51 protein-coding genes are annotated in these 55731 nt (G+C 58.9%); 30 read left to right on the top strand and 21 right to left on the bottom strand.

All coding sequences use genetic code 11. The features are described from left to right. Positions 1 to 335: 335 nt before the first annotated feature. Entirely contained in the window at positions 336 to 548 is a 213-nt protein-coding gene (locus MPRO_RS25865; RefSeq protein ID WP_158651837.1) for a hypothetical protein, read from the top strand. Here the strand turns inward: MPRO_RS25865 and gspD are convergent, their stop codons facing one another. The 12 genes from gspD to MPRO_RS15455 form a co-directional block, all read right to left on the bottom strand. After that, positions 549 to 2705: a type II secretion system secretin GspD gene (gspD, locus tag MPRO_RS15510; protein WP_067294619.1), complete on the bottom strand. Its 2157-nt coding sequence runs from the start codon at positions 2703 to 2705 to the stop codon at positions 549 to 551. Next, complete coding sequence (locus MPRO_RS15505; RefSeq protein WP_067294616.1) at positions 2698 to 3354, bottom strand: hypothetical protein; 657 nt, start codon at positions 3352 to 3354, stop codon at positions 2698 to 2700. The genes gspD and MPRO_RS15505 overlap by 8 nt, the downstream gene beginning before the upstream one ends. Continuing rightward, on the bottom strand, positions 3351 to 3953 hold the full coding sequence (gene gspM, locus MPRO_RS15500; RefSeq protein ID WP_067294613.1) for a type II secretion system protein GspM: 603 nt from the start codon (positions 3951 to 3953) through the stop codon (positions 3351 to 3353). The genes MPRO_RS15505 and gspM overlap by 4 nt, the downstream gene beginning before the upstream one ends. After that, a complete protein-coding gene (locus MPRO_RS15495) occupies positions 3950 to 5083 on the bottom strand; it encodes a PilN domain-containing protein (RefSeq protein ID WP_067294610.1) in 1134 nt (377 codons plus the stop codon). The genes gspM and MPRO_RS15495 overlap by 4 nt, the downstream gene beginning before the upstream one ends. 127 nt (positions 5084 to 5210) lie before the next feature. Beyond that, the gene (locus tag MPRO_RS15490) at positions 5211 to 6155 is read right to left on the bottom strand and encodes a type II secretion system minor pseudopilin (RefSeq protein ID WP_067294608.1); all 945 of its coding nucleotides are present in this window, start codon (positions 6153 to 6155) and stop codon (positions 5211 to 5213) included. Further along, a complete protein-coding gene (locus MPRO_RS15485) occupies positions 6133 to 6861 on the bottom strand; it encodes a prepilin-type N-terminal cleavage/methylation domain-containing protein (protein WP_067294605.1) in 729 nt (242 codons plus the stop codon). The genes MPRO_RS15490 and MPRO_RS15485 overlap by 23 nt, the downstream gene beginning before the upstream one ends. Next, the gene (locus MPRO_RS15480; protein WP_067294601.1) at positions 6858 to 7262 is read right to left on the bottom strand and encodes a type IV pilus modification PilV family protein; all 405 of its coding nucleotides are present in this window, start codon (positions 7260 to 7262) and stop codon (positions 6858 to 6860) included. The genes MPRO_RS15485 and MPRO_RS15480 overlap by 4 nt, the downstream gene beginning before the upstream one ends. Next, on the bottom strand, positions 7255 to 7767 hold the full coding sequence (locus MPRO_RS15475; RefSeq protein WP_067294598.1) for a GspH/FimT family pseudopilin: 513 nt from the start codon (positions 7765 to 7767) through the stop codon (positions 7255 to 7257). Before MPRO_RS15475 ends, MPRO_RS15480 begins: the two co-directional genes overlap by 8 nt. An 18-nt stretch (positions 7768 to 7785) precedes the next feature. Further along, on the bottom strand, positions 7786 to 8250 hold the full coding sequence (gene gspG, locus MPRO_RS15470) for a type II secretion system major pseudopilin GspG (RefSeq protein WP_245635115.1): 465 nt from the start codon (positions 8248 to 8250) through the stop codon (positions 7786 to 7788). A 32-nt stretch (positions 8251 to 8282) separates the two neighbouring features. Next, positions 8283 to 9503: a type II secretion system F family protein gene (locus tag MPRO_RS15465; RefSeq protein ID WP_067294595.1), complete on the bottom strand. Its 1221-nt coding sequence runs from the start codon at positions 9501 to 9503 to the stop codon at positions 8283 to 8285. Between the two features lie 3 nt (positions 9504 to 9506). Beyond that, complete coding sequence (gene gspE / locus MPRO_RS15460; protein ID WP_067294592.1) at positions 9507 to 11228, bottom strand: type II secretion system ATPase GspE; 1722 nt, start codon at positions 11226 to 11228, stop codon at positions 9507 to 9509. A gap of 342 nt (positions 11229 to 11570) precedes the next feature. Further along, positions 11571 to 12785 (bottom strand): GAK system CofD-like protein, encoded by a 1215-nt coding sequence (locus tag MPRO_RS15455; protein ID WP_216821316.1) that lies wholly within the window; start codon positions 12783 to 12785, stop codon positions 11571 to 11573. A 201-nt stretch (positions 12786 to 12986) separates the two neighbouring features. Between MPRO_RS15455 and MPRO_RS15450 the strand changes: the two genes are divergently transcribed. From MPRO_RS15450 to phnP, 14 genes are all read left to right on the top strand, one after another. Beyond that, a complete protein-coding gene (locus tag MPRO_RS15450; RefSeq protein WP_067294588.1) occupies positions 12987 to 14201 on the top strand; it encodes an EAL domain-containing protein in 1215 nt (404 codons plus the stop codon). A gap of 130 nt (positions 14202 to 14331) precedes the next feature. Continuing rightward, positions 14332 to 15150, top strand: a complete 819-nt coding sequence (phnC, locus tag MPRO_RS15445) for a phosphonate ABC transporter ATP-binding protein (protein WP_067294585.1) — start codon at positions 14332 to 14334, stop codon at positions 15148 to 15150. A gap of 29 nt (positions 15151 to 15179) precedes the next feature. Beyond that, positions 15180 to 16190, top strand: a complete 1011-nt coding sequence (gene phnD, locus MPRO_RS15440) for a phosphonate ABC transporter substrate-binding protein (RefSeq protein ID WP_082708848.1) — start codon at positions 15180 to 15182, stop codon at positions 16188 to 16190. A gap of 78 nt (positions 16191 to 16268) precedes the next feature. Next, the gene (gene phnE, locus MPRO_RS15435) at positions 16269 to 17060 is read left to right on the top strand and encodes a phosphonate ABC transporter, permease protein PhnE (RefSeq protein ID WP_082708846.1); all 792 of its coding nucleotides are present in this window, start codon (positions 16269 to 16271) and stop codon (positions 17058 to 17060) included. A 40-nt stretch (positions 17061 to 17100) separates the two neighbouring features. Further along, a complete protein-coding gene (phnF, locus tag MPRO_RS15430; protein WP_067294581.1) occupies positions 17101 to 17793 on the top strand; it encodes a phosphonate metabolism transcriptional regulator PhnF in 693 nt (230 codons plus the stop codon). A gap of 2 nt (positions 17794 to 17795) precedes the next feature. Beyond that, positions 17796 to 18239 carry a phosphonate C-P lyase system protein PhnG gene (gene phnG, locus MPRO_RS15425; protein WP_067294578.1) on the top strand — a complete coding sequence of 148 codons (444 nt, stop codon included), beginning with the start codon at positions 17796 to 17798 and terminating at the stop codon, positions 18237 to 18239. Further along, complete coding sequence (gene phnH, locus MPRO_RS15420) at positions 18239 to 18862, top strand: phosphonate C-P lyase system protein PhnH (protein ID WP_067294575.1); 624 nt, start codon at positions 18239 to 18241, stop codon at positions 18860 to 18862. The genes phnG and phnH overlap by 1 nt, the downstream gene beginning before the upstream one ends. Next, on the top strand, positions 18862 to 19971 hold the full coding sequence (locus MPRO_RS15415) for a carbon-phosphorus lyase complex subunit (protein ID WP_067294571.1): 1110 nt from the start codon (positions 18862 to 18864) through the stop codon (positions 19969 to 19971). The genes phnH and MPRO_RS15415 overlap by 1 nt, the downstream gene beginning before the upstream one ends. Then, positions 19968 to 20855 (top strand): alpha-D-ribose 1-methylphosphonate 5-phosphate C-P-lyase PhnJ, encoded by an 888-nt coding sequence (locus MPRO_RS15410; protein WP_067294568.1) that lies wholly within the window; start codon positions 19968 to 19970, stop codon positions 20853 to 20855. Before MPRO_RS15415 ends, MPRO_RS15410 begins: the two co-directional genes overlap by 4 nt. Then, entirely contained in the window at positions 20852 to 21661 is an 810-nt protein-coding gene (gene phnK, locus MPRO_RS15405; RefSeq protein ID WP_067294565.1) for a phosphonate C-P lyase system protein PhnK, read from the top strand. The genes MPRO_RS15410 and phnK overlap by 4 nt, the downstream gene beginning before the upstream one ends. 82 nt (positions 21662 to 21743) lie before the next feature. Then, positions 21744 to 22436: a phosphonate C-P lyase system protein PhnL gene (gene phnL / locus MPRO_RS15400; protein ID WP_067294562.1), complete on the top strand. Its 693-nt coding sequence runs from the start codon at positions 21744 to 21746 to the stop codon at positions 22434 to 22436. A 48-nt stretch (positions 22437 to 22484) separates the two neighbouring features. Further along, positions 22485 to 23624: an alpha-D-ribose 1-methylphosphonate 5-triphosphate diphosphatase gene (phnM, locus tag MPRO_RS15395; protein WP_067294559.1), complete on the top strand. Its 1140-nt coding sequence runs from the start codon at positions 22485 to 22487 to the stop codon at positions 23622 to 23624. Then, entirely contained in the window at positions 23614 to 24210 is a 597-nt protein-coding gene (gene phnN, locus MPRO_RS15390) for a ribose 1,5-bisphosphokinase (RefSeq protein ID WP_245635114.1), read from the top strand. The genes phnM and phnN overlap by 11 nt, the downstream gene beginning before the upstream one ends. Positions 24211 to 24240: 30 nt before the next feature. Further along, on the top strand, positions 24241 to 25005 hold the full coding sequence (phnP, locus tag MPRO_RS15385; protein WP_067294553.1) for a phosphonate metabolism protein PhnP: 765 nt from the start codon (positions 24241 to 24243) through the stop codon (positions 25003 to 25005). 8 nt (positions 25006 to 25013) lie between these two features. On the opposite strand, the gene MPRO_RS15380 is transcribed toward phnP, so the two are convergent. Further along, a complete protein-coding gene (locus MPRO_RS15380; protein WP_067294550.1) occupies positions 25014 to 25640 on the bottom strand; it encodes a hypothetical protein in 627 nt (208 codons plus the stop codon). Between the two features lie 179 nt (positions 25641 to 25819). On the opposite strand from MPRO_RS15380, the gene MPRO_RS15375 reads away from it, so the two are divergent. Genes MPRO_RS15375 through MPRO_RS15355 form a run of 5 tightly spaced genes read left to right on the top strand, consistent with a single transcriptional unit; the run spans position 25820 to position 32578 of the window. Then, entirely contained in the window at positions 25820 to 27751 is a 1932-nt protein-coding gene (locus tag MPRO_RS15375; protein WP_067294547.1) for a TOL_0244 family TonB-dependent receptor, read from the top strand. Positions 27752 to 27758: 7 nt separating this feature from the next. After that, entirely contained in the window at positions 27759 to 28346 is a 588-nt protein-coding gene (locus MPRO_RS15370) for a TOL_0243 family YfiR-like periplasmic protein (protein WP_067294543.1), read from the top strand. Positions 28347 to 28372: 26 nt separating this feature from the next. Next, the gene (locus tag MPRO_RS15365; protein WP_245635113.1) at positions 28373 to 30349 is read left to right on the top strand and encodes a sensor histidine kinase, YfiR-like protein-associated; all 1977 of its coding nucleotides are present in this window, start codon (positions 28373 to 28375) and stop codon (positions 30347 to 30349) included. Further along, entirely contained in the window at positions 30315 to 30803 is a 489-nt protein-coding gene (locus MPRO_RS15360) for a response regulator (protein ID WP_067294536.1), read from the top strand. The genes MPRO_RS15365 and MPRO_RS15360 overlap by 35 nt, the downstream gene beginning before the upstream one ends. Then, positions 30800 to 32578 (top strand): GGDEF domain-containing response regulator, encoded by a 1779-nt coding sequence (locus tag MPRO_RS15355; RefSeq protein WP_067294532.1) that lies wholly within the window; start codon positions 30800 to 30802, stop codon positions 32576 to 32578. The genes MPRO_RS15360 and MPRO_RS15355 overlap by 4 nt, the downstream gene beginning before the upstream one ends. On the opposite strand, the gene MPRO_RS15350 is transcribed toward MPRO_RS15355, so the two are convergent. Next, positions 32526 to 33293 carry a FadR/GntR family transcriptional regulator gene (locus MPRO_RS15350; RefSeq protein ID WP_067294529.1) on the bottom strand — a complete coding sequence of 256 codons (768 nt, stop codon included), beginning with the start codon at positions 33291 to 33293 and terminating at the stop codon, positions 32526 to 32528. The genes MPRO_RS15355 and MPRO_RS15350 overlap by 53 nt on opposite strands. A 150-nt stretch (positions 33294 to 33443) precedes the next feature. Here MPRO_RS15350 and MPRO_RS15345 point away from each other — a divergent pair, with 150 nt between their 5' ends. The 3 genes from MPRO_RS15345 (at position 33444) to MPRO_RS15335 (ending at position 36754) form a co-directional block, all read left to right on the top strand. Continuing rightward, entirely contained in the window at positions 33444 to 34631 is a 1188-nt protein-coding gene (locus MPRO_RS15345) for an acyl-CoA dehydrogenase (protein ID WP_067294526.1), read from the top strand. 19 nt (positions 34632 to 34650) lie between these two features. Next, positions 34651 to 35865, top strand: a complete 1215-nt coding sequence (locus tag MPRO_RS15340) for a CaiB/BaiF CoA transferase family protein (protein ID WP_067294523.1) — start codon at positions 34651 to 34653, stop codon at positions 35863 to 35865. 109 nt (positions 35866 to 35974) lie between these two features. Then, on the top strand, positions 35975 to 36754 hold the full coding sequence (locus MPRO_RS15335; protein ID WP_067294520.1) for an SDR family oxidoreductase: 780 nt from the start codon (positions 35975 to 35977) through the stop codon (positions 36752 to 36754). A gap of 83 nt (positions 36755 to 36837) precedes the next feature. On the opposite strand, the gene MPRO_RS15330 is transcribed toward MPRO_RS15335, so the two are convergent. From MPRO_RS15330 to MPRO_RS15310, 5 genes are all read right to left on the bottom strand, one after another. Next, positions 36838 to 37887, bottom strand: coding sequence for an alkene reductase (locus MPRO_RS15330; protein ID WP_067294517.1), 1050 nt, complete (start codon positions 37885 to 37887; stop codon positions 36838 to 36840). A 70-nt stretch (positions 37888 to 37957) separates the two neighbouring features. Then, on the bottom strand, positions 37958 to 38140 hold the full coding sequence (locus MPRO_RS15325; protein ID WP_067294514.1) for a hypothetical protein: 183 nt from the start codon (positions 38138 to 38140) through the stop codon (positions 37958 to 37960). Between the two features lie 366 nt (positions 38141 to 38506). Further along, positions 38507 to 39439 (bottom strand): sugar ABC transporter substrate-binding protein, encoded by a 933-nt coding sequence (locus tag MPRO_RS15320; protein ID WP_067294510.1) that lies wholly within the window; start codon positions 39437 to 39439, stop codon positions 38507 to 38509. 123 nt (positions 39440 to 39562) lie between these two features. Continuing rightward, positions 39563 to 40504, bottom strand: a complete 942-nt coding sequence (locus MPRO_RS15315) for a sugar phosphate isomerase/epimerase family protein (RefSeq protein WP_067294507.1) — start codon at positions 40502 to 40504, stop codon at positions 39563 to 39565. A 52-nt stretch (positions 40505 to 40556) separates the two neighbouring features. After that, positions 40557 to 41570, bottom strand: coding sequence for a Gfo/Idh/MocA family oxidoreductase (locus MPRO_RS15310; protein WP_067294503.1), 1014 nt, complete (start codon positions 41568 to 41570; stop codon positions 40557 to 40559). A 709-nt stretch (positions 41571 to 42279) separates the two neighbouring features. On the opposite strand from MPRO_RS15310, the gene MPRO_RS15305 reads away from it, so the two are divergent. Beyond that, the gene (locus tag MPRO_RS15305) at positions 42280 to 43323 is read left to right on the top strand and encodes a LacI family DNA-binding transcriptional regulator (protein WP_067294500.1); all 1044 of its coding nucleotides are present in this window, start codon (positions 42280 to 42282) and stop codon (positions 43321 to 43323) included. Between the two features lie 18 nt (positions 43324 to 43341). Here the strand turns inward: MPRO_RS15305 and MPRO_RS15300 are convergent, their stop codons facing one another. Continuing rightward, positions 43342 to 44364 carry a LacI family DNA-binding transcriptional regulator gene (locus tag MPRO_RS15300; protein WP_067294496.1) on the bottom strand — a complete coding sequence of 341 codons (1023 nt, stop codon included), beginning with the start codon at positions 44362 to 44364 and terminating at the stop codon, positions 43342 to 43344. A 297-nt stretch (positions 44365 to 44661) separates the two neighbouring features. Here MPRO_RS15300 and MPRO_RS15295 point away from each other — a divergent pair, with 297 nt between their 5' ends. The 6 genes from MPRO_RS15295 (at position 44662) to MPRO_RS15270 (ending at position 55599) form a co-directional block, all read left to right on the top strand. Next, entirely contained in the window at positions 44662 to 45834 is a 1173-nt protein-coding gene (locus MPRO_RS15295; protein ID WP_067294492.1) for a Gfo/Idh/MocA family protein, read from the top strand. A 53-nt stretch (positions 45835 to 45887) separates the two neighbouring features. Continuing rightward, complete coding sequence (locus MPRO_RS15290; RefSeq protein ID WP_067294489.1) at positions 45888 to 46829, top strand: sugar phosphate isomerase/epimerase family protein; 942 nt, start codon at positions 45888 to 45890, stop codon at positions 46827 to 46829. 114 nt (positions 46830 to 46943) lie between these two features. Next, entirely contained in the window at positions 46944 to 47876 is a 933-nt protein-coding gene (locus MPRO_RS15285; RefSeq protein ID WP_067294486.1) for a sugar ABC transporter substrate-binding protein, read from the top strand. 904 nt (positions 47877 to 48780) lie between these two features. Further along, positions 48781 to 51285: a hypothetical protein gene (locus MPRO_RS15280; protein ID WP_067294483.1), complete on the top strand. Its 2505-nt coding sequence runs from the start codon at positions 48781 to 48783 to the stop codon at positions 51283 to 51285. 17 nt (positions 51286 to 51302) lie between these two features. Next, entirely contained in the window at positions 51303 to 53168 is a 1866-nt protein-coding gene (locus tag MPRO_RS15275; protein WP_067294479.1) for a GMC family oxidoreductase, read from the top strand. Positions 53169 to 53184: 16 nt separating this feature from the next. Next, the gene (locus tag MPRO_RS15270; RefSeq protein WP_067294477.1) at positions 53185 to 55599 is read left to right on the top strand and encodes a patatin-like phospholipase domain-containing protein; all 2415 of its coding nucleotides are present in this window, start codon (positions 53185 to 53187) and stop codon (positions 55597 to 55599) included. Here MPRO_RS15270 and MPRO_RS26195 read toward each other — a convergent pair. Continuing rightward, positions 55550 to 55731 (bottom strand): hypothetical protein (locus tag MPRO_RS26195; protein ID WP_216821315.1); only part of this gene is annotated, 182 nt, incomplete at its 5' end. The two genes, MPRO_RS15270 and MPRO_RS26195, sit on opposite strands and share 50 nt — an antisense overlap.

Genomic DNA, 55731 nt, shown 5'->3' with positions numbered 1-55731 from the left:
AGAACCACTATTCGCCTTAAAACACCGCAAAAACCCGCTCAAATCAGTCGGCTCTCGCTACGGCCAGCATTCTAGGACAGCCTCCTGGTATTTCAGTTTTTCACAAGCTCACCCTATCTAGAACATTCTTTTATAAAACAAATAATTAGATTATTGGCGTGAAATGTGCCGAATTTTCACCAGGGGCCTGAACTCTTAGTACAGTGCTCTTTTATATCGATTACGACGGCTGTGCGGGAATTTTCCCAGACATTGGGAATCCCATAAAAAGACGCGCAGACCAGATCGGTGCCGGATGCACCGATATCCAAACCTGACCAGTACGGGGCCCTAGCATGAGCCACTCCAAGAGCCACTACTACCGCAGCCGATTGTTAAGGGAACGGGTTCGCACCCGTCCTGTCACGACAGAGCTGACAAACACCGATGACGGCTTTAGCCTGCCCGACTATTTCAACGCCCAGCCTCCCAGCGGCGCTTTCCCGGACGACGACCAGGGCCGCTACCCCAGGGTTGTGCTGTGGGACGAACATGTGCCTTTACCCTGATTAATAAGCCCGTTCGCTTTTATCCATGGGTTTGGAATGCAACTCAAGCCCCCGCAACTTGTTGCGATATTCACGGGTGACCTCACGCGCATCCGCCGTATCAGTAACGGCCGTAGGCGTAATCATCACCACCAGTTCGGTGCGCTGGGTGCTCTTGCCGCGGCTACCGAAGGCCCAGCCCAACAGAGGTACGTGGCGCAGATAGGGTATGCCTTCTCCGCTGTAGGTGCGATTTTCCTTGATCAGGCCACCCAGCACCAGGGTTTCGCCGCTTTGCACGGCAACGCTGGTGTTTACCCGGCGCTGGATAATGGTGGGCGAGTCGATACCCGAACTGGTGGTGCGGTCAACGTCGTTCACTTCCTGGGTGATATCCAGCACCACCATGCCACCGGCATTCACTCGGGGCGTCACTTCCAGCAGTACACCGGTATCCCGGTACTGAATGGTATTGGTGATATTTGATTCACTGCTGGTGTTGGTCGTCTGGGAGGTCTGAATCGGTACCTGATCACCCACACGGATTTCCGCCGTATGATTGTCCAGCACCATCAGCGTTGGCGAAGACACCACATTGAGCCTTGAGTCGGCCGCCAGTACATTCAGCAATGCCCGGGTGCTGGCACCACTGATCACCTCGTAACTGCCACTGCCGATCACTTTGGCCGCCGTGGAAATTGGACTTGGCCCGACAGCACCTACACCCCTGGCGCCACCGCCCAAATTGTTTTTGAAGAACCATTGCAGACCGTATTGCAGTTCATCTTCCAGTGAGACTTCAACAATGGTGGCCTCAACCAGTACCTGCAACGGCAGTACATCCAGCTTCTGTATGGCCTTGTGCACCTTGTCGTAATCGCCGGGGGACGCCATGATCAGCAGCGCGTTGTTTTCGTTGTCAGCGATAATGCTTACCTCACCCACATCGATGTTGGCGGGGCTTGCGCTGGCTTCGGCTCTGGTAACAGTGCCATCGGCGTCGGCGTCCGGCGCCGCCGCTGTGGCGGCCACAGGCTTGCGTGCCGCCTCAGCTTCGCGGGCCTGGCGGTTGCGCCGCTGGCCATCAAACAGCTGCCCCAGCATATCGGCCATGTTTTCAGCCCGACCGTTCTGCACATAATACACATACATGCCCAGCCCCTGGGCGCCTTCGCTACGATCCAGCCGGGTGATCCAGGTTTTGGCATCCGACAGATATTTGCGCTGTGCGGTTATCACCAGCAATGCATTCAACCGTTCGATGGGCATGAAACGCACCATGCCTGCCAGGGGCCCGTCGGCGCCATCGCCAAAGATGGCGCCAAGCTCTGCCACCAACACCTCGGCATCCACCGACTGCAGTCGGAACAGGCCTACCGACATGCCCTGCAGCTGATCCACATCGAAGGTTTTAACGGTATCGCGCAGACTCACCAGCTCGCCCTGAGTACCGCCCAGCACCAGCAAATTGCGCCGTTCATCGGCTTCCATCATGCCCTGGCGTGGCTTTAGCGGCTCCAGTATCTTGAGCATTTCCTGGGCACCTATATAGCGCAGCGGCACCACCAGAATCTGGTAGCCGCGATCCGCACTCAGATGACCCCGCAGGCTGATAGCGCCACCGTTGACGCTGTCGATGGGCACCACTTCATACAAGCCGTTGCGATCAATCAGGGCCGCACCATTCACCTGCAGCAGCTTTTCCAGCGTTGGTACCAGTGCATCGCGACTGATCGGCCGACTGGTCTGCATATTGACCACCCCACGCACCTGATCATCCAGAATGTAATTGGCTTGCAGGATATCCCCCAAAATGGTTTTCACCACCTCGCTGATCTCGGCACCCTGAAAATTAAAGGTAATATCTCCCTCCACGGGCGCACCCTTGTCATCGCTGCCGATATCAAAAAAAATGCCATTACCGCCATACAACTCAGTGCGCGGCGCTTCCTGACCCGGTGGAGCACCGGCCTCGGCGGCAAAACGCGTCGGTTCTGCCGAACCTTCCTGCACCTTGCGGCTCACGGCACTGGCTCCACTGGGCCCTGCCGGGCGCTGGGCATCCGGGTTACGCCAGGGATTATCGAGCGCATCCGGATTCTGCATGTCTTGCAGAGCACAGGCACTCAGTGCCAGACAGGAAGTCAGCAGCAGCGCAATTTTGACAACATTACTCATTCAGAGTCCTCTTCACGGATTCGGCTTGCTGTTCAAGCTGGCGCAAGGCTTCGCGGGTGCGTTCATCCAGCGGCGCGGCATTGGCATCGATATCAGGCCGGGCCGCCCGTTCGGGCACGGCATTGGCTGTGCTGTCTCTGGGCTCCAGCAGTTGCAGCGTCACCTGCTCATCCCCCGAGCCCATAACGACCGTTTGCACATTGATTTCCTCCAGCACCCAGCTGGAATCCAGTGGCATGCCGGTCCCCAGGCGCAGACGGCGCTCACCATTACGTTCCTTGAATAGCGCACGCACCTCATCACCCACCAGCACTATGCCAGTCAGTTTCCAGGTTTCCCGCAGCTCCTGGGCCGAGCCGCCGCTGATTGCGCCGGCTTGACGCCTGCGACTAGCCTGAAACAGCGGGCGTTCCAGCATTGCATCAAACTGACTGCGCGGCGCATACGCCGGCAACACTTCATCAACCTGAGTTCCTTCAGCCAGAACGGGGCCCGACGAGCTGGCCACAGACTGCCCGGCCTGCGGTGTCGCGGATAGCTGCACAGTATCGTCTTCCTGCGCGGAGTGCAGCGACACTGATGGCAGCATTAATGCCAACAAAACAACAAGCAGCACCAGGATGGCCAAGTCATTTCGCTGTTTGATCATAATGTTTTTTCCCGCGGCGCAAAGCCTGTCAGGTCAAAGCGAATGTCCAGTGCTGGCACGACCTGGGATTCAACTTGGCGGTTGGTCCGGCGTAACACCCGGGCTTGTCGACGTGGATTGGCCAGTACGGTAATGTTCTCGGCAAACAGAGCAGGCTTGCCCAATTCCAGGCTATAGAGCAGGTCCACCAGATCATCGAGTTCACCACGCATGTGCACCTGAATGGCGATGGTTTGCAAAGGTCCCGCCTCGGCCGACGTCAGAATCTGAGTACTGATGACCTGGCCACCACCGCGACTGACCTGACTATGCAGATACTGCTGTAAATGCGCCGCCGCCAGTGCCGGCTTGTTCTGCGGCAAGTAAAGATCGGTAACCGGCTCCGCTGCCCGCAGGCTGGCCAGGCGCGCCTGGGCATCGGCAAGCCCCTCCGCCAGACGCTGATAGATCGATAGCTGATTCTCAAGCGATTCTATGCGCTCACCGTAGTTCAAATAGCCGCTCAGTACCGGCCTGACAAGCAGCGCCACAAGCAACAACAGTATCAGCAGCAAACCCACAGCCAGTAGCCGGCTGCGGTGCGGGTTCAGATGATTCATGGCGCTGCCCCCGTAACAGATGCAGTTGCATCAGTTTCCAGTTGCGCTTCAATACTGAAGCGCTCGCGACGGCTGCGCGGGTTGATGGTCACCGGCGAGTTGAAATCCACCGCCATGAACTGATCCGACGTTTCCAGCAAGCCAATAAGCGATGAAGCACTGCCCGACTCCCCCTGAATTCGCAGGGTCTTGCCGTTCAGCTCAAAGCGGCTCAGCCAGGTATTGTCCGGCAGCAACCGCGTCAGCTCATCAAGGATGACTAATGCCGGCACCTGAGCCGCCTTTTTGCGCCCCAGAAATTGCCGCCCATTCACCAGCACATCAATTTCGGTGCGCACCTGCTGGGCCCGTTGTGCCTCGCTGCGGGGCAGCTCCAGTTCAGCCTCAAGCCTGGCTACCCGCTCCGAGCGCTCATACAGCGGGAAGCCCGCCAGCAGCGCCAGTAAAACCACCGCCAACAGAATTCGGTTGCGCAATGAACGCTGGCGCTGCTGACCGACGCTGGAGCGCTGCGGTTTGGGCAGCAGGTTGAGAGTCTGACGTTCCAATGCGCTGGGCGTAACGGCATCAAGGGGGAAAACAGCGGTGGGCGCGATGCCAAAACTCTGCAACTGTCGCAGCACCTTATCCAGACGGCTGCGCGGCAACAGATACAGATCCACCAAAATTCGCTGATTCACGCTGTCGCGGCGGGCGACCCGGTAGCCGTAGTAAACCTCATCGGCACGAAAGGGCGTGTGACGATCCATCTCGAACCCCAGCACCGACTCAAGTCGCGATTCGGTAACCCCAGGCAGGGTCAACACCTTGTGCAAAACGCTGCGGCCATCGAGCTGCAGCAGGGTGTGCCCGGTATCACGCGCCATCTGCTGCAATTGCTGGCGTAATTGCGGTGCAGGGGCTGCATCCAGCGGCACGCGATAGGCTTCTTCATCATTATCCAGCACCACCAGCTGAGGATTTTCCAGCTGCTCAATACGCAGCACCAGTGCAGTCATACTGAAACGCTGGCGCCAGCTGGCAGGCAGCAGCCCGCACAATTCGGCGCTCCACCAATACCAAAAACCGGACAGAGGCGCAAAAAGCCCCTCCCGCCAACGCTGAAATCGGCTACCGGTTGTCTCGATCACCGGTATCTCCTTATTTAATAAAATAATTATTCGTTGAGCCTAGTTCATATTAGGCGCAGGAGCCCAAGTGCAAGGCAGACAACTTCAGAGTATTTGTACCAGGGAGCCAACGACTACAACCATTTTTTTACTGGTCATCCTCTGCAAACAGTGGCTCCATTTCGCGCTGTACTCGGCTCAGCCCAGTCTGGGCAGAACGGCCGCGACGCTGTATTTGGGCGCTGAAACGGGCCCGCACCACAGGGCCTACCTCGGCTTCGGCCAGTACGGTGTAATAGGCGCCCTCGCGCCCTGCGCCAATGTATTGCGATTCTGGCAAAGGCGGGGCCGGCGCCTCCAGCCCATCAGCGCGGTTACGGCGCCGCTGTTCGATATACTGATCCACAGTGCCCTCATCCGCTCCGGGTAACGCCAGCAATGCCAGACGAGGCGCATAGAGCGGATGGATAAGACCTACGCCATTGAAGACTGTAAGACTGCCTTTAACACGGCTATAAATATCCGCCGTCATACCCAGCACCCGTTGCAGTTCCTCGACCCTCTCAAAGGGCGCATCCTTGGCCCCCTCTTCCCGACCCGCTGCCAGGTAATCATCGTCTTCTGCACCGTTAAGGCGACGCAGATCGTCGCCGTCACGCCAATCCATAATCGCATCGGCCAGCGCATCCGCCGTGGCGCTATCCAGCTCGGCGGCAAGAAAGAGCCCGCTGAGCAATTCCACCGGAGCCGCATTCAGATCAATTTTGCCACTCTCGTCCTGCAGCGCCACCCGCACCGGGATATCATCCAGCAACAGCCGCTGTACACTGCCATCCGCCAACCACTGTTGCTCTGTCGCTTGCTGCAGATTCCATAGCGCCCACTGCATGCCTGCCTCGCTGGCATACTTGCCCTGAGTCGCCGCCACCAGATTCTGGGCCAGCTGGGCATTGCTGCGACTACCCTGGGACAGGTTGGCCGCCATCAGCGACAGCAGCACCAGCACCCAGAGCACAGCGACCAGCGCCAGGCCCCGCTGATAACAGCCAGCCCCACCGGGCCCGGAATGATTACAACAGTGTTTTGCCGCCATAGCGGTACTCCGACGGTGACACGGTCAGCTGCGGCCAGAAGGCGGTAACAGATTCGCCTGCCAGGCCATCGGCACCCTCCGGCAACACTCGCAGGCGCACCAAATAAGGCAATACCGACTCATTATTCCACTCCCGGCGCCACTGGGGCCCGCCTTCGTCATCATAATAAAGGTATTCCAGCTCAAGCGCGGCGACCCCCTGCAACAGCACTCTTTCTTCAGGCCCGGCAAGGGGTAATTGGGCGCCATTGAGACCCTCGCCGGTCGATTCAAGCGGGTTCTGCCAGTCGATCGCCTCGCCTTCGGTGTAAGCCCGCGTAGCCATGATCAACTGGCGCGGCTGGCCGTTGCCTGAGTCCGCCACACGCAACTGACACCAGTAGAGTTGTGCCAGACCGCGCCGCGCCGGTAGCTGGGTAACAAAGGTCAGCTGCTGTTCATCCCCCTGCATCGCAACCGACAGTCGCGTTTCGATATCCCGCACGCTCAAGGGCTGCGCCTGCTCCAGCAAGCGCCGCACAAAACTCTGTACCAGGTAGCTTTCGTGCGCCCGCTCCTGTTGCCGGATTACCCGCTCCCAGCTGCCCGTGGCGATGCGAAAGGCGCCGAACACCAGCATTGCCACCAGGCCCGTCAGCAAGAGCGCGATCAACAGTTCCACCAGGGTAAAACCCTGGCTGTGGCGCCCGCAGGCCCTGGTATTCATTGCTCGTTGACCAGGCGCAGGGTGGTCAGGGTGAGTTCCTGATTGGCACCCCAGTGCACCGTCACATCAATTTTGTAGGGCACCCAGAGGGACTCCACAGTCGGTTCCTGATCCGCAAACGTGAAGCGTTCAATGCGCGAGGACCAATCAAAGCGCTCATCAATAGGGCCCTGGTCTCGCCCCGAGCGCAACTCCTTCAGGCTCGCAAGCTCCGCCAGACGTGATTCGGCCAGCAACAGCGCCTGCTGCTGTGCACTGGCGCTACTGGTGGTACGCATGGTCAGGGAGAAAATCTGCAAAATGACACCCAGGGACAGCGCCAGAATCACGAAGGCCACCAGCACTTCCAGCAGCGTAAAGCCGCGCTGCCCACTGGCACGAGCGTTAAACGACCTAACCATGGGGGGCAGCCTCCGCCCGGAATCCGGTATCAATTTGCACCCGGCCGGTCAACCAGTCGACGTCGATGCGGTAATGCCCGGACGGGCCACTGAGCAACAGACTGCCGCCACTGGAGCTGCCATCGGGATAGAAGCGAATACTCGGCCCTGGCATCGAGGCATTAACGGCCGAGGGCGGCAAAATTTCATGCCCCAGCGCCAGGTTACCGGTATCGCTGACGCTCAGTTCTATGCTGTCTGGCAGAACAACGGGAGCATCACTATGACTCAGGCGCAACGTGTGGGCCTGCGAATCAAGCTCAATGGCGATCAGGCGACTTTCCGCCATCGCCCGGCTGCGGGCATAGCGCAGCAAAGACGCCGTTTTCTGCGCCGTGCTTTTGAGCTCGACGCCGGGTACCACGGCGGCAAAGCGCGGCACAACCAAGCTCAGCATCAGCGTAGCCAGCACCAGCACTAGCAGCAGCTCCAGCAGCGTAAAGCCCGTTTGGGTGCCAGCTTTCACGCCAGCCTGGCTCCAGTGTTACTCCCAGCTGCGCACATCCTGATTCTCCCCATCACCGCCATCGCGGTTATCAGCGCCCAGAGAATAAAGATCAAACTCGCCGTGCTGGCCGGGAAAGACATAGAAATAGTCATAGCCCCAGGGATCTTTGCGTACCACGGTTTTCTTCAGATAGGGGCCATTCCAGTTAGGCGCACTGGAGGGTTGCTTGATTAGCGCATCCAGCCCCTCGGCCCCCGTCGGATAACGGCCCACTTCAAGCCGGTACAGGTCGAGCGCCGCACTCAGTTCTTCAACCTGTAGCGCCGCCGTTTTGGTTTTGGAGGTGCCCAGGTGCTTGAGCACCTGCGGGCCGACCAGACTTGCCAGCAACCCGAGAATTACCAGCACCACCAAGAGCTCAAGCAGCGTAAAGCCTGCGGACCTGAACCTCGCTCTGGCAGAGGCTACGGGGGGCTTTGCATGGATGGCGAAAATACTCACGATTAGCAGTCCTCAGGGTCGGTTGGCAGGGGTCAAAGTGGCAATTCGTTGATGGACATGATCGCAACCAGGATCGACATGATAATGCCGGCGATCATCAGCCCGAGCCCCACGATCAGTACGGGTTCCAGAATGGTCAACATGCGTTGCAGAGCATTGGCCACCTCGCGGTCATAGACATCCGCCACCTTGAGCAGCATGTCATCGAGTTGGCCGGTTTCCTCACCCACCTGGATCATCTGCAGCGCCAGGGTTGGAAACACGCCTGTGGCCTGCAGTGGCTCGGCAAGACGGCGCCCCTCTTTCAGGCTCGCCGCAGCGGTATCGGCGCCCTGCACCATCATGCTGTTTGAAAGCGTTTCCCGTGCTATCTGCAACGCACTCAACAGCGGCACGCCACCGCGCACCAGTGTGCCCAGACTGCGACTGAAACGGGCCGTATCCAGGCGTTGCAACAGGCTGCCCAGCAGCGGCAGACGCAACAGCCAGGCATCCCAGCGCAGCCGTACATCTGGCTCCTGCAAGCGGCGCCGTAACCAGAGCCCGAACAGGATCAGCGATAACAGCGCCCAGGGTCCGCCATCGCGCACCAGCTCGGCCAGGCCGATCACTATCTGAGTCGAAAGCGGCAGCGCCTTGCCCATATCATCGAACAGTTGCTGAAACTGCGGAATAACATAGGTCAGAATCACCAGCAGCGAGAGCCCGGCAACGCTCAGCAGTATCAGCGGATAGAGTAGCGCCGACAGGGTTTTTTCGCGCAATTCGCGGCTGCGCTCAAGATAGAGTGCCAAATCGCCCAGGCCGTCCGCCAGGCTGCCGGACATCTCGGCGGCATGCACCATGCTGATATAAAAACGCGAAAAGCGACCACCCTGTTCTTTCAATACAACTGAAAGCGCCTGTCCCTTGCGCACGCCATCCTGAATTCGCCCCAGCAGTGCCAGCGATTGCTCGTCACCCGCGACGCGACGCATGATATCCAGCGCCCTGTCCAGGGTGACACCGGCGCGCATCAGGGTCGCAAGGTCCAGACTGAACTGCAGCACCTGACGCTGCGAGGATGCGCCCAGGGTCAGTTTCAGCTGCAGCAGCGAGGCCAAGCCTGTAGCGCTGCCCGCCTCAGCCACCGAGATGGGAATCAGACCGCCGCGCTGCAGCTGCTGCACCGCAGCGGCCTGATCGGCGGCTTCGAGCGCACCGCTGCGCTCCTCGCCTTCCGCCGTTACCGCCCGGTACTGAAACTGCGCCATGACTCAGGACTCCTGGGTAACACGAATCACTTCTTCGAGATTGGTCAGGCCCGCCAGGGCTTTCAGGCAGCCATCCTCGTACAGGGTACGCATTCCGGCGGCCCGGGCGGCCTGCAGAATCCGCCCCGAATCCGCATGCTGCAGCGCCAAGCGGCGCACTTCATCGTTCATCATCAGCAACTCATGGATCACCAGCCTGCCATGAAAACCCGTATTCTGGCAGTGGTCGCAGCCCCTGGCGCGGTACAGCCGCACCGGCTGTCCTGCGTTCATCTCCTTGAGCCTGAGTTCCCGGGTCACTTCCTCCAGCGGTTCATAAGCTTCCTTGCAATGATTGCACAGCAAGCGCACCAGGCGCTGGCCGACAACCGCATGCAGAGTCGAGGTGAGCAGATAGTCCTCTACGCCCATTTCGAGCAAACGGGTCACACTGCTGGCGGCATCATTGGTATGCAGGGTGGAAAGCACCAGATGACCGGTGAGGGCCGACTGAATGCAAATGCGGGCAGTTTCCAGGTCGCGCATCTCGCCCACCATAATAACGTCCGGATCCTGCCGCACGATGGAGCGCAGCGCGTTGGCAAAGCTCAAACCGATAGCCGATTTCACCTGGATCTGATTAATACCCTCGAGCTGGTACTCCACCGGATCTTCCACTGTAATCAGCTTGCGATCTGGCGTATTCAGGCGGTGCATGGCGGTGTAGAGCGTGGTGGTTTTACCGCTACCGGTGGGGCCCGTCACCAGAATCATGCCATTGGGAATTTTGAGCAGTTGTTCCAGGTCTTGGCGAATGTCTTCGGAAAACCCCAGCTCGATGAAATCCAGCGACACACTTTCGCGGTTCAGCAAACGCAGCACCACGCTCTCACCGTGCATGGTGGGCACGGTGGAAACACGCACATCCAGATCCTGCCCCTGCACCCGCAATTCGATACGACCATCCTGGGGCAGACGTCGCTCGGCAATATTGAGCCGCGCCATTATCTTGATACGGGAAATCACCGCCGGGGACATTTTCACCGGCGGCGCTTCGCCTTCCTTGAGTACGCCGTCGATACGAAAGCGCACCTTGAGACTATTTTCGAAGGGTTCTATATGAATATCCGACGCCCGCGCCTCGACCGCACGCTGAATAATCAGATTGACCAGCCGTATCACAGGCGCGCCGCTGGCCATGTCCATCAGCAGTTCAACACTCTCCTCGACATCCTCGCTGGGTGCCACCTCGGACAAAATGCCTCCCATCTGGCTCTGGCCCTCACCGTGCAGTCGCTCCAGCGCCGCATCGATATCAGATCCAACCCCCACCACTACGCTGAGGGACTTATCCACCGCCAGTGCCACCGCCTCCCGGGCAAAGGTATCCTGTGGGCAGGCCATGGCCAGCACCAGAGTTTCATCATCAAGGCGCAGTGGTATCAGCTGCGCCTCCTTCATGAAACGGTACGACAAGCTGCCATCCAGCACTGCAACCTGCGGATAGTCCGCCACCTGGGCCAGTGGCAACTGCAGCAGCTCGGCCAGACTGGCCGCCATATTGCGCTCGGATACCAGCCCGAGCTTGACCAACAGAGCCGATAGCCCAGCCGCCTCAGGTTGGCCGGCACGCATGCGCTCGACTCTAAGCAAGTCCGCTTCCGACAAGCGCCCGGCCCTGACCAGCGCCTGGCCCAGCGAACTGTCATCCAGGTGCTCCATGCGGGACGCGACAGCTACCGACATAGACCTCTCCTTCGGGTGAATGGGTTTTGCAAGACTTAACAGTGCTTCTTAGTAGCGTCTGTAACCCGCTCTTCTTTCTAATTCAAATAGCACAACTATAGCTGAAGTAAATTCAGCCACCGCAGAGGTGCCACAATAGAGGAATACTGGAGGATAGTGATGCATCGCAGCGGTGTTGCACCGCAGCTACAGACGATGCACCGAGAGGACTGTATAACGACGGGGGGCAGCACGACGGCTGAGCTCGGGAGGTTCAGAGCCGCCAATAGGTGCGGAAAAGGGACATCAGGGCAATCAAACAGCGGAGCTAAGCCCCGCCGGATCCTCTAAAAAACGCCACCATCAGGTCAGTGACAACAGCGCCTCAGTCAACAGCTGCGCATCGGCCAGGGGCGCGCTCTGCTCGGACACCAGTGGCAGGTCCAGCACCCGCACGCCCAAAGCCTGCAGCGCCGGTGCATCAATGCCGCCGTTATAACGCCCATTGCGACTGTCGATAATCACATAGTTCAACAGCTGCTCCACCGGTATCGGTTGGTCACAGTCCTGACTCAGCACGGCCAGCAAACGCCGCACTGTGTCCGTCAGGCTGATGCCCTGCTGTTCAGAATCCGTCCCCAGGCTCGGCACATACACCTTGGGCGCGGTACTGGCCGCTATGGCCCGGCCAGCACCGCGGGGCAGCAGATTAGCCAGCACGCTGGTGTAAAAACTGCCGGGCGGAAAACAGATCAGCTCGGCGGTGGCGATCATGCGCAGGCGCGACTCGGACAGCACCGACTGTACCGGCTGCCACTCATCCAGCGAATGGCTCAGGCTCAGCTGTTCGATCACCGCATTCCTGGCCGCCAGATCCAGGCTGGTGATCAGGTGTTCACCTATCACTCTGGAGCCGTCATCCAGATGCGCCACCAGATGGTAATTGTCATTGGTTACTGTGTGTACGCCGCCCAGCACCTGGGCATGGCGGGCAAACTCGGCGATGGCCGCATCCAGATTCTTGTCATTGCGCAGATAAGTGCCCGCCAGTACCAGGTTACCAATGCTGGCACCACGCAGATCAAAATCCTCTGCCATGGCTTCGCGACAGGCTTGCAGCTGAATACAGATCAGCTCCCGGGTCTGTTCTTCAATCACCGCCGCCAGCGGGTGTACACCGGCGATAATGCAATCCAGCTCCGCCCGCAGCAGTGCCGCATCGTCGTCCCTGGACAGCCGATGTGCAAACAGCCGCACACCTTCCGGGTGCCCCGTCACCCGCTCATCCGCCAGCGACATCAGCCGGCTGCGCAGGTCACCGATGGCCGGCATCGAAAAGGCCTGGCGCAGAATCGCCGAACTGCCCCCCGAATCATAGGGGGTCACCAGATGCACAGAATTATGGGTAAAACGCTTGAGGGCACGGCTGGTACTGTCCAGCGCTGAACCGCCGGTAAAGAACAGCAGCTGTGGGCCAGCGGCAGGATCTTTGGCGAACAGATCAAGGCGTTTGGGATCCGGCACCCAGCTAAGCGGGAGGGGATCTGTGATGTGGTTAACGCGTTTCCCTGAAAGCATTCGTAGCGCTGACTCATAACGACAAAAACAGCGTTCATTATTACCCATACGGCGGTGATGCCAAAGCAAAGATATCATTTTCCAGCCCCGACTATGGTCGACAGTCCGACCAGGCTCTGCTGCATATCAGCCTGGCACGGCGATTGCCTTATTCTTGCCCAGAAGTGATAGCCACAGCATCAGCAGAAACACGAGGTCAGTATGAGCGAGACGGTATTTCCCTGGTTTCAGCCTATTGTCGAAGTCGCCAGCGGCCGGGTTGCCGGGTTCGAAGCCCTGGCCCGCCGCAAGGGGCCTAGGGGCGAAGTCGAGTCGGCTGCAGACATTTTCACTGACCCGGCCCGCTCTGCTGCCGAGCGCCTCGACGTGGATCGCAGCGTACGCTTTCAGGCACTGCAAAAATTCAGCACCCTGGATGGCCCGCAGTTCCTGAGCCTGAATCTGTCGCCTGAGTGGATCGACAACCTGCAGGCCAATGATGACCAACCCACGCTGTCGATGATCCGACAACTCGGACTGGATCCTGCCCGGCTGATAATGGAGATCACCGAACAAAACGGCGACATTGAACAGATTCACCGCCAGGCCAGCCGTTACCGTGCCGCAGGCCTTGGCATTGCCTACGACGACTTTGGCACCGGCTTCCAGCAGCTTGACCGCCTGCTCTCCTTCACCCCCAACCTGATCAAGCTGGACCTGCGCATGTTCCACATTGGTGCATGCAATGCCCGTAAAGAGGCGATTCTGCAGATGGTCGGCCAGATGGGCGCGCAACTGGGCAGCAAGATCGTCTGCGAGGGCGTAGAAACCGCCGAGGATTTTTATCTCGCTCTGCAGTGCAATGCCAGCTATGTGCAGGGATATGTCTTTGCTCCGGCACTGCCCGAATTTGTCGACGCCGACTCGACAAAGGCACGGGTGCGACAACTGCTGAACCGCCGTCTGGACATGTCAGTAGAGCATACCGCCAGGGCCCAGTGGCAGGAAAAGCGTCTGCACAGCAGCCTGCTGGCGCTGCGCGACCTGCTCGTCACCGGCAACGGCAGCGCGGCACTGGAAAATTACTATCCAAGCTCCGACATCCAGCGTCTGTATATCTGCAACCGCGAAGGCGATCAGACTTCGCCCAATTACAGTTTTAACGAGGGCCAGTGGCAGACCGACAGCAGTGTGGTCGGCAACAACTGGAGCTGGCGGCCGTACTTTTACCAGCTGATTGGCTCCACCGACTACCAGCGCCGCATCCTGCGCTCGGCGCCCTACCTCGATATCAGCACCGGTCAGCGCTGCGTTACCCTGAGCCTGGCGCTCGACAACCGCCGCGTTCTGCTGGTCGATGTCAGCGCCCCTGAACGCCTGGGCAACAGCGAGGCCTGTCGCAGTGAGCTGATGCCATTGCTCAACGGCGCCGCCTGAGCCGGCGTTCTCGCACACTCGAACTGAAAGGGTCATAAAACCGACACCTGTCGTACATGTCTAGATAACCGCACTGTCACGAAGCCTCTTTAAAGTTGCCTCCATCGCCGGGACAACAACAGAGGCCCTCATGCACGTTATCGATATTCACTCCATTCGCAAGTCGTTCAACCCCAGTCAGCAGGCTCTGTGCGACGTCGACCTGCAAATCAGCCAGGGAGAGATGGTCGCCCTGATTGGGCCCTCCGGATCTGGCAAGTCCACTCTGTTGCGCCACATCTCTGGGCTGACTCTGGCCGATCGTCAGAGTCAGGGCCATGTGCAGGTGCTGGGTCGTGACGTTCAGCGCAACGGCCGACTGCAGCCTGGCGTACGCCAATCCCGTGCCCGCATTGGTCATGTTTTTCAGCAGTTCAACCTGATCGGTCGTCTGAGCGTACTCAACAATGTGCTGATCGGCGGCCTGAGCCGCATCCCTGTCTGGCGCAGCCTGACCGGCCACTTTACCCAAGCCGAACAGCAGGACGCCCTTGACGCCCTGGCGCGCGTCGGCATGGCGGACTTTGCCAGGCAGCGGGCCTCTACCCTGTCCGGCGGCCAGCAGCAGAGGGTCGCCATTGCCCGCACCCTGATGCAGCGTGCAGAAATCATCCTCGCCGACGAACCCATCGCCTCGCTGGACCCTGAATCCTCTCGCCTGGTCATGGAGACTCTGCGCCGTATCAACCAGGACGACGGCATCACCGTCGTGGTGACGCTGCATCAGGTCGACTACGCCCGCAGCTACTGCGACCGTGCCGTGGCACTGCGCCACGGTCAGCTGCAGTTCGACGGCCCCATACAGGAACTGGGCGCCGATCAGCTGGCACAGCTGTATCGCGGCCTGCCGGACACAGAGCCGCACCTCGCCGCCCGTACTCCAGCCACTTTCACTCTTTCCCCCGCCTGATGGCGTTCAAGCACACAGGAGCTCACCCCATGAAACTGAAAAAACTGTTTAATGGCCTGGCCGCAGGCCTTGGCCTGAGCCTTGGCATTGCCGGTACGGCACTGGCCGATGACGCCGCCAAGGCGCTGAATTTCGGCATTATTTCCACCGAATCATCGCAGAACCTGAAAACCCTGTGGCAACCCTTCCTGGCCGACATGTCGCGCGAGCTTGGCGTCGAGGTCAAACCCTTCTTCGCCTCCGACTACGCCGGCATCATTCAGGGCATGCGCTTCGACAAGGTTGATGTGGCCTGGTTCGGCAACAAATCCGCCATGGAAGCCGTCGATCGGGCCGGTGGCGAAATCTTCGCCCAGACAATTGATGTTACCGGCAACCCAGGTTACTGGAGCGTGCTAATCACCCAGGCCAGTAACGACCGGATCAACAATATTGATGACATGCTCAAGCATGCCGGCGAGCTGAACTTCGGCAATGGCGATCCCAACTCCACCTCAGGCTTCCTGGTACCCGGTTACTACGTGTTCGCCCGCAACGGCATCGACCCCAAGGTCGCTTTCAAGCGCACGACCAATGCCGGCCATGAAACCAATTTCCTGTCAGTGGCCAATGGTCAGCTGGATATCGCCACCAACAACACCGAGAACGTCGACCGTATCGCCAAGACCCATCCGGACAAGGTGGAGAAGGTCAAGGTCATCTGGAAATCGCCGTTGATTCCGTCCGACCCCATCGTCTGGCGCAAGAACCTGCCCGAAGTCGACAAGAGCAAAATCTATGACTTCATCATGGGTTACGGCACCGACGGCAACGTGCAGCACCTGACTGTGCTCAAGGCCCTTGGCTGGGCGCCGTTCAAGCCCTCCAGCGATGATCAACTGCTGCCTATTCGCCAGCTCGTGCTGTTCAAGGAGCGCCTCGCTCTGGTCGGCGACACCACCCTGAATGACAGGCAAAAGCAGGAAAAACTTGCCGAGATCGATACCCAGCTGGCGACACTGAACCGTCGCATGGCGGCGCTGGACGCCGCCGCACGCTAATGCCCGACGGATACCTACGTAACAGCTAACCCCAGGGGCGGCACCCCGCCGCCCCCTCACTTCAAGACGACATACCGCATGACTACGGCTATTCGCATCGATCAGCTGCCCCGGCAGCGCTTTAACTGGCAGGCCAGCCTCGCCTGGGCCGCGCTATTGCTTATGCTCGGCTGGGGCTGGGAAGAGGCGGAAATGAATCCGCTGCAACTGTTCCGGGACAGCGCCAATATGGCCGAGTTTGCCGCCGACTTTTTCCCGCCGGATTTTCGCGACTGGCGCCTGTACCTGAGCGAAATGATCACCACCGTGCATATAGCCCTCTGGGGCACTGTGCTGGCAATCGTCTGCGCCATTCCCCTGGGGCTGATGAGTTCGGAAAACCTGGTACCCGCCTGGGTCTACCAGCCCACCCGACGCCTGATGGATGCAGCCCGCGCCATCAATGAAATGGTCTTCGCCATGCTGTTTGTGGTGGCCGTGGGGCTGGGGCCCTTTGCCGGTGTGCTGGCGCTGTTTATCCACACCACCGGAGTGCTGGCCAAGCTGTTTTCCGAGGCGGTAGAAGCCATAGACCCCCACCCGGTTGAAGGCGTGCGGGCCAGCGGCGCCAACCCGCTGGAAGAAATCGTCTACGGCGTGATCCCCCAGGTGCTGCCACTGTGGATCTCGTTCTCGCTCTACCGCTTCGAATCCAATGTGCGTTCCGCCACCGTCGTGGGAATGGTCGGTGCCGGGGGTGTCGGCGTAGTGCTGTGGGAAAGCATTCGCGGCTTTCAGTTTCAGCAGACCTGCGCCCTGATGATCATGATCATTCTGTGCGTCACCCTGATCGATCTGTCATCACAGCAACTGCGCAAGGCCTTCATATGACCCGGCCTATTTTTCTCACTCACGGACTTGTATAGACAACATGGCTGTTTACCTGAAAATCGCCACCGAACTGCGCGACGAGATTCGCCACCAGTACCAGATCGGTGACTTTCTGCCGCCGGAAAAACAGCTGGCGGAACGCTTCAATGTAAACCGGCACACCCTGCGCCGGGCGGTCGATGAGCTGGTGCAGGACGGCCTGGTGCGCCGCTTCCAGGGCATTGGCAACCAGATCGCAAAACCCAAGATCGACTATGTACTGCATGACCGTGCCAGCTACAGCCACAACCTGGCCAGCATTGGTCTGAGCCTGGAAACCCGGGTACTTGATTGCAGGCTCGAGAAGCTGCGCCCGGGCCTGGCCGACCGGCTTGAGCTGCCCGCAAATACAGCCTATGTGCTGCTGACGACCTGCCGTCTGATCGATGGCCGATCCGCCTGTCTGATTCGCCATCACCTGTTTGATGTCGAACTCGAAAAAATGCAGGCGTTCCACAGCGGGTCTGTGCACCAGTTCCTGCTGCAGCAATTCAACTGCCCGCTCAAACGCGGCAATACCCGGCTGCGGGCACGCATGCCCAACTTTGAAGAGTGCAACCAGCTGCAGCTTGGCCGCGGCGTACCTGTGCTCGAAGTACATACCCAAAACTTCCACGCCACGACAGGGGCACTGAAGGAATACTCCCTCAGCCTCAGTCGCAGCGACATGTTTGAATACAGTCTGGAGCCTTGATAATGCAAAACCCAACCCCGCGTCAGCACTGGATGTCCATCCTTGCCCGTGCGCCGCGTGCCCAGCTCTGCGCCCTGTACCGACCGGAACCGGACACCGAGTTTGAGCTTATCCGGGCACCTGAAACGGGCCTGACCCAGGTGCGCGCCCGCAGTGGCGGCACAGGCGCGCAATTCAACCTCGGCGACATGACCCTGACCCGCTGTGTCGTCCGATCCCCTGCCGGCCACCTGGGCTATGCCTTTGTGGCCGGGCGTGACAGGCAGCAGGCTCGCCTGGCCGCTGAGCTCGACGCCCTGCTGCAGGAGTCGGCCCGGCAGACGCAACTGCTCAGTGACATCATCGAGCCCCTGGCCCGGCAGCAGAGTGCCGCCCGCAGCGCCCGTGACGCCGAGGCAGACAGCACCAAAGTCGACTTTTTCACCCTGGTCCGCGGAGAAGACTGATGTCCAGCGATACCCTGATACGCGGCTTCGACGATAGCGTACACGACAGCCAGCAATGCTTTCGCCAGATTCTGCGAGCCATGAGCGAACCCGGCACCCAGGTGCAGCTCTGCAGCCCCGCAACCCCCGAGGGGCTGGCCCCAGCCAGTTTCGCGCTCTGCCAGACGCTGCTCGACAGCGATACGCGGCTCTGGCTCTCGCCGGAATTTGATCGCCCCGGCATAGAGCGCAACCTGCGCTTTCATTGCGGCCTCAGCCTGACCGGACAGCGCGAAGAGGCGCATTTTGCCCTCGCCCGCCAGGGCGAACTGCAGACGCTGGAGGGCTTTGGCCGTGGCAGCCCCGAATACCCCGAAACCGGCATGACCCTGTTGCTGGAAGTCAGCCTGGAGGGCCCCCGCAGCAGCCACTGCCTGACCCTGAGCGGCCCCGGCATCGACGGCGAGCGCCAGATTTATGTCAGCGGCCTGACAGGCCCCGTGCTGGACGAGCTGCTGAACCGCCAGGATAGCTTTCCCCAGGGGATCGACCTGATGCTGATCGATCAGCATCAGCTGATCTGCATTCCCCGCACCACCCGCGTCAGCAGCTGCCTGAGCACCGCAGCCACGGAGGTCCGTTAATGTACGTTGCAGTCAAAGGTGGCGAGAAAGCCATCGAAAACGCCCACCAGCGCCTGGCCGAGCGCCGCCGCGGCGACCGCGCCCAGCCGGAGCTGTCGGTGGTGCAAATCGAGCAACAGATGCCCTTTGCCGTGGCCAGGGTCATGACCGAAGGCTCCATCTGCGACCCCACCCTGGCGGCACTGGCCATCAAGCAGGCGGGGGGCGATCTGGTCGAAGCCATCTTCCTGCTGCGCGCCTACCGCACCACCCTGAGTCGCTTCTGTAGCAGTCTGCCGCTGGACACCACAGCGATGCAGGTGAATCGGCGCATCTCCGCCATCTACAAGGATTTGCCGGGCGGCCAGCGCCTGGGGCCCACGTTTGACTACAGCCACCGCCTGCTGGACTTCAGCCTTATGGCCGCTGCAGACGATTCCTGGGCCCAGGGGCCAGCGCCCGTCGGCGCAGATGAAGCCAGAGCCGAAGCCGCAGACCCCGAGACCCTGTCCCGCGTACTGCAGATTCTGGAGCGCGAAGACCTGATCGTGACCGAACAGGATGATGGTGCCGCCCCTGCCGATATCACCCGCGACCCGCCCAGCTTTCCCTGCAACCGCTCCGCGCGGCTGCAGTCCCTGGTGCGCGGCGATGAAGGCTTCCTGCTGGCGCTGGGGTATTCCACCCAGCGAGGCTATGGCCGCAACCATCCTTTCGCAGGAGAGATCCGTGTCGGCGAGGTTGAAGTCCTGATAGCCCCTGAAGAGCTTGGCTTTGCCGTCAGCATTGGCGACATCGAGGTTACCGAGTGCGAGCTGGTCAACGGCTTCACCCATGGCGCAGACGAGGACGCCCGCTTTACCCGCGGCTACGGCCTGACCTTTGGCTACGCCGAGCGCAAGGCCATGTCCATGGCGCTGGTTGATCGCGCCCTGCAAGCCGATGACTACGACGAGGAACGCAGCTCGCCGGCGCAGCAGGAGGAGTTTGTGCTGGCCCACTGCGACAACGTCGAGGCCGCCGGCTTTGTATCCCACCTCAAGTTGCCCCACTACGTCGATTTCCAGTCCGAGCTGGAACTTTTGCGAAAACTGCGCACCGCCGGCGCCCCCCAGGAGATACCCGCATGAACGCGCACGCCGTCCGCGATGGCTACAACTTCGCCTATCTTGATGAACAGACCAAGCGCATGATTCGTCGCGCGCTGCTGAAGGCCGTCGCCATTCCCGGCTATCAGGTGCCCTTCGGCGGCCGTGAAATGCCCATGCCCTACGGCTGGGGCACCGGTGGCATGCAGGTCACAGCAGCCGTCATCGGTGCCGATGATGTGCTCAAGGTCATAGACCAGGGCGCCGATGACACCACTAATGCCGTGAGTATTCGCGCGTTCTTTCGCGACCTCACCGGCGTTGCCACCACCGAGCGCACCGCGGATGCCAGCCTGATCCAGACCCGCCACCGCATCCCGGAACAGCCCCTTCAAGCCGGCCAGATACTGATCTACCAGGTGCCCATTCCGGACCCGCTGCGCTTTATCGAACCCAGCGAAGTGGAAACCCGCAAGATGCATGCGCTGGAAGACTATGGCGTCATGCACGTCAAGCTCTACGAGGACATAGCCCGGCACGGCCATATCGCCACCACCTATGCCTATCCGGTGCTGGTGAACGGCCGCTATGTCATGGATCCGTCACCGATTCCCAAATTTGACAACCCTAAAATGCACCACTCCCCCGCGCTGCAACTGTTCGGCGCCGGGCGTGAAAAACGCATCTACGCGGTGCCGCCCTTTACCGACGTCCAGAGCCTGGATTTTGAGGACCACCCCTTCGAGATTCAGCGCTGGGAACAGAGCTGCGCCATCTGCGGCAGCAATCAAAGCTTTCTCGATGAAGTCATCACCGATGACAAAGGCGGGAAAATGTTTATTTGCTCAGACACCGACTACTGCCGCAGCCGCAGCCACGCCGTCGACCAGGCCGTCGACCAGGCCGCCAAGGAAAACGCCGCATGAACAGCTTGAATACCGCGTTTAACAATACCGATCTCGACACGCCCCTGCTGCGCGTAAATGCCCTGTCCATGCTGTATGCCCCCGGCAAGGGCTGCGAGGACGTCAGCTTTGATCTTTACCCCGGTGAAGTACTGGGCATTGTCGGCGAATCCGGCTCCGGAAAATCGACCCTGCTCTCCTGCCTGTCGGGCCGCGTTACCCCAACCGCAGGCAGCGTGTCCTATCGTGATGAGGAAAACCGCTGGCTTGATCTCTATGCCCTGCCCGAAGCGCGGCGCCGCCGCCTGCTGCGCACCGAGTGGGGTTTTGTCCACCAGCACGCCCGCGACGGGTTGCGCATGGGCGTCTCGGCCGGTGCCAATATAGGTGAACGGCTGATGGCCGTGGGCGAGCGCAATTACGGCTCTATCCGCCAGCGCAGCCTCAAATGGATGGCCGACGTCGAACTCGATACAACCCGGATCGACGACAAGCCCGCAACCTATTCCGGCGGCATGCAGCAACGTCTGCAGATTGCCCGCAATCTGGTGACCCATCCCAGGCTGGTGTTCATGGACGAGCCCACCGGTGGCCTCGATGTCTCGGTGCAGGCGCGGCTGCTCGATCTGCTGCGCGGCCTGGTCACGGATCTGAACCTGGCGGTTGTAATCGTTACCCATGACCTGGCCGTGGCCCGGCTGCTGGCCCAGCGTCTGGTGGTGATGCGCCACGGCCGGGTCGTGGAAACCGGACTCACCGACCAGGTGCTGGATGACCCCCAGCACCCCTACACCCAGTTGCTGGTGTCATCCGTCCTGACACCCTGAGCCCAGCCGAATGCAAGGTGAAAGGTGAAAGGTGAAAGGTGAAAACACTATGGTCGAGCAAGCGCCGCACAAGGAAACAACAATGAACACCATGATCAAGCTGGAGGGGCTGTCCAAGACCTTCACTCTGCACAACCAGCAAGGCACACGGCTGGAGGTGCTGCAGGGAGTAGACCTCAGCGTACAGGCCGGCGAATGCGTTGTGCTGCACGGGGAAAGTGGCGCCGGCAAGAGTACGCTGCTTCGCACCCTCTACGCCAACTACCTGCCCAGTTGCGGCAGCCTGCAGGTGCGCCACGATGGCGAACTGCTGGACCTGACCCGCGCCAGCAGCCGCGAACTGCTGCAGGTGCGTCGCCGCACACTGGGCTACGTGAGCCAGTTTCTGCGCGTTATACCGCGGGTATCGACACTGGACGTGGTGATGCAGCCGCTGCGCGAACTGGGCATCCCGCGGGAGCAATGCGAAGTCCGCGCGCTGGCACTGCTGCGCAGACTCAATGTACCGGAGCGGCTCTGGAGCCTGGCACCGGGCACCTTTTCCGGCGGCGAACAGCAGCGGGTCAATATCGCCCGCGGCTTTATTGTCGAATACCCGATACTGCTGCTGGATGAGCCAACCGCCTCACTGGATGCCCGCAACGCCGAGGTCGTGGTGCAGCTGATCGCTGCCGCCCGTGATCGCGGCGCCGCCATCGTTGGTATCTTCCACGACCAGACTGCACGCCACGCTGTCGCCGATCGCCTGTTCGATCTGCGTCGCCCGGCCGCCTGATACAGCGTCTGCTACAGACAGCTGCCACCCCAGACAAGGGATTCAGAGATGATTTTGACCAACGCAAGAATTGTCCTCTCCAACGAAGTGGTTGAGGGCAGCCTGCACATCGAAAACGGTGTTATCCAGTCCGTCGATCAGGGCCTTTCATCCCTGCCGGGCGCCATCGACTGCGAGGGCGACCTACTGTTGCCGGGGCTGGTCGAATTGCATACCGACAATATGGAAAAATACTTCACGCCCCGCCCTGGCGTTGCCTGGCCCGGCATCTCGGCGGTAAAGACCCACGATGCGCAGATGATCAGCGCCGGCATTACCAGCGTGTTCGATGCCGTCTCCATTGGCGATGTCATTGAAGGCAGCGAACGCCTGGCCAACCTGTCGCGCATGGTGGACGCTCTGGGCGAGGCCCGCAGCCGCGGCCTGATGCGCGCCGACCACCTGCTGCACCTGCGCTGTGAAGTCAGCCACGCCGATACGCTGGACAACTTCCACTCTCTGGTGAAACGCACCGCCGTACAACTCGTATCGGTAATGGACCATTCACCGGGCCAGCGCCAGTTTGCCGACCTGGCAAAATACCGCGAGTACTATCAGGGCAAGTACAAGTTATCGGATGCAGAGCTTGAAGCCTTTATCGAGCGCCAGCAGGACGCCAGCGCCCGCTACAGCGACAGCTATCGCCGGGACATCTGCGACTACTGTCGGCAACAGGGCATCGCCCTGGCCAGCCACGACGATGCCACCCGGGCTCATGTCGATGAGTCTGTCGCACTGGGCATGGCGATCGCTGAATTCCCCACCACGCTGGAGGCGGCACAGGCCGCACACAAAAGCGGCATGGCGGTGCTGATGGGCGCACCCAACGTGGTGCGCGGCGGATCGCACTCCGGCAATATCGCAGCCCATATACTCGCCAGCGAAGGCCTGCTGGATGTACTGTCCAGCGATTACTACCCCGCCAGCCTGCTGGAGGGCGCCTTTAAACTGGCTGATCTTGAGAACAATGACTACGATTTGGCCCGCGCCATCGCCCTGGTAACCCGGCGCCCGGCGGATGCGGCGGGGCTGACAAGCCGCGGCCGCATAGAACAGGGGGCCCGCGCCGATCTAGTTTGGGCACACCAGGATGCCCAGCGCGATGTGCATGTCGAGCATGTCTGGAAGGATGGTCAACGTGTCTTCTGAACCCATAATCCGCGGTCGCCTGGTCTACCTGATGGGCGCCTCTGGCAGCGGCAAGGACACGCTGCTGCAAACGCTGCGCACCCAGGCCCCTGACTCCGCCGGGCTGCTGCTGGCCCATCGCTATATCACCCGCCCCTGGCAAGCCGGGGGCGAAAACCATATAGAGCTCAGCCCCCAGGAGTTCGCCCGACGCCAGCACCTCGGGCTTTTCTGCCTGCACTGGCAGGCCCACGGCTTGAGTTATGGCATCGGTGTCGAAGCCCATACATGGCTGGAAGCCGGCTGCAATGTACTGGTGAATGGATCCCGGGCTCAGCTGCAGCAGGCACAGCAACGCTTTGGTAGCACCCTGCTGCCGGTGCTGCTGCAGGTAAACGAAACGGTGCTGCGCAGCCGACTGCAGGCGCGCGGTCGGGAATCCGAGGCCGATATCACCGCGCGCCTGCTGCGGGCCCGGGAACTCGTTAACGGTATCAATAATGGGGTCAGCGTTATTAATAACGACGGCCCCATCGACCAGGCCACCCATGCGCTTTGCCACCTGCTGACAACGCCTGGCGCGGTAAACGGGGGCGGCGACTCATGATGGCACGGACACATTGGAGGAGGCAGCTTTATGCCTGAACTGGAGTTTCTCGGTACCGGTGATGCTGGCCAGGTCCCGCGCTGGGGCTGTAACTGCGGTGCTTGCCAGCGGGCGCGTCTGGATCCGGCCCGCAAACGCAGGCCCTGCAGCGCGGCGCTGCACACCGATGAGGGCACAACGCTGATTGATGCCGGCTGTACCGACTTGGCCGAGCGTTTCGCTTTCGATGATATACGGCGGGTTCTGCTGACCCACTTTCACATGGATCATGTACAGGGGCTGTTTCACCTGCGCTGGGGCCAGTGCCGCAGTAAAATTCCGGTCTACCGGCCCGATGATCCCAAGGGAGCAGATGACCTGTACCGCCACCCAGGCGTGTTCGAGTTCCAGCCCCCCTGCCCGGCCTTTGAGCGCCAGCAGTTCCCAGGCTTTAGCCTGACCCCGCTGCCGCTGACCCATTCGCGCCCAACCCAGGGACTGCTGATTGAAACCCCCGGTACCCGGCTCGCCTGGCTCACCGACACCCTCGGTCTGCCGCGCGTCACCCAGGACTTTTTACAGCAACAGCCACGACTCGACTGGCTGGTACTCGACTGCAGTGAGCCACCGCGACGAACACCCCCACGCAACCACAACGACCTGACCCGGGCGCTACACACCCATCAACTGCTCGCCCCAGGCCGCACCCTGCTGACACATATTGGCCATGAACTGGATGACTGGCTTGAATCCGGCCACGGCGACCTGCCGGCAGCGGTGACCATTGCTCGGGACGGGCTGCGCCTGTCACTGTGAATAGCGCCTCAGCTGTGCAGCAACAGAACCCCGACCCCATACGCCAGCAGGTAGACAAGTCCGTACAGCAGCGGCAGCAGCCATAGCAGCAGTAGACGCAGCTCAAGGCGCAGGTCTGCCAGGTGAATACGAAGCACCAGGGCACGGGAAAGGGCGAGCGCCAGCAGCATCAGTGGCACCAGCAGCAGCCAGAACAGCGGCACGCGAATCTCAACCTGCCAATACCAGCTCAGCGACAGCCACTGCGACACCTGCTCCGATACTGCATGCACCAGAGCCAGCAACCACTCAGGCGGTTGCCACATCTGAGCCGCACTGAATTCGAGCGCCAGCGGCACGCACAGGGAGACCGCTAGGGCGTGCACTAACCACAGCACCGGACTGGGTGTCAGGCGCCGCGGATGACGCTGCACCCGCTCCAGCTGGCGTTCCCAGTGGCCGTAGTGGTAATCATTCAATTGCAGCAGATGCGGCTGCAGCTCAGGGCAGAAAGCCGCATTTTCGCGCACGAACAGCAACGCATCTTCTACGGTCGTAAAGCGCTTCTGATAACCCAGCCCGAAACGACGCAGGCGGCAGCAAAAGGCATCCTTGCTTGCATCGTAACTTACGGGATTGGGGATTTTATCCGCCACTGTCTTCTCCCTGTCTGTTCGCCACAGCTTAGCCTCTAATGTTGCTGCAGCGCACACTTGGCTCGTGCATTGTTTTTAAAAAGGTTATTACGGGCAAATTCGACCCGCCGGGCTATGCTTAAGAACCATCACACTGACAGGCCTCACTGTTCTGGCAATACACTCAGGGGTAAAGCTCTGTGTTAAACAGACTGAAAAATAATAATACTGCATTTAAGAAACAGGCTATTGGCACCCTGGCACTCTGTTGCCTGCATTTCGGAAGTCCCTTTGCACTGGGCGCCGATGCCGAAATTCACACCCGGGAGTTGCTGGACTTCAGCCTGGAAGACCTGGCCCAGATCACTATCAGCTCGGTCGCAAAGAAGCCGCAAAAACTGTCGGAAGCGGCAGCCTCCGTATTCGTCATTACCGCTGAAGATATCAGGCGCAGTGGCGCCACCAGCCTGCCTGAAGCGTTGCGCCTGGCCCCTAATCTGCAAGTTGCCCGCATAGACGCCAACAGCTATGCCATCAGCGCCCGTGGCTTCAACTCCACTACCACCAACAAGCTGCAGGTGCTGATCGATGGCCGTATCGCCTATAGCCCCCTTTATTCCGGCGTCTTCTGGGACGTTCAGGATATCCTGCTGCCAGACGTGGAGCGCATTGAAGTCATCAGTGGCTCAAACGCCACCACCTGGGGCAGCAATGCGGTCAATGGCGTAATCAACGTCATCACTCGCTCCGCCGCCGATACCCAGGGCAACCTGCTGGTTGCAGGGGGCGGTAACCTTGAACAGCAGGCAGCCTTTCGCCATGGCGGCACACTGGCAGAGGGTGCCAGCTATCGGGTCTACGGCAAGACCCTGCGCATTGATGACTCCCAACTGGAGTCGGGCGGCCAGAATATCGATGCATGGAAAAAGATCCAGCTCGGCTTTCGCGCCGACGATCTCAGCCAGGGACGCCTGACCCTGCAGGGCGATATTTATGCGGGTCGCAGGAACAGCGCACTCTATAGCGGTGACGACAGTACTCGGGGCCTGAACCTGCTCGCGCGCTGGGACCAGAGGCTGGAAAACGACTCGCAGCTGCAGCTACAAGCCTATTACGACCGTACCGAACGCGACCTTGCCGGTACCCTTGACCAAAGCCTCAACATCCTGCAAATGAGCGTGCAACAGACTCTTGGTATGGGCACTGGCCAGGAAATTATCTGGGGGATCGGGCACCGCTCCGCCTGGGATGATGTAAAAGACCAGTCCGCCGTGCTGACCTTTCTGCCGGCTGAAAAATACCTTCGCTGGAACCATGCTTTTCTACAGGATGAAATCACACTCAGGCCTGACCTTAAGCTCACCCTGGGGGCACGGCTGGAGCACAACAGCTACACCGGTCTGGAGTTTATGCCCAACGTACGCCTGGCCTGGAACCTTTCACCCCAGGATCTGCTCTGGCTCTCAGTCGCCCACGGGGAGCGAACCCCATCACGGGTTGACAGGGACTTCTATCTGGATGTGCCTGGCATCAAGCTCGACGGTGGCCCCGACTTCGAATCCGAGAGCGCCAACACCCTGGAAATTGGCTACAGGGGCAACCGGCTGAATAGGCTCAACTACTCGATTACCGCCTTTTACGCCCGTTACGATGAGCTGCGTACCGTCGACCCCACTGGCAGTGGGACCTATGAAATTGGCAATGGCATGGAAGCGACCACCTACGGTATAGAAGCCTGGGCGGACTACCAGGCCGCGCCCCGCTGGCGCCTTAGTGCCGGAACCTTGTTGCAGCATGAGTCCTTTCACTTCAAGCCTGGTATCAGCCCCAACCCCTGGAGCAGCACCGAAGCCAACAACCCGTCCCATCAATGGATGCTGCGCTCAAGCCTGGACCTGAGCGAGGGACATCAACTGGATATGACGCTGCGCCACGTCGGCAAGCTATCCAACCTGGACCTGCCCGCCTATACCACGGCGGATTTGCGTTATGGCTGGAAGCCACACTCAGATCTGGAGCTGTCGCTGCGGGCCCTGAATCTGTTTGACCCACAACACCCCGAGTTTGGTACCGCCGCAAGCCGTAGCGAAGTGGAACGCAGTCTGTTTCTTGAAATGCTGTGGAGGTACTGACACAGCCATGAAGCAGCCCATACTGGATCTCCTGCGACTCCTGTGCCTTGGCGTCTCCCTGCTGCTGGCACAGGGCACTGTGGCCAGTGATCATCCGGATATCGCGGCAGAAGCGCGTATCAAGGCCGCTTTTCTGTTCAAGTTTGGGCACTATGTCGAGTGGCCCGCCGCTGCATTTACCAGCGCCAGCAGCCCCCTGGTCATCGGTGTCATGGGCGCCCCTGCCATTGCCCGTGAGCTGTCCAAAGCCGTCGCAGGCAGGCAAATTCAGCAACGCCCGCTGCAGGTGGTCAATATCACGGCGCCCAGACTGCCCGCGAATTTGCATCTGCTGTATGTGGCGCACGCCCACTCCAGTGGCACAACCAAAGCTGTCGGCAACCCGCTGAGCTGGCAGTCACAACTAAAGGAGCGCGCCGTACTGGTGATCACCGGCAGTCCTGATGGGCTCGAGAGCGGCAGCAGCATCAACTTTGAAATCGTCGACAACCGGGTACGCTTTGATATTGCCCTTGATAGCGCCCGGGCCCACAACCTTAAACTCAGCTCCAGGTTACTTGCGGTCGCACGCAGGGTTCAGGGGCGTGCCCAGTGATTCCGGCAGCAGAAAGAAAAAGTCCTTTGCAAAAGCGCTTTGGACTTAATTCCATCCGTTACAAACTGTCCCTGGGCATACTGCTGACCACCGTGACGGCGCTGCTCGTCTCCGGCTCTGTAATCGTTCTCTACGAACTGCGTGACTACCGCGCCCACATGCTGGAGGACATACAGGTTCAGAGCAACCTGATCGGGCAGGCCAGTGCCGCAGCGCTGCAGTTTGAAGATGCCGAGGTCGCCGCTGAAACCCTGACCCTGCTGCAGCTAAGCCCAAAGGTACTGGCGGCGGCCATCCGCAAGCCTGACGGCACCCTCTTCGCCCACTATCAACAAGCAGCGCACGCCGAACTAGGGACACTGCAACATCCCAATATACCCTTGCTGCTCTCTCCCGGAGCGGAACCTGAAATCGTTATCGATAATGATCTGCTGCGACTGTCTGCCCCCATCCTGTTTGGCCAGGAGTACCTGGGCAGCATTATGCTGATTACGAAATATGGCATGCAGGAGCACCTCGCGCGCGTACTGGGTATTGTGGCCACCGTGACGCTTTTGGCACTGATCGTATCGATGCTACTTTCCTACTGGATTCAGTCCCGCATCACCCGCCCGGTGATGCTTATAACAGAACTGGCTAACTGGGTAGTACTCAAGCGCGACTATAGCCTGCGTGCAGAAGCCCCCGCCAGCAATGACGAAATAGGCTATCTGGTGCAGGCATTCAACACCATGCTGAATGAAATTGAGCTGCGCACCGCCGCGCTTGAAGTGTCAAACCGGCAGCTCGAATCCGAAGCCCACGAACGCGCAGATGCCGAGCAGGCGCTGCGCAGCAGCGAACTGCGCCACCGCACCCTGGTTATGACCCTCACCTCAGTCGTCTGGCAAGCCGATGCCAGAGGTAACTTTGTGACAGACCAGCCAGGCTGGAGCGCCTACACCGGCCAGAGTGCCGCCCAATACCTGGGCAAAGGCTGGATCCAGGCGATACACCCCGATGATCGTGGGGGGGTCCAGAGCCTGTGGCTAAAGGCCTGCGAAGACCTTAGCCCCTTCGCCACCCAGCTGCGCCTGTGGCACGACCTCGATGCGGGCTTTAGGCACATCAACCTCAATGCCGTAGCGCTAAAAGATACCGCGGGAGTGCTGCAGCAATGGATTGGCGTCATCGAAGACATTCATGAGCAGATACAGTCGACCCAGGAGATTCGGCGCCTCAATTCCGAGCTCGAACAGCGTGTTGAGGAGCGAACCGCAGACCTGGAAAGTGCCAACAAGGAGCTCGAGGCGTTCAGCTACTCGGTGTCCCATGACCTGCGCGCACCGCTGCGTTCCATTGATGGTTTCAGCCAGGCACTGCTGGAGGACTACCAGAGCGTACTGGATGCGACCGGACAAAATTACCTGGCGCGTGTGCGCGCCGCCGCGCAACGCATGGGGATACTGATTGATGATCTGTTGAAACTCTCCCATGTATCCCGCATGGACATTGCCCGTGATATGCAGGACCTCAGCAGCATCGCGGCAGAGGTTATCCAAGGCTTGCGCGAGAGCGAGCCAGAGCGCAGGGTTAAGGTGCAGATAGAACCGGGGTTACAGGCCTATGGTGATGCCCGCCTGCTGCGAGTGGTGCTGGAAAACCTGCTTAACAACGCCTGGAAATACACCGGCAAATGCACAAAACCGCTGATCGAGTTTGGTACCCAACAGATCAATGGCAGTGCCTGCTTTTACGTTAAAGACAACGGCGCCGGCTTTGACATGACCTATGCCAGCCGGCTGTTCAGCGCTTTTCAGCGCCTGCACGATAGCCGTGATTTTTCCGGCAGCGGAATCGGCCTTGCCACCGTCAACCGCATTATTAGCCGCCATGGTGGCCGTATCTGGGCCCAGGCCGAACCTGACAAAGGCGCCGTATTCTATTTCACACTGCAGAACACTCAAGCAGCAACACAAGGCGAACGGCATGAAGCTCAAACCCATCCTGCTGGTCGAAGATAACCACGATGATGAAGCCCTGGCCCTGCGCGCCTTTCACCAAAGTGGCGTACGCAACCCTATTATCGTCAAACGTGACGGTGTACAGGCACTGGAATATCTTTGTGGCAGTGCAACCGCTGACTTCGGTAATCTGCCAGAGCTGCCCGCGGTAGTGCTGCTCGACCTTAATCTGCCAAAGATCAACGGCCACGAAGTACTCGAAGGTATCCGCAGGCACCCGCGTACCCAGCATATCCCTGTTGTCATCCTCACCTCTTCCCGGCACGAGGAGGACTTGATAAAAAGCTACAGCCTGGGCGCCAACAGCTACGTGCGAAAACCGGTGGATTTCACCGAGTTTGTCGATACTTTTAGCCGCCTGGCCGTATATTGGCTTTTACTGAACGAACTGCCCGATACTAAACACGCTGACTGCAACACCCTAACCAATACCTTGAAGGGAGAAAACACTTGAACAAGACCCCCTTGCAGGCACTGATCATCGAAGACGACCCCAACGACGTCGAATTGCTGCTGCTGGAGCTGCGCCGAAACGGCTATGAACCCAATTATCGTTGCGTCGATAACGCCACGGATCTGGCCGATGCGCTGCAGCAAAAGTGGCAGGTTATCTTCTCCGATTACACCCTGCCAAGCTTTGATGGCATGGCGGTGCTAAGCCAGGTGCGTGAAAAAGATCCTGACACTCCCTTTATTTTCGTATCGGGCACCATGGGTGAAGAACGCGCGGTGGAAGCCGTCAAGGCCGGTGCTCAGGATTATCTGATCAAGGGTGATTTAAAACGCCTGCCCACCACCATACTGCGGGAATTACGGGAAACCACCGCGCGCCGTGACAGGCGCAAGACCGAAGCCCGCATGCGATTTCTGGCCAACTACGACGAGCTGACCAGCCTCCCCAACCGTAGCCTGTTTGCCGCCAAGCTGGATCAGGCAATAGAGCACGCCCGCAAAACGGACACCATGCTCGGCGTGGTGCATTTCAACCTGGATCGGTTTCGCGATATCAACAGCAGCATGGGCCAAAAAACCGGTGACCAGCTGATCAAACGCATTGCTGCGCGCCTGAGCGACAACGCTGCCCAGGATGACATTATCGCCCGCACCTCAGGCGACGAATTCGCCGTACTGCTGCCCAATATCAGGCTGACGCAGGAACTGCTCGATCGCATTCGCAGCCTGTATGCCTGCATTACCGAACCGCTCACTCTCTCGGGTTATGCAATGCACCTGCGGGCAAGCCTGGGCGCAAGCCTGTATCCTTTTGATAGTGAAAAGGCCGAGGAACTGCAACGCAATGCAGGCATGGCTATGCACAAGGCCAAACAGGACGGCGGCAACTGCTGTCGGGTCTACAAGGCGGAGATCCGTAATACCTTCTACGAACGGATTAATCTGGAGCGGGACTTGGACCAGGCCGTGATAGCCCAGGATTTCAGCCTTAATTACCAGCCTCAGGTGGAGCTTGCCAGCGGCAGGATGCTTGCGTCCGAAGCGCTGATTCGCTGGGTACATCCGCAAAAAGGCCCCATACGTCCGGATCTGTTCATCCCCCTGGCGGAAGAAACCGGCCTGATACTGCCCATTGGGCTCTGGGTGCTGCGCGAAGCCTGCCGTCAGGCCCAACAGTGGCGGGCGGAATGCGGCATCGAAACACCCAGGGTTGCGGTAAATTTCTCGGCATTCCAGTTTCGCCAGCGCAATCTGGTAGACATCGTTAAGGACACCATCAACGAGTACCAACTGGAACCGAGCTTTCTTGAAGTGGAAATTACCGAAACAGCGCTGATGCAGGATCCCGAAATGGCGCTGCGCATTCTGGCCAAGCTAAGCAATCTTGGCATCTCAATATCACTGGATGATTTTGGCACCGGCTACTCCAGTCTGAGTTACTTGAAGCGTTTTCCGGTCGATATTCTCAAGATTGATCGGGCCTTTATTCACGATATCGACACCGATGAAGACAACGCCGCCATCACCCGGGCGATCATCGCCATGTCCGAACGATTGCATATCAAGGTTGTGGCCGAAGGCGTAGAAACCCGCCAGCAACTGGACTTTCTGCGCAACGAAGGCTGTGATCTGGTGCAGGGGTATTACTTTCATCGCCCGGTACCGGGCAAGGAACTGAATGCCCTGCTGACCTGCAAAAATCCCTTCGCCGCTCAGTTTGGACCTACTCCAACATCAGCATCCGCTGTTCCAGCTGTCCCTGCAGCTCAAGATTAAAATGCTCGGCCGAATGCATGTGTTCGAGCATCAGCGCTCTGGCCTTTTCTGCATCGCGAGCGCGAAAGGCACCCATCAGCTGGCGATGGTAGTCCAGGTTGGCACAGGAAAATTCGCGCTGCTCCGGCAGCCGCGCCTTCTTGAAAATCACCAGATCCCGGATCAGGTCATTCAGAAAGCGGCCAATAAAGGCCAGCAACGGGTTGGTGCAGCGCTCTGCCAGCACCACATGGAACTCAAGTTCGGCGATACGCTGCTCGATGCGTTCATCAAAGTCCGCCGCAGGCTGTGCGCAGCGCTTTACCAGCAAGTCCAGCCGGTCGAGGTCATCGTCGCTCAGCAAAGGTGTCACCTGGGCCGCAATCTCCGGCTCCACCAGGGTGCGCAGCGCATAGATGTCCGGCCCGCTGGGCTGCTCGAAGTGCAGGAAGTTGCGCAGCAGCTGGCTGGCCAGATCGTAGGGCACCGACACCAGCACAGCGCCACCGTTGGGCCCGGTGCGGATACTGATCAGACCCTGCACTTCCAGTGACTTCAGCGCTTCACGCACCGTCCCCTTGGCACAGTCGAACTGGGCCATCAGCTCACGCTCGTTGGGCAGCCGCTCGCCCGGCTGCTTGCCATTGACCACGACCCAACGCTTGATCGAATCAACGATCTGATCAGCACGCTTGATACGCCTGTTCGGGGTGAAAACTGCACTATCGTTGTTCATAAAGGTGTCTTTGTGGGTGGCCGTCTATTCTGCCATGGCTGCTCCAGCTTGGGCATAAAAGTTTAATTAACCTATTTATTGCAATAAATAGACTTATATAGTTTTATGCTACTCAACCTGCACCGATACTTGATCCGGGAGAGCGATACCATGGCACAGCACAGCAGCTTTAACTGGCAGGACCCTCTGCTGATCGATCAGCAGTTGACCGAAGAAGAACGTCAGATCCGCGATATGGCCCACGACTATTGCCAGGAGCAGCTGCAGCCGCGGGTGCTGCAAGCCTTTCGCAATGAGCACTTTGAGCGCGAGATCATGCGGGAAATGGGGTCCCTCGGGCTGCTCGGCGCCTGCGTCGATCCGCAGTATGGCGGCAGCGGCCTGAGCCAGGTGGGCTACGGCCTTATTGCCCGCGAAGTCGAGCGTGTCGATTCGGGCTACCGCTCCGCCATGAGCGTGCAGTCTTCCCTGGTGATGTACCCCATCGAAACCTATGGCTCAGAGGCGCAAAAGCAGAAGTACCTGCCAAAACTCGCCAGCGGCGAATGGGTCGGCTGCTTCGGCCTGACCGAACCCAACCATGGCTCGGACCCGGGTTCGATGATTACGCGGGCCAAGAAGGTCGAGGGCGGTTACCGCCTCAGCGGCCAGAAAATGTGGATCACCAACAGCCCGATTGCGGATCTGGCCGTGGTCTGGGCCAAGTCCGACGCCCACGACAACAAGATCCGCGGCTTTATCGTCGAGCGTGACACCGAGGGTTTCAGCACGCCCAAGATAGAGGGCAAGGTCAGCCTGCGGGCCTCAGTCACCGGTGAGATTGTGCTGGATGATGCCTTAGTGCCGGACGAAAATATGCTGCCCGATGCCAGTGGCCTTGGCGGCCCCTTCGGCTGCCTCAACAAGGCACGCTACGGTATCGCCTGGGGCGTCATGGGTGCGGCTGAATTCTGCTGGCATGCCGCGCGCCAGTACTGCCTGGATCGCACTCAGTTCGGCCGACCCCTTGCCGCCAACCAGCTGATTCAGCTCAAGCTCGCCAACATGCAGACCGAAATCACCCTGGGGCTGCAGGCCGCATTGCAGGTCGGCCGCCTGCTGGATGCAGGCCAGGGCGCGCCGGAAATGGTGTCACTGATCAAGCGCAACAACTGTGGCAAGGCACTGGATATCGCCCGGGTTTCGCGGGACATGCACGGCGGCAATGGTGTATCGGATGAGTTTGGCGTTATCCGCCACATGGTCAATCTGGAGTCGGTGAACACCTACGAGGGTACCCATGATGTGCATGCACTGATCCTGGGTCGAGCCCAAACCGGTATTCAGGCGTTTTGCTAAAGTCCAAGGAACCGTATCCATGAGCCCCAAGCCCCTCAAAGGTATCCGCGTGCTGGATCTGTCCCGCGTGCTGGCCGGCCCCTGGTGCAGCCAGCAGCTGGCAGACCTGGGCGCCGAAGTGATTAAGATCGAGCGTCCCGGGCGCGGTGATGATACCCGCGCCTGGGGGCCGCCCTGGCTTGAAGGCAGCACTGAAGCGGCCTATTACCTCAGCGCCAATCGCGGCAAGTCATCGGTCGCCATCGATATCGCCAGGTCCGAAGGTCAGCAGCTGGTCAAACAGCTGCTGCAGGACTGCGACGTCCTGCTGGAGAATTTCAAGGTCGGCGGCATGAAGCAGTATGGCCTGGACTACGACAGCCTCAAGGCCGACAGGCCGGATCTGATCTATTGCTCTATCACCGGTTTTGGCCAGGACGGGCCCTACGCCCACAGGGCCGGTTATGACTTCATGATCCAGGGCATGGGCGGGCTCATGAGCCTCACCGGCCAGCCGGACAGTGAGCCAGGTGGCGGGCCTGTCAAGGTGGGGGTCGCCTTCGCCGATATTTTTACCGGCATGTACGCCGCCAACGCCATCATGGCAGCGCTCTTTGCACGCCTGCAAAGTGGCACCGGCACCCATATCGATCTGGCCCTGCTGGATGTGCAGGTCGCGGTGCTGGCAAACCAGTCGATGAATTACCTCTGTTCCGGTCAGCCGCCGACACGCCTGGGCAATGCCCATCCCAATATAGTGCCCTACCAGGCCTTTGCTACCCTGGATGGTCACCTGATTCTGGCGGTGGGCAATGATGCCCAGTTTGGCCGCTTCTGCGCTACCGCAGCTTGCACTGATTTGGCTGCGGACCCGCGCTTTGCCAGCAACCAGGCCCGGGTTGAGCACCGTGACAGCCTTGTACCGCTGCTGCAGGCCCGCATGGCAACACGCAGCACGGCCGACTGGCTGAGCGCACTGGAAGCCGCCGGCGTGCCCTGCGGTCCGATCAACAATCTGCAACAGGTGTTCGAGGACCCTCAGGTGCGGCATCGCGGGATGCAGTTCGATCTGCCCCACCCGTCTGGCGGCAACGCACCCATGGTGGGCAACCCGATCCGCTTTAACGGCGAGGCGCTGAACGCCGGCAGCGCCCCACCCACCCTCGGCCAGCACACCGAGCAGGTGCTGCAGCAACAGCTCGGCCTGTCGGCCGCCGATTGTCAGCGCTTGCGAACTCAGGGGCTGATCGCGTGAATCTTCAGACTCCATCACGAATTACAAACACCCATTTCCATTCACCGGCTCGCCACGGCGGCAACACCGGCCTATGATGGCGAACACACTTTTCAGGGGAGACACACACATGGATCTGCATATTGCTGGTCGCACCGCCATTGTCTGCGCTGCATCCAAAGGTCTTGGCCGCGCCTGCGCTGAAGCCCTGGCTGCGGAAGGCGTGAATCTGGTGATCAACGCCCGTACCAGCGACATACTGGAACAGACCGCCGCCGACATTCGCAGCCGCTACGGCGTAACGGTCACGGCTGTTGCCGGTGACATTACTACCACTGAAGGGCGCGAAGCCGTGCTGGCCGCCTGCCCGGCACCGGATATTCTGGTAAATAACGCCGGCGGCCCGCCACCCGGTGATTTTCGCACCTGGGACGACGGCGACTGGCACCAGGCGCTGCAAAACAATATGGTCAGCCCCATTCAGCTGATCAAGGCGGTTCTGGATGGCATGATCGAACGAGGTTTTGGCCGTATCGTCAATATCACGTCTGGCGCAGTCAAGGCGCCGATTCCGGCACTGGGGCTCTCGAACGGCGCCCGCACCGGCCTCACCGGTTTTGTTGCCGGCCTTTCGCGCCAGGTGGCCGAGCACAATGTCACCATCAACAACCTGCTGCCAGGTCCCTTTGAAACCGACCGCCTTAATGCCACCCTGGCCGGTGCCGTCAAGGCCAGCGGTCAGTCACTGGAACAGGTACGCCAGGCCCGCAAGGATACTAACCCCAGCAAGCGCTTTGGTGATCCGGACGAGTTCGGCGCCGCCTGTGCTTTCCTGTGCAGCAGCCACTCAGGCTTTATCGTCGGCCAGAATATTCTGCTCGACGGTGGCGCCTTCCCGGGCACGCTCTAACCCAATCGCAGAACTGCAAGCAAGCGCCCACAAAAAAGGGGCTCCGTTATCACTAACGGAGCCCCCTTTTTTATAGATTGTGTCTACAGGCTCGGATAGCTGGTATAGCCCTGCGGGCCTGATGCATAAAAGGTACTCGTATCCGGCGTATTCAGCTCAGCCTGCTGACGCAGGCGCTGCGGCAAATCCGGATTCGCAATAAAGGGGACGCCGAAGGCCACCGCATCCACCCGACCATCCTCAATCCAGGCATTGGCGCTCTCGCCGGTAAAGCGCTCGTTGGCTATAAAGGCGCCGCTGAAAAGCGTCTTTATTGTCGGCACCAGGCTGTCGTCACCTTCGGCCTCACGGGCACAGATAAAGGCGATATTGCGCTCCGACAGTGCACTGGCAACATGGCCAAACACCGCCGCCAGATCCGAATCGCCCATGTCATGGATATCGCTGCGGGGCGACAAATGTACGCCCACCCTGCCCGCGTCCCAGACGCTTAGCACTGCATCGGTAATTTCCAGCAACAGCCGGGCGCGGTTTTCCACCGAGCCACCGTAGGCATCGGTGCGCTTGTTACTGCTATCCTGCAGAAACTGATCGATCAGATAGCCGTTGGCCGCATGGAGCTCCACACCATCAAAACCGGCGGCCTGGGCATTTTCCGCTCCCTGGCGAAAAACTTCGACGATATCCGGGATCTCTTCAGTTTCCAGCGCCCGCGGCGTTGTAAAGGGCCGCTCGGGCCGCACCAGACTTACATGTCCGGCCGGCGCTATGGCGCTCGGGGCTACCGGCAAGGCACCATCAAGATACATGGGGTCAGACACCCGCCCAACGTGCCACAGCTGCAATACTATCTTGCCGCCCTTGGCGTGCACCGCATCGGTGATGCGCCGCCAGCCACCAACCTGGGCCTGGTTCCAGATCCCGGGCGTATCGGGATATCCCACACCCATTGGGGTCACGGCGGTGGCTTCGGAAATAATAAGTCCTGCGCTGGCACGCTGGCTGTAATACTCCAGCATCAGATCACCGGGGATCCGGCCCTCCTCCGCCCGACAGCGGGTCAGTGGCGCCATAACAATACGGCTGTTCAGTTCGATCGCACCAATTTTCACCGGATCAAATAATGACGGCATAACAGAGTATCTCCATGGAATGAACAGGCCGGCAGTTCGCGGCAACAGATTAAGGACGCTTTGGATTGGCTCAGCAGGCCTGGCGCCAGAGGTCCTGCGTCTTGGCAGCACTATCGCCACGGCTGACTGGATAATGAATACGCATAGGGTCGGCACCTATATCTCGCAGCGTGTGACGGTCAATGGATACCGCTGCGGCGCAGCCCTGACGCAAGCTACGGAAAAGTTTCTGAATGCCGGGGATGAGTTTCATGGGTTTGCCTCCGCTGTGCGTATTAGGTGACGTCTGTTGGCTGATGCCCTTCACGGGCCAGTGCTAGTCGTCCAGTCGCCCGGCCGCTGAATCCGTTTCGTCAAAGTCGAAACAAACCGGTCGGTATGCTTGGAATGAATTTAACCATACCGATTGGTATGTGGTCAATCCCCAAGCTGCATAAAACTGACAGCAGCGGCCGAAACACCACAGCGGCGCCTGCGTATTTCACCCAGAGCCGGCGCAACACCGGGGAAAAATCGAGGGGCAAAGGGCAAGGGGCAAGACAAAAAAACGGCCCTGCCCCGCTAAGGGAAGGACCGTAAAAGTGACACAGGAGAATCCGCAGTGTGGGGCTGTACCCGATCAGTTGCGCTTGATGTACTGGTCCATGTTTTGTGGTGTTACCAGTTCAAACGGCACCCAGACTTTCTTGTCGACCGGCTCACCCTTGATCAGCTTGAGGCTGGTTTCAAGCGCACCGCGGCCCTGGGCCTCTGCGTTCTGAAATACGGTGACATCCAGATCACCGGCCTGCATGGCCGCCAGCGCATCGGCGGTAGCATCAATACCAGACACTATCACGCTGTCCATGCTGCGGCCGGATGCCTTAAGTGCCTGAATGGCGCCTATGGCCATTTCATCGTTGTTGGCGATAACGGCGTCAAACTCCAGACCCGCGGTCAGCCAGTTGGTCATAAGGTCGTTGCCTTCAGTGCGCATGAAATCTGCGGTCTGCTCTTCAACGATGACCAGGCCACTGCACTCGGGGGTGGCTATGACATCATGGATGTCCTTGGTACGCTGCAACGCGGCGTTGTCTCCCAGAGTGCCCATCATGACCACAACCTTGCCCTTGCCATTCATCAGCCGGCAGACTTCCTGGGTCTGCAGGGTGCCGGATTCGTCTTCGTTGGAGGCTACAAACGCCTGGCCATCGGGCAGCATATCAACGTTTATCGGACGTCGACCCACATAGACCAGTGGAATGCCCGCCGCGGCAGCATCGTCGGTAATGGCCTGGGTAGCATCGGAATCCACCGCATCAACGATGATGGCATCCACACCCGAGGCGATAAAATTCTGCACCTGATTCAGCTGCATGCCGACTTCGTTCTTGGCATCTTCCATCTGCACATCGACGCCGGCGTCATTGGCCGAGGCTTCAATGCTGTTGCGCAGCACCGAAAGAAAGTTGTCGTCGAAGCTGAACAGGGACACACCGATCTTGATCTCGGTAGCATACGCCGAGCCCGACAGCAGTGTGGCGGCGATGGCGGTTAGCAGTATTTTTTTCATTGTTGTTATCCTCGAACGATTGGATGAGCGTCAGTGACGCTCGTGGTTAACCTTGTACGGGGGTTATCCCCGATTCCAAACTGGACAGTGCGCAGGGTTTCACCCCCTGCGCCTGATCCACTATTACCGGCTGATGGTTTGCTTGAGCGCATCGATCGATGACTGGATGCCAGCCTCGGTCGACATGGTGAAATCCTCCATCTCCAGACTGACCCAGTCGTTGTAGCCCACCATGCGCACGACTGAGAAGAACTCCTTCCACCATTGCAGGTCGTGACCGGCGCCGACGGCGACGTAATTCCAGGCGCGATTGGCGACGTCATCAACACCCTTGAGTTCCAGCAGACCATTGACTTCGGCCAGACCGCGCTCAATGCGGGTGTCCTTGCCATGCACATGGTGGATCGCCTCGCCCAGCGCCCGGGCCCCGGCGATGGGGCAGGCGCCCTTCCAGAACAGGTGCGACGGGTCAAGATTCATGCCGACTTTGGGGCCCACTTCATCACGCAGGCGAAACAGAGTCTCAGGGTTCCACACCAGCATGGCCGAAAAGTTTTCCAGCGCGATTTTATCGACACCCGCCTGATCAGCGAGCTTCACCAGATCGTGCCACAACGGGAAAGCGCGATCTTCCCACTGGTAACGATCACGCTCAGGCATTTCGTTCGGCCAGCTCTTGGTGTAAACGAGCCAGTTTGGCACGCTGTCGCCCGGTGCCGCTTCCGGCAGACCCGACATGGCCACGATTTTACTGACGCCGATTTCACCGGCAAGCCGGATGCTATCCTCCATCTCCTTGCGATGACGTTTGCCCATCGCGCCCGGATCCAGCGGGTTGGCCGAACAGTTCAGCGCCGCAATTTCCAGCCCTCGGGCCTCAATTTCATTCAGCTTTTTCTTCAGCAGACCCTTGTCGACCAGCAGTTCATCGGCGCGAAAATGCGGCCCTTTGGACCAGCCGCCGCCGGTCATCTCCAGGCCTTCAACGCCCAGTGCCACGCATTTGTCGAGCATGTCTGTGAAAGACAGGTCTCCCATTACATCGGTACAGATCGAAAGTTTCATGCGGCTTCACTCAACTAGAGACGTTGTGGCTATTACATCAAGGGGGCCAGTATCAGCGCCCGTAAAACGCCGGGCGCTCGGGCAGGCTGATCGGCTCAATCTGGCCGCTGTACTTGGCCTTGACGCAGGCATCGGCAGTGAGTGCAACCACATAGCCATCCCAGGCACTGGGGCCGTCCATCTCGCCCCTGGCCGTGGCATTGATCCACTCCTGGAACTCAACCTCGAAGGCGTCGATAAAGCGATCCTTCCAGTCCACCAAAATCGCATGGCTGGATTTGGCCTGGTGGCGCAGGTGCACACTGGCCGGCTCCGGCAGACTGGCGATACCCTTTTCACCGGTAACATGACACTGAATGTCGTAGCCGTACTGGCAGTTGACGAAGCTTTCGATGGAAATATGGATACTCTGGCGGGTACGCAACAGGATCACGTGGGGATCCTGATAGCCTTCCACCCCAGCCTGCTGGCAGGGACGCGGCACTATAACCTGGGCGCTGACATAGTCATCATCCAGCAGCCAGCGCAGCACATCATATTCATGCACGCAGGAATCGGTCAGCGCCATATCACCGCTGAAACCCGGCGCTTCAGGCGCACGGTGAGCACAGTTCAGTGTCAGGGCGGCGCCGATAACGCCATCTGTCAGCACCTTTTTCAGCTGCCTATAGGATTGATCGTAGCGGCGCATGAAGCCCACCTGCACCAGCGAGCGACCCGCGGCTATTTCGGCATCGACGATCCTGCGGCAGCCCTCGGCAGTCACGGCCAGCGGTTTTTCGCAGAACACCGGCTTGCCCGCAGCAATGGCGGCCAGCACAAACTCCTCATGGGTCGGTCCCCAGGACGCCACAATAATGGCATCAACGTCAGGCGCATTGATAAGATCAAGACCCGTATCGTATACCCGGGCGTCTATGCCCTCGCTCTGCACAACCCCATGCGCCTGCTCGGCATTCACATCAGTCACCGCAACAATCCGCCCACCGGTGAGGTTACGCGTGATGCGTCTGATATGATCCTTGCCAATGGCACCAGTGCCGATAACGCCTATTTTCAACGTCATTATATGACCTATACAATTTTTATTGATTGGAGTTTTATGCTCTAGCTTATAACTAAATAATATTTAGATAACTGTATTTATTTACAAATATAATAAATTTCATTTAATTTTATAAATAAAAATAACGCCGGCATATTCACAAGAACGCTATTTAAACGAGTTAATACTTACCAATCGCCAGGGTGTCAAATAAGAACAGTTTGGGCAGCTGTCTTATTTCTCAGCGACCACTCCTTCAGTACCCGTTGGCTTGCCGCCTGCTGGGGCCCAAACGTTGGAGCCGAGGTGTTTGAGTCCATGTACACGCCGTGGCAACCATCGATTGTGAGACCTGAGACGCGTGGGCTGAAAAGTAACGAACGCAGGGCCGTGAAAAACTTCGGCATCAATAGAATTAATTCAGGAGTTACAGCAGCAGATAAAATAATACATAAGTGGTGTAGAGTTTTCATGAGTACATACCTCTTATTATTTTTATATACTGCAAGGCCGAAATATATCGTCACCTGGCAACAGAGATTGATTAAGTGACAACAATGAACGAATCAACTACAGAATGTGTCGCCACTCTTTTCCCTGAGGAGCTGCAGTGATTTAAGCACCCAGATCTTGATAAAACAATATCATCAAGATACATTGCATCAAAAGTATCACATAAATTTTCATCATAAATGATAGTTCTATCATCTATGATACTGGGAGATGCTCAATGTCACGCCCAACACTCGCCGATGTAGCACGCCAGGCCGGCGTAGGCGTCGCAACCGTAGACAGGGTCATCAATGGTCGTGCCCCGGTGCGCCCGGAAACCTCGCAGCGAGTGCTGGAAGCAGCCCAAGCCATTGGCTTCAGGGCCACCGGCCTGATCCGCGCTCGCATTGATCAGCGTGCCGGGCAATTCAAGCTGGGCTTTATCCTGCAGCGCCGCAGCGCCCCCTTCTATTCCCTGCTGGCAGACGCGCTCACCGATGCCACGCGCGCCAGCAGCGCAATTCAGGGACAGCCGGTGGTAGAGTTTCTCAACGAACTGACACCCCAGGCGGTGGCCGAGGCGCTGCTGTCAATGGGGTCTCGGGTCGATGCCCTGGCCGTGGTTGCAGCCGATCACCCCAAGGTCCGGGACGCCATCGAACAGCTGAATGCCAGGGGTATTCCGGTAATCACATTGCTCACAGACCTCAGTGCGACGCACCGTGTCAGCTATATCGGTATCGACAACCGTCGTGCCGGACGTACCGCCGCCTGGACCATCAGCCGCCTGAGCAAGGCACCGGGCAAGGTCGCGATTCTGGTGGGCAGTCACCGCTACCAGTGCCAGGAACTGTGCGAGGTGAGCTTTCGCTCCTATTTCCGGGAAAATGCGCCAAAATTTCAGATCGTAGACGATCTTATCAGCCTGGAAGACCCGGCCCTGGCGCAGGAAGCCACCTTCGATCTGCTGCAGCGCCACCCCGACCTGGTCGGCATCTATGTCGCCGGTGGTGGTGCCGAGGGAGTAATTTCTGCGCTGCGGGACAACCCGGCCACCCGCAGCATTATTACCGTCTGCAATGAGCTGACCGATCAGACGCAATCCGCTCTGGTAGACGGCATCATCGACCTGGTGATCTCGCACCCCCGCGATCGCCTGGCTGCCACTGCGGTGCAGGCCATGATTGACGCGCTGGAGGGTCGATCCTCTGGCGGCTCAGGCAATGAGCAGAGCGCTCAGCATCTGCTGCCGTTTGATATCCATATCGCCGAAAATGTGTAAAGGCGCCGGCGTATCTGGTTATGCTTTGCTCAGGTGTGACGAGCGCAGCACCAGCTGCCCCGGGAGCAGCAATTGCCGTACGGCGGAATCCCCGACTGCCAGCCTTCGAATGGCTTCATCCACCAACTGCTGCAGTGGCTGATGGTAAGTCGTCAGCTCATAGCTCGATGAGGCGGCCAGTTCAATGTCATCAAACCCCACCACGGCCAGCGGTATGGTGTCGGCGCGGTTACGCAGCGCATCCAGCGCACCTATGGCCAGGATATCGTTCTCGCAGAACAGCGCCTCTAGCCGCGTATCCGGCGCCGTACTGTCCAGATACCGGTTCAGTGCCTTGTAGCCATTCTCACGCGCATAATGCCCGGCATCCAGTACCCTGCTGAGCACCAGTCCGCGCTCGTGCAGACCCGCCTTGAAACCATCCAAGCGCTGTAGCTGAGTGGACTCGCTCACCGGCCCTGCCATGTAGCCAATACGCTGATAGCCCTGATCGGCCAGCAGCATGGCAATTTCATAACCCGCACGATAGCCATCGGTAGACACAACCTGGATACCCGGATTATCACTGTTGCGATACAGCACGATCAGTGGAATATGGCGAATATCCTGCGCCAGTCGCACCAGATCGTCGGTCAGCACGGTGCCAAGGAAAATAAGCCCGTCAATCTGGAACTGATCCGCCAGCGTCAGCGCTGACTTGTAGCTGTACTCCGAGGTGATGTTCAGCAACATGGGCATATAGCCCCGTCGCTGCAGCTGACAGCTGACCTCGTTCAGCACCTGCAGCAGGTTGGGGTTTTCCATCTCGTCGACCACCAGCCCAACCATATTGGTACGCTTTTTGGAAAGACTGCGCGCCAGCAAGTTCGGTCTGTAGCCCAGCTCCTCGGCAGCCCCGAGCACTCGTTCCAGGGCCCGGGGCGAGATAGACGCACCGTCCGTAAAGGCCCGGGACACGGTCCATTTTGATACGCCGGCCCGTTCGGCGACATCCGTTGCAGTGACCTTGCGGTCGGCGGACACAAACGTTTTTTTGGTCATTTCCAGACTACACCGTTGACATCCTTTCGAGAGTTGTCGTATTTTACTTGCAACCGGGTGCAATCGCACCTTTTTATTGACGACGCAGTGCACCCGGTTGCAAACAATGCTCGATCACAGCGACCGGGCATTTTTAATCTCCTGACTTGCAACCGGGTGCATTACCGGTCCCGGGGGACAAAACTCCCCCGGTATTTTCAGGATATTTTTTGCACCCGAGTGCAAAAAAACGGCGGAGAGCCTAACTGCAGGCATCCAGTCGCCAGCATCAGCGACATAACAAGAAGAGGTTTAGACATGTTGAACGGCGAAAAGAAAATTGCACGGCCGCTGCGCTGGGGCATGGTGGGTGGTGGCCGTACCGGCCAGGTAGGCTACAAGCATCGCACCGGTGCCCTGCGAGACGGTACCTACCGATTGCTCGCTGGCGCCTTCGATCTGGACGCAGCCCGCGGCCGTGATTTTGGAATCAACCTGGGTGTGGCCGAGGATCGCTGCTACGCGACCTATCAGGATTTCATTGCAGGCGAGACTGCACGGGAAGACGGCGTCGAAGTTGTTTCAATCGCAACGCCCAACTTCACCCACTTTGAGATCACCATGGCGTGCCTGGAAGCAGGCCTGCATGTAATCTGCGAAAAACCGCTGTTCTTCAGCGTCGCCGAATGCGACGAGGTGGCGAAACTGGCCGCGGACAAGGGCCTGATCCTGGGCGTAACCTACGGTTTCACCGGCCACCCGCTGGTCCACCAGATGGCCGCCATGGTCAAAAAGGGCATGCTGGGCGACATCCGTATCGTCGATATGCAATACACCCATGGTTTCAACTCGGGCGACGATGTGGGTGCGGGCGAGGCTGTAAAATGGCGCACCAACCCCGAAACGGCCGGCCCGACCTTTGTTCTGGGCGATATCGGCACGCACCTCTACTACCTCAGCGAGCTGGTGCTGCCCCATATGAAGATCGAAAAGCTGCTCTGCGACCGCAAAGCCTTTATTCAAACCCGCGCCCCGCTCGAAGACCACGCCACTGTGCTGACTCACTACGATAACGGCGCCCGCGGCCGCCTCTGGGCGTCTTCGGTAAACGCAGGCAACATGGGCTCCCAGCGCTACCGCTTCGTCGGATCCAAAGCTTCAATCGAATGGTCCGATGCGCAGCCCGACCAGCTGATTTACGAAGTACAGGGTGAACCGAACCGCACCCTGCACCACGGCATGCCCTACCTCGAAGAGGAGAGCCTCGCGGTTGATCGCATGGGCGCGCTGCACACCGAAGGCCTCGGTGACAGCTGGGCCAACATCTATCTGTGGATTGCCCAGGCCATCGACGCCAGGATGCGCGACGACGAAGCCTTTCTGCAAACACACCACTACCCAGGCATCGAGGCCGGCACCCAAGGCGTGCGCTGGCTCGAGAACTGCGTGCGTTCGGCCGAAGCAGGGGCGGCGTGGGTCGAGTACACCTAAGCACTCAGTCAGCCGCGCACCCATAACAATCGATAACAAGAGAGCGACCCAGTATGAAACTTTCCATCTGTACCGATGTAATGGCCGACCTGTCCTTCACACAGATGCTCGACAAGTGTGTAGCGCTGGGCGTTGAAGGCCTGGAGATGACCGGCGGCGGCTGGTCCGCAGGCCCGCATTTTCGTGCCGATGAACTGCTGGCCGACCGGGGCCTGCTGAAAAACAAACTCAAGGAGATCGAAGCCCGCGGCCTCGAGATCGCCGCGCTGAACTGTTCGGCCAATCCCCTCGATCCAGGCGCAATGGGCGAACGTCATCGCAAGGAAATGGAGCAGACCGTCTGCCTGGCCGGCGAAATCGGTGTTAAAAAGATCGTGACCATGTCCGGACTTCCGGCCGCAGCGCCTGGAGACAGCGTGCCGAACTGGCTTGTCTACACCAAGAGCTGGCCCAACGAGATGCCCGAGCGTGACCGCTATCAGTGGGAAGACTGCGCCTTTCCGCTCTGGCACCGCCTGGTGAAGCTCGCCAACGAGGCCGGTGTCGAGAAATACGCGCTGGAGAACTTCTCGGCCATGCTGGTATGGAATCCGGAGACCCTGTTCCGGCTGCGCGACGAAGTCGGTCCCAAAGTCGGCATGAACCTGGATCCATCCCACCTGTTCTGGAAGGGCGCCTGCCCCATCGCCGGGGCCCGGGCGCTGGGCGAGGCGATCCACCATGTGCATGGCAAGGACACCCGCATTGAGCGCGGTCTGGCCGAGGTCAATGGTCTGCTGGAACTCAAGGGTGTTGATGACGTCGCCAATCGCGCCTGGAATTACGTCGCCGTCGGCGCCGGTCACGACCTGCAATGGTGGAAGGAGTTCTTCTCAGTCGTGCGCATGCAGGGCTACAACGACTGGGTCAGTCTGGAGATGGAGGATTTCACCATGTCGACCGAGGCTGGCATCCAGTCGTCGATCGATGCCCTCAAGCAGACCATCAGCCGATAACACAGGTATAGGGTGACCGGCAGTATTACCTAGCAGCCGGTCATTGTTTCCAAGGCACAGAGCCAGTTGCCTCTGTGCCTAAAGCACCACAACTAATACAAGGAAAACAAGAAAATGAAAAAACTCACCCTCGCAACCCTCGGTGCCTGCATGCTTGCAGGCTCTGTTGCCGCGGCCGAACTGAATATCGGCGTCGCAATGTCGACCTTCGATGATAACTTCCTGACGGTGCTGCGTACCGGCATGGAACAGCATGCCAAGGACGCCGACGTGTCCCTGCAGATTGAAGACGGCAAGAATGAGGTCGGCACCCAGCTGAACCAGATTCAGAATTTTATCGCCTCCGGCGTGGATGCCATTATCGTCAACCCGGTGGATACCGATGCAACCGTGGCAATGAGCGATGATGCCGCCGCCGCAGGTATTCCGCTGGTATACGTTAACCGCCAGCCGATCAACGTCGACATGCTGCCCGATAACCAGGCCTTTATTGCCTCTAACGAAGTCGACTCTGGCACCCTGCAAACCAAAGAGGTCTGCCGCCTGCTCGGCGGCAAGGGCAAAGTCCTGGTGCTGATGGGAGCACTCACCGATCAGGCCGGTATTCAGCGTACCAAGGATATTCATGACGTCATCGCCACACCCGAGTGCTCCGGCATGGAAGTCGTAGCGGAAGAAACCGCCGAGTGGCAGCGCACCAAGGGCAACAACATCATGACCAACTGGCTTTCATCCGGTCTCGAGTTTGATGCGGTGATTGCCAACAATGATGAGATGGCCATAGGCGCGATTCAGGCGATGAAAGCGGTCGGCGCCGATATGAACAGGATAGTGATCGCCGGTATAGACGCCACCCAGGATGCCCTGCAGGCCATGAAGGCGGGTGATCTGGACGTCACTGTGTTCCAGGATGCAGCCGGTCAGGGCAGTGGCGCCATTGATGCGGCCATAAAGCTGGCCCGAAACGAGGACGTCGACCAGAAAGTCTGGGTACCCTTCAAACTGGTGACCCCTGAAAATATGGATGAATACCTGAATCTAAACTGACCTTCAGCTACTGAACCGCACACAGCGCCCGCTACAGTGTATTCAAGTACTGCAGCGGGACTGCATTAACCCGTCGCCGCCATATTTCAACGTCCCAGCATTAACTTTCTGTCTCTTGCCCAAAATCCCCGTTTTGTACTTTTGCGCCTTAAATCAATTCGACATAATCGAAATAATATCGTCTCTATTCTGCTACAGGGAAATTTATCATCTGCTGCCATAACCTGATTGGGCGGCCAGAAAAAACGTGAAAACGGGTTCTAAAATCGACGCTTTTTCGCGACACCAGCGAAAACAGATGCGAACTTCTTTTCGCTCAAGCCCCGCGCCAATGAATTTCAGCCGATCAAGTCGCCTGGGGCACCGCACAGCAAACCCACCACAAAACTCATCTAAACCACGAAATCGCCATTCACAGGCCTATTAGCTAAAAATAATTTTATTCATATAAAACAATAAATTAAAAAATTATTACCCATATCAACAATTTCAAACACTGAATTTTTTTCATGAATTAATCTAATTTTAATTAGAACTTAACCAGGGTGTTTAATAACTATAAAACCTATTTAAAACAGTCGTTTAAAACATTATTAACTCAAGCCACCTCACCTATAGATGATTTTTATTGAACTTTTACAATCACATCAAACTTGTTCCAGCCCGCCGCAAATTTCGACTTCTATTTTGCAACTATACTTGGCTCATTGTTCAAATGAACGAAGGTCACGGAGGCAGGGATGCGTTCTGTTAGTCAGCTTAAATTCTGCAATTTTTCAAGATACCTGTGTGCTGCTTTAGCACCGGCCAGGGCCTCCCCTGCCCCATTTGCACCGAATATGCCCCTGTCGCTGTGCGATCTGCCCATATGCTGCGTTACCCGTATCAACACGGAGCTTTTGATATGAAGTCGATCAGAACCCCCTTTGTTTTAGGCATGCTGGCTTTGCTGGTATCGTCCTGCTCAACCCAGCAAAGCCTCTGTGGCGAAGGCGCCGGCAATGTGCGGGACGAGGCGCTGTGCGTCGGCCGCTTGGCCGATTCCCTGCAAGGCTCAGAAGAAGACTACTACGCCGACATGGATTACGGCATCAGCAAGGACCCGGTGGAAGTAGCCCGCAGGCTTGATCCTTATATCCCCGGCATCTCACCCCAGGAGGCACAGCAAGCCATAGTGCGTGGGCGTAACAACTGGGTCGTCTGGACCGCAGGCAACGATGCCCTCTGGAACGAGATATCCAACATCAGTGTGGGAAACCTGGATTTTCTCAAAACCGTATCCAACCACCCCAGCCTCAAGTTCAGCCGCGATAACCGCTGGCAGTATATGGGCGTGGTGAACGAGCCCTGCTACATCAAGGGCGATGCGCCACGCCAGGACCGCTACGGCCTTTGGCTCGATCGGCGTGATCCCTCCTGCGGGCCGGACCCGTTTGAAAACGAAGACAAGTACCCCGGGGTCAAAATTGGCGCCCGCGGCGATAATATTCCGGCCGGTTCCTACTACGGCTACGGCACTGGCATTGTCGGCCTGCGTCTGTTCCCCAACCCCGACTTTGACGCCCAGGCCGAAGCCAACTGGGATGCGGAGCGCTACTACAATGACCGCAGCTACTATGCCAGCAAGGATCTGGTAAAACCCTATCGTGTCGGCATGTCCTGTGGCTTTTGCCATGTAGGCCCCAACCCTTCAAATCCGCCAGCAGATCCGGAACATCCGAAATGGGAGAACCTCAACTCCAACCCGGGCGCACAGTATTTCTGGGTTGATCGCATCTTCATGTGGGACGCGGACCCCAGCAGCTTCGCCTATCAGCTTTTCCACACCTCACGCCCCGGCGCCCTGGATACCTCGCTGATTTCATCGGACTACATCAACAACCCGCGCACCATGAACGCCATTTACAACCTGGGCGCACGCATGGACGTTGCATCCCGCTACGGTCATGAAGAGCTTGCCGGCGGCGGGCTCAACAACCGTCAGTTCAACGACCTGGCGATTGTGCCGCCCTCAAGCCCACTGCAACAGTTTTACCAGGCACCGGATCAGGTGCTGACACCCCGCGTACTCAAGGATGGGGCAGATTCGGTGGGGGCGCTGGGCGCCCTGAATCGGGTCTATATCAATATCGGCCTGTTCAGCGAGGAGTGGCTGCAGCACTTCCGCGCTTTGCTCGGGGGCAAGAAAATCACCCCGTTCGAGATTGAAGTCGCCCGCAAGAATTCCAGCTACTGGAATGCCAACGAAGCCCAGACACCGGACGTAGCGCTGTTCTTCCTCGCCTCGGCTCAGCCAGACTACCTGGCCAATGCCCCCGGCGGCGCGGCCCACATGAGCCAGGATGCCAACGAACTGGAACGGGGCAAAACCGTGTTTGCCGACACCTGTGCCCGCTGTCACTCCAGCAAGCTGCCGGAAAAAACCGCCGAGTTCTTCCCGGACAAGGGCTGTGTCAGCAGCAACTACCTGCAGTGCTGGAGCCGTTACTGGACCTGGACCCAGAGCAGCGAATTCAAGTCCATGATGCGCCCCATAGTCCAGTCCGACGACTTTCTGGACAACAACTTCCTCTCCAGCGAAATGCGGGTGCCTGTGACGCAGCTTGAGACCAACGCCTGCAGCCCGCTGGCCACCAATGGCCTGGAAGGCAATATCTGGGACAACTTCACCTCCGAGTCCTACAAGGGCCTGCCCGCCGTCGGCAGCATACGGGTACAGCACCCCTATAGTGGCGAAGTACGCGACTATGTAATGCCCGCAGGTGGCCGCGGCTATTCCCGCCCCGCCTCCCTGATCAGCGCCTGGTCCAGTGCGCCCTTCCTGCTCAATAACAGCCTGGGCGAGTTCAAATGGACAGGATCAGTGGATGACCGCATGGCCTCCTTTGATGATGCCATCGAGAAGCTGCTCTGGCCGGAAAAACGTGAGGGCGACTTCAGTGTTGTTACCCGCTCTGGCAAGACCCACCCGGGGATGATCGACAAAACGCCGGCCTCGAGCTACCTGCGGGTAGACACAGGCTATCTGCCGGACTTTCTGCAGACCCTGCAGGGGCCGCTGAGCCGCTGGCTGCCCTGGCTGTTTGGTGAGGCTGGCGTGGAGATCGGGCCCATCCCGGCCGGCACACCCATCAACCTGCTGTCCAATATCGACATGGAGGAACGCGGCAAGGTCGTCAAAATCCTGCTCAAGGCCAAGCGAGATCTCAAGGCTCTGCCGGAAAACGCCACCGATGAAGATGCACGCCGCGTCTTTGCCAACCTGGTAGATCCGCTGCTGGACGTCAGCAAGTGCCCGGACTACGTCGTCAACAAGGGCCACTACTTCGGCACCAACTATCTGGTGGATGAAGAAGGCCTCAACGACAACGACAAACAGGCCCTGATCGCCTTTTTGAAAACCTTCTGATCCCGGAGCGGCGAACCATGAGTACTGAATATGACTATATAGTGGTGGGCTCCGGTGCCGGCGGCGGCACCGTCGCCGCCCGGCTGGCGGAAAACGGCTGCTCTGTACTGGTACTTGAAGCCGGCGGTGACCCACGCACCCTGACGGGCGGCGACGCCCTGTCCGACGACAACCGCCTGCCGGAGGACTACGACGTCCCGGTATTTCACGCCATAGCGAGTGAAAACCGCGCCATGAAGTGGGACTTCTTTGTACGTCACTATGGCGATGACGCCCAGCAAAAAAAGGATCCAAAATACACTGCCAACTACGAAGGCGAAGATGTCGATGGCGTGCTCTACCCCCGTGCCGGTTGCCTGGGGGGCTGTACGACCCACAACGCCATGATCACGGTCTGCCCCCACAATGACGACTGGGAGCATATAGGCCGCATCACCGGCGATGACTCCTGGAACGCCCGCAATATGCGGGGCTACTTCCAGACACTCGAAAACTGCCACCACCGCCCGGATCACCGTTTGCTCAGCCGCCTGTCCAACCCCAGCAAACACGGCTGGAAAGGCTGGCTGCACACCGAGAAAGCCATCCCCAAAAGCGCACTGGGGGATGGCGACCTGGTAAAAACCCTGGTCAGTTCTGTAGAAAGCGCTTTTTCTCAACTGGCCGAGCCCTTCAAGCGCGGCGAGTGGCTGCGCCAGGGCAGCGGCGATCCCAACGACTGGCGCCTGGTAAAGGACAATGCCACCGGGCTGCGCTATCCACCGCTGGCGACCAAAAATCACCAGCGCATGGGCGCACGGGAGCGTCTGCTGGATGTGCAGCAGGCCCATCCCGACAAACTGCATATCGAACTGGATGCCCTGGTGACCCGCGTGCTGTTCGATGATAGCAAGCGCGCCATTGGCGTCGAATACCTCAAGGGCGCCCGCCTGTACCGGGCCCACTGCCAGCCCCACGGCGAGAGCACGGACAAGCGCCAGGCCTTCGCAGGCAAAGAAGTGATACTGGCAGGTGGTGCCTTTAATACCCCCCAGCTGCTGATGCTGTCCGGCATAGGCCCGCAGGACGAGCTGAAAAAGCATGGAATAGAGGTACGACACAACCTGCCAGGCGTCGGCCAGAACCTGCAGGATCGCTACGAAGTGGGTGTCGTCAATCGCATGAGTTTCGATCACTGGGAAGTACTGGAAGGCGCCAAATATGCCAAGGGCGATCCGCAGTACAAGGAATGGGACGAGAAACGTTCGGGCGTCTACACCAGCAACGGCGCCGTACTGGCGGTGATCAAGCGTTCGATGCCACAGCGCCCGTTGCCAGACCTGTTTTGTTTCGCCCTGCTGGGTCTGTTCAAGGGCTATTTTCCCAGCTATTCAAAACTCCTGGCTGAACACCTGAACTACCTGACCTGGGCCATTCTCAAGGCCCATACCAACAATACCGCAGGCTCAGTGACGCTGCGCTCCGATGACCCCAGGGACAAGCCCCATATCAACTTCCGCTATTTCGACGAGGGTAACGACGCCAGTGGCGAAGACCTGGAGTCCGTGGTTCAGGGTGTCAAATTTATACGCAGCCTCACTCAACCCCTGAAGGACAAAGGGCTGATCGCCGCAGAAGAAGTGCCCGGCGAAAACGTTCAAACCGACGAACAAATACGCGAGTACATCCGCAACCAGGCCTGGGGCCACCATGCCTCCTGCACCTGTCCGATCGGCGCCGACGACGATCCCATGGCCGTGCTGGATAGCCAGTTCCGCGTACGGGGTGTCACTGGCTTGCGAGTGGTCGATGCATCAGTTTTTCCGCGCATCCCGGGCTTCTTTATCGTCACCGCGATCTACACCGCGGCCGAGAAAGCTGCTGATGTGATACTGAATCCCTAACCCAGGACGTATTCAAATGGGGCTGTTCAAACGTTTGCTGGAAAAATTTGGCTTTACGGAACCTGCGTCTCTAAGCGCCGATGAGGTGATGGCGGCGGAACGAAAACTGATCGAGAAAAACCTGGCCCGCAGCTTCGATGCGCAGCACCAGGAGTACCTGAAAACCGATTACAAAGACTTTGTAGAACTGCAGTACAAGGAGTATGTGCGCGAGCACTACACCTACATGAAACCGGAGAACTACCCCCACAAGCAAAGGCCCTGGTACGGTCTGGCGTTGTCCGGTGGCGGCATTCGCTCCGCATCCTTTGCCATAGGCGTGATTCAGGCGCTGCGTAACCGCTTTCTGGTGGAGGGCAAACCCACAACCTTCGACAAGCTGGCCTATCTGTCCACCGTTTCGGGCGGTGGCTATACAGGCGCCGCACTGAGCTGGTATCAGAAAATATTCAGGGTCTTCCCCTTTGGGGAAATCGACAGCTATTCCGGCAGTAAATACAGCACAGCCCCCGGCAACAAAATCCTCAGCTATATCCGCCAACACGGAAAATACCTGACACCGGCCCAGCTGGGCATCGCCTCCCTGGCAGGCTCTGTACTGCTGAGCGTTATTCACTCGGTAGTGGCTTACACCCTGCTAATCAGCCTGGCTATGTTTCTGCTTTCCTTGGTGCTCACCACAGGTGTACTCGACCCACTGCTCAACCTCACCGCCATCAACACCGCCAGCGTAGAAGGCCTGCTCCGCAAAATTCCCGCCAGCATTTTCACATTACAGGCGGAACACCTGGAAGTGCTGCCCCACAGGGTCGAGTTTTCCGTGTTTTTTCTGCTAGCCGCCGCGACCATGACCGGGCTTTTTCTGCTCACCGTTTTCGGCTATGCCATAAGCACGGTATTCCAGACGTTCTTTGCCCACGCCTACTGTTACCGGGTCAAGGTGCAGCGCAGCCTTGGCTTGCTGCTCAAAGGCATTGCGGGCTCGCTATTTTTTGCCGCCGTGCCCCTGGCCGCCCTGCTGGTATTCGGCGCAACCCTGGACCTTGGCGACAAGGGGCTATACAGCTCAATGGCGTCCGGGTTGGCCGGCATACTGCTGTCCATCCGCCAGTTTCGCAAGAACACCGAAGCAGGCAACGAAAAGCAGAGTACCCAAGGAGGCTTCACTCGATTTCTCACCATTATCAGCACCCTGGCCTTTATCTTCTTTATCTTTCTGGCCGCCTATATTTTGGCCGAAAGCGTACATAAATTGCTGCGCAATGACGCAGACTCCTACTGGCCAGTACTGTTTATCCTCGCCGGGCTGACAATTCCGTTTTTCGTCAATATCAACCAGGTATCACCCCACAAAATGTACCGCGACCGCCTGATGGAAACCTTCCTCAAGGCACCCGCCGTAGATCCAACGGCACCGCTGTGCCAGCGCGGTGCCAGGGCCAACACCACCACTCTGAGTGATATCGCCGCCTCCGACAACTGGTCGCCCTACCACCTGATCAACTGCAACATCATCCTCAATAACGCCATAACACCCCGCTATCGCGGCCGCCTGGGGGACAGTTTTCTGCTGTCTTCACTCTATTGCGGCAGCGACGCTACTCACTACACGGGCACCGACAAGTTCGCCGGCGGCAATATGACCCTGGCAAGCGCCATGTCGATCTCTGGTGCTGCCGAAAATCCTCACTCAGGTGTATCCGGCGCCGGCGGCAGCACCAATCCATTCATGTCGTTTATCCTCACCTTTCTGGGACTGCGCCTGGGGTACTGGGCCTACAATCCCTCCACGCCCCTGCACGCCCTGCAGAAATTCATGCGCCCCAACTATTTCTTCCCGGGCCTGCGCAGCCTGCTTAATTTTGGCCACGCCGAAGACAGCCTGCTGGTTGAACTGTCCGATGGCGGTCATTTCGACAACACAGGGCTCTATGAGCTGGTGCGCCGGCGCACACCGGTGATTATATTGTCGGACGGCGGCGCCGACCCAGACGCCACCTTCGATGACTTTGGCAACGCCATCGAACGTATCCGCGTCGATTTCGGTATCTCCATTCGCTTTCCCAACGCCAAGTTCGACCTTTCAGGCGTACTGCCCGGCAGCAGCGCAGCCGGCAGCGAAAACCACGAACGCATGTACGACGAGAAATACCAGTTGTCGCAACGTGGTTTCGCCATCGGCGACATCGTCTACCCAGACGCCGGTGAGCAAAAAGCCTTTGTCGGTCGCTTTGTCTATATCAAGGCTTCCCTGACGCGGGATCTGCCCGGCGATCTCTATGCCTACAAGCTGGCCAACCCCAGCTATCCGAACCAGCCGACCGTCGATCAGTTCTTTGATGAACGTCAGTTCGAAGCCTATCGTGAATTAGGGTATCAGCTCACCCGACAGATGATCGACAACAAAGACGCCATGAAACTGTTGCCCTGAGGAGATCCACGACGAACGCCAGTTCGAACACTAATGCCGCGAACTCGGCTATCAGCTCACCCGACAGATGATCGACAACAAAGACGCCATGAAACTGCTGCCCTGAGGTGTTCCACGACGAACGCCAGTTCG

Origin of the sequence: Marinobacterium profundum (assembly GCF_001528745.1) — a bacterium.
Taxonomy (GTDB): Bacteria; Pseudomonadota; Gammaproteobacteria; order Pseudomonadales; family Balneatricaceae; genus Marinobacterium_A; species Marinobacterium_A profundum.
Note: the sequence above shows the minus strand (reverse complement) of the source record. Positions and strands in the feature narration are given on the sequence as shown.

Excerpts from the sequence above, each read along its gene's own strand:
- MPRO_RS25865 (WP_158651837.1), top strand. The coding sequence starts at position 336 with ATGAGCCACTCCAAGAGCCACTACTACCGCAGCCGATTGTTAAGGGAA.
- gspD (WP_067294619.1), bottom strand. The coding sequence starts at position 2,705 with ATGAGTAATGTTGTCAAAATTGCGCTGCTGCTGACTTCCTGTCTGGCA.
- MPRO_RS15505 (WP_067294616.1), bottom strand. The coding sequence starts at position 3,354 with ATGATCAAACAGCGAAATGACTTGGCCATCCTGGTGCTGCTTGTTGTT.
- gspM (WP_067294613.1), bottom strand. The coding sequence starts at position 3,953 with ATGAATCATCTGAACCCGCACCGCAGCCGGCTACTGGCTGTGGGTTTG.
- MPRO_RS15490 (WP_067294608.1), bottom strand. The coding sequence starts at position 6,155 with ATGGCGGCAAAACACTGTTGTAATCATTCCGGGCCCGGTGGGGCTGGC.
- MPRO_RS15485 (WP_067294605.1), bottom strand. The coding sequence starts at position 6,861 with ATGAATACCAGGGCCTGCGGGCGCCACAGCCAGGGTTTTACCCTGGTG.
- MPRO_RS15480 (WP_067294601.1), bottom strand. The coding sequence starts at position 7,262 with ATGGTTAGGTCGTTTAACGCTCGTGCCAGTGGGCAGCGCGGCTTTACG.
- MPRO_RS15465 (WP_067294595.1), bottom strand. The coding sequence starts at position 9,503 with ATGGCGCAGTTTCAGTACCGGGCGGTAACGGCGGAAGGCGAGGAGCGC.
- gspE (WP_067294592.1), bottom strand. The coding sequence starts at position 11,228 with ATGTCGGTAGCTGTCGCGTCCCGCATGGAGCACCTGGATGACAGTTCG.
- MPRO_RS15455 (WP_216821316.1), bottom strand. The coding sequence starts at position 12,785 with ATGCTTTCAGGGAAACGCGTTAACCACATCACAGATCCCCTCCCGCTT.
- MPRO_RS15450 (WP_067294588.1), top strand. The coding sequence starts at position 12,987 with ATGAGCGAGACGGTATTTCCCTGGTTTCAGCCTATTGTCGAAGTCGCC.
- phnC (WP_067294585.1), top strand. The coding sequence starts at position 14,332 with ATGCACGTTATCGATATTCACTCCATTCGCAAGTCGTTCAACCCCAGT.
- phnD (WP_082708848.1), top strand. The coding sequence starts at position 15,180 with ATGAAACTGAAAAAACTGTTTAATGGCCTGGCCGCAGGCCTTGGCCTG.
- phnE (WP_082708846.1), top strand. The coding sequence starts at position 16,269 with ATGACTACGGCTATTCGCATCGATCAGCTGCCCCGGCAGCGCTTTAAC.
- phnF (WP_067294581.1), top strand. The coding sequence starts at position 17,101 with ATGGCTGTTTACCTGAAAATCGCCACCGAACTGCGCGACGAGATTCGC.
- phnG (WP_067294578.1), top strand. The coding sequence starts at position 17,796 with ATGCAAAACCCAACCCCGCGTCAGCACTGGATGTCCATCCTTGCCCGT.
- phnH (WP_067294575.1), top strand. The coding sequence starts at position 18,239 with ATGTCCAGCGATACCCTGATACGCGGCTTCGACGATAGCGTACACGAC.
- MPRO_RS15415 (WP_067294571.1), top strand. The coding sequence starts at position 18,862 with ATGTACGTTGCAGTCAAAGGTGGCGAGAAAGCCATCGAAAACGCCCAC.
- MPRO_RS15410 (WP_067294568.1), top strand. The coding sequence starts at position 19,968 with ATGAACGCGCACGCCGTCCGCGATGGCTACAACTTCGCCTATCTTGAT.
- phnK (WP_067294565.1), top strand. The coding sequence starts at position 20,852 with ATGAACAGCTTGAATACCGCGTTTAACAATACCGATCTCGACACGCCC.
- phnL (WP_067294562.1), top strand. The coding sequence starts at position 21,744 with ATGAACACCATGATCAAGCTGGAGGGGCTGTCCAAGACCTTCACTCTG.
- phnM (WP_067294559.1), top strand. The coding sequence starts at position 22,485 with ATGATTTTGACCAACGCAAGAATTGTCCTCTCCAACGAAGTGGTTGAG.
- phnP (WP_067294553.1), top strand. The coding sequence starts at position 24,241 with ATGCCTGAACTGGAGTTTCTCGGTACCGGTGATGCTGGCCAGGTCCCG.
- MPRO_RS15370 (WP_067294543.1), top strand. The coding sequence starts at position 27,759 with ATGAAGCAGCCCATACTGGATCTCCTGCGACTCCTGTGCCTTGGCGTC.
- MPRO_RS15360 (WP_067294536.1), top strand. The coding sequence starts at position 30,315 with ATGAAGCTCAAACCCATCCTGCTGGTCGAAGATAACCACGATGATGAA.
- MPRO_RS15350 (WP_067294529.1), bottom strand. The coding sequence starts at position 33,293 with ATGAACAACGATAGTGCAGTTTTCACCCCGAACAGGCGTATCAAGCGT.
- MPRO_RS15345 (WP_067294526.1), top strand. The coding sequence starts at position 33,444 with ATGGCACAGCACAGCAGCTTTAACTGGCAGGACCCTCTGCTGATCGAT.
- MPRO_RS15340 (WP_067294523.1), top strand. The coding sequence starts at position 34,651 with ATGAGCCCCAAGCCCCTCAAAGGTATCCGCGTGCTGGATCTGTCCCGC.
- MPRO_RS15335 (WP_067294520.1), top strand. The coding sequence starts at position 35,975 with ATGGATCTGCATATTGCTGGTCGCACCGCCATTGTCTGCGCTGCATCC.
- MPRO_RS15330 (WP_067294517.1), bottom strand. The coding sequence starts at position 37,887 with ATGCCGTCATTATTTGATCCGGTGAAAATTGGTGCGATCGAACTGAAC.
- MPRO_RS15325 (WP_067294514.1), bottom strand. The coding sequence starts at position 38,140 with ATGAAACTCATCCCCGGCATTCAGAAACTTTTCCGTAGCTTGCGTCAG.
- MPRO_RS15320 (WP_067294510.1), bottom strand. The coding sequence starts at position 39,439 with ATGAAAAAAATACTGCTAACCGCCATCGCCGCCACACTGCTGTCGGGC.
- MPRO_RS15315 (WP_067294507.1), bottom strand. The coding sequence starts at position 40,504 with ATGAAACTTTCGATCTGTACCGATGTAATGGGAGACCTGTCTTTCACA.
- MPRO_RS15310 (WP_067294503.1), bottom strand. The coding sequence starts at position 41,570 with ATGACGTTGAAAATAGGCGTTATCGGCACTGGTGCCATTGGCAAGGAT.
- MPRO_RS15305 (WP_067294500.1), top strand. The coding sequence starts at position 42,280 with ATGTCACGCCCAACACTCGCCGATGTAGCACGCCAGGCCGGCGTAGGC.
- MPRO_RS15300 (WP_067294496.1), bottom strand. The coding sequence starts at position 44,364 with ATGACCAAAAAAACGTTTGTGTCCGCCGACCGCAAGGTCACTGCAACG.
- MPRO_RS15295 (WP_067294492.1), top strand. The coding sequence starts at position 44,662 with ATGTTGAACGGCGAAAAGAAAATTGCACGGCCGCTGCGCTGGGGCATG.
- MPRO_RS15290 (WP_067294489.1), top strand. The coding sequence starts at position 45,888 with ATGAAACTTTCCATCTGTACCGATGTAATGGCCGACCTGTCCTTCACA.
- MPRO_RS15285 (WP_067294486.1), top strand. The coding sequence starts at position 46,944 with ATGAAAAAACTCACCCTCGCAACCCTCGGTGCCTGCATGCTTGCAGGC.
- MPRO_RS15280 (WP_067294483.1), top strand. The coding sequence starts at position 48,781 with ATGAAGTCGATCAGAACCCCCTTTGTTTTAGGCATGCTGGCTTTGCTG.
- MPRO_RS15275 (WP_067294479.1), top strand. The coding sequence starts at position 51,303 with ATGAGTACTGAATATGACTATATAGTGGTGGGCTCCGGTGCCGGCGGC.
- MPRO_RS15270 (WP_067294477.1), top strand. The coding sequence starts at position 53,185 with ATGGGGCTGTTCAAACGTTTGCTGGAAAAATTTGGCTTTACGGAACCT.